This window comes from Bacteroides sp. AM10-21B, assembly GCF_003472565.1.
GTDB classification, from domain to species: Bacteria; Bacteroidota; Bacteroidia; order Bacteroidales; family Bacteroidaceae; genus Bacteroides; species Bacteroides propionicigenes.
This window is the reverse complement of the sequence record NZ_QRME01000003.1, coordinates 230686-288356: the sequence shown is the minus strand read 5'-3', so window position 1 is coordinate 288356 and position 57671 is coordinate 230686. Positions and strand designations below refer to the sequence as shown.

Genomic DNA, 57671 nt, shown 5'->3' with positions numbered 1-57671 from the left:
AAGACATGGTGACCTTTATCGTGAAAGACGCCAACGGCATTGACTTGACCGCCAATGAAGAATATAAGAAAGAAATATATTTCCAAGATGTCACTACCGATACATATCTGGAAAGAAAGACCAAGACTTTCAAAGCAGTGGTAAACGGTACCCACTCTTTCAAGGCATATTACAAAGACTGGGTTTCCGAGCCTTTGGAAATCAAGGTGCAAAACCGCAAGAATTACGAAGTGTTCTATCGTAAGATTGCAGTATTCAAGATGACCGGAACGTGGTGCGTAAACTGCCCGCGCATGACTGCCGGTCTGCACGCCGTAGAAGAAGAGATGCCGGGCCGCATGGTTCGTATGGGCTTCCATGCTTCTTCCAGCGCCGCAGCCGATCCTTTCCACCTGAATGAAACCGGCAAGATAATGTCCGCCTTCGGCGCAAGCGGTTTCCCGACCTGCATCTATGACCTTATAGATATGTCAAGCAACAGCGGAAAGACTGTTATCAAAGAACTGTTCAACGAGCATATGATGAAATATCCGGCTACCTGCGGTATTAAAATCAACTCAGCCTACAATGCCGCAACAGGAAAAATTACGGTAAACGCTTCACTGAAATCAAACAAAGGCGGCACTTACGATTTGGTATACGCTTTAGTGCAAGACGGCTTGACCGCGCAAGACGCAGCCGAAGACGTTTACGACTATACGGTAATGGGCATTTCTCCGAACTATATGAAAATGAGCGATGCAAAATTCACGGTAGCAGCCGATAAAGAACACAATGCAGCCGAATACACAATTGAGGCAAAAGGCCTTGATGCTTCCAAAGCACGTGTAGTAATTTATGCGCTGACCCGTGTAGACGGCAAAGACCGTGTGGACAATATCACCGAATGTCCCATCAACGGCAGTGTAGACTATAAGTATAACGATTAACCCGCAAGTTTATGAAGAGATTTTATTTAAACGGATTCCGCTTCTTCCTGCCCTGCCTGCTGGCGTTTTTTGCCGCCTGCTCCGGCAATGACGGTGAAATAGAAGTGGAATACCCGGACGACGGCGCAGTACGTATCAAGGCTGACAAAAAAAGTATTGTGGCTGACGGTGCGGAAACGGTGACCTTCTCCGTACACTACGGTTCAAAGGATATCAGCGAAGACCAGTCCATGAATCTGGTGGTAACGAAAGAATCGGGCGAGGAAGTAAATATGGCGCTTGGCGCACACGCATTCAGCACCACCGTAGCGGGCACCTACAAAATCAAGGCACGCTACTACTACGGCAAAGAGCTGTACAGCGATGAAGTAACGGTTACCGCTACCGCCATCAGCGGCGGCAAGGACTATTACCACAAGGTGCTTACCATGCAGTTTACATCCGTAGGTTGCACAAACTGCCCCACGCTGAGTGCCGCCCTGAAGAATATCCAGACTGAAAAGCCGGGACGCCTTGCCGTGGCATCTTTCCATATGAACTACGATATAAGCGACCCGATGGCTATTCCGGAAACCAATAAGTATAGAGTCAATGTACTGGGCAACTTCGGCGGACTTCCCCGTTGCTTCTTTAATATGCGCCCGGGAGGCGACATGATTAGCATACAGAGCCAAATCACTCAGAAGTTGGAGGAAGAACTTGCCAACTACCCTGCTACTTGCGGTGTAGCGATAGCCAGTACATACAATGCGGGCACTTCCAAAGTAAGCGTAACCGCTAAAGTAACTTCCAACACGGCAGCCAGTTACCGCTGCATCGTTTATCTGGTAGAAGACGGTATCAACTATATGCAACTCGGTGTGGACGGCGGAACTTACCAGCATAACAATGTGGTGCGTGCAGTGCTTTCCGCTTCCGGCTCGCTCTATGGCGACTTCCTGCCCGAAAAGCCTGTCAAGGCGGGTGAAGAAACAAGCATGACTTTCGACGCGACACTGAATGCTAATTGGAAAGCTGACAATATGCGCGTCATCGTATGTGCGCTGAACTCTTTGGACGGTGGCAAGAGTTATACTTGCAACAACGTGAATGAATGTAAATTGGGCGCATCAGCTGACTATCTGTATAACAAATAAACGAATTTTCTATGCTAATGAACCTTTATCAAACAGCAGCCCTGCTTGCCTTACTTGTAACGGCAGGCTGCGGGCTGAGCTCCTGCTCCGGCGCTACGGACGACTCTGAAACAGCGCTTGCCGTAGAGCTGGCTTACGACAAGGCATCCATAGATGCCGACGGAGAAAGCGCCGTAACTTTCACTGTGAAGCAGGGTGGCGTGGACATCACCGCCAAAGCAACCATCAGCTATACCTACGGCGAGGAGACAAAAGAACTGGCTCAAGCCACTTTCTCCACCAATGTAGCCGGTACATATACTTTCACGGCAACCTACGACGGACAAAGTTCCAAACCCGTTTCCATCACCGCCAATGAAATCACGGTAGTGAAATCGCAATTCGTAAGAAGAATTTGCGTCATGGAATTCACCGGAACTTGGTGCACGTTCTGTCCGAGCGGAGCGCTCCGCCTGCAAGATATGCTTGTGCGCAACTTCGACGGCATATATGACCTGATGGCTTTCCATCTTGACAAAGACCCGATGGCGATTCCGCAATCCTCCACCCTTATGAAGAAATTCAAGCAAGACGGCGCTCCCGCCTGTGCTGTGGATATGCGTGAGGGCATGGACATCAGCAGCGGGCCTGCCAAAGCCAAAAAGGCTTGTGAGAACTCACTGGAAAACTATCCCGCACACTGCGGCGTAGCCATTGCATCGGTCTATAACGAAGCGAGCAAGACAGCCGAAGTTACAGTGAAAGTAACCTCGGAAAAGACTTCCAAGTATCGCTTGGCTGTGTATGTATTGGAGGACGGAATTGTCTATCCGCAGGCCGACGGCAGCATCACACGCGACGATTATGTACACAACCATGTAGTGCGCAAGCTGATAGCCGCATCCGGCTTGGTAGAAGGTGACGACTTGGGAGAGATAGCTTCCGGCAAAGAAGCTACCAAGACTTACCAAGTAAACATCGACAAGGCATGGAACATAGAGAACCTGTCATTCTATGCATTAGCGCTCGATGCGGAAAACCGGGTGAATAACCTGTCTGTCTGTGCTGCAAAGAACGGTAAAACAGATTACGAATACAACAAAAACAATTAATCCATTAATTAATCTTTTAGGCTTATGAAAAAGTACTTTAGTTTTTTATTGCTACTGGGAATGCTGGTAGCTGTGAGTCCAATCTTCTCGGGATGCTCGGATGACAACACAGAGACTCCGCAGCCGGAACCGGAACCTACTCCCGATGTTCCTGACAACCCCACCCCTATTCAATGGGATGAAATGGAAGCCAAAGCAGGAGAACGCGGCGTAGGTATCAAAGTAACCAACCTCAGCGAAAATGACTTCTCCTTTGAACTGACACCGGGCGCCAATGTACAGTCCTACCGTATGGACGTATATCCGGTATCGCGTATGTATAACTACCTGCTGGAAGAAGGCGGTAAAGGCGCTGATGCGGACAAGATAGAAGAACTGGTTCTTGCCGCTATCTATAATTCACAGGGTGCGGGCGGTTATACTTTCAAACCGAGCGTAAAGACTTTCGACAGCTGGGCTACTTCCAAGTATGCACAATCGGAAATCGTGCCGGATGCGGAATATATAATCATCACAGTAGGATGTAACGACGACAACGGACAATCACCTGCCGATGTGCATATCTGCCACCTCACCACTCCTAAAAAAGAGATAGTAGGCGACCCGCGTATGGACATTGATGTGACACCCGGATTTACTATGGCACGCATCACCTACAAGCCGAATGCCGACTGTAAATACTTCTATCAATATTGTGTAGCCTCTAAATATATAGACACCTACATCGAAGCATACGGAGAAAAGATGTACATTGATTTCCTCCGTCACACTTCCAAGAATGCACTGGATGCGCAAACAACCGAAGAGGATTTGACCTATTATCCCAATTTCGGCGAAACGGCAGATCCCAACACCCCGATTTGCGTAACCGCCATCGCTCTGGACGAAAACAAAACGGCCGGCAAATTTATGCGTAAAGATTTCAACCTGAATGCAATTCCTGATGAAGCCAAGCAAGCAAGTTGTACAATCACAATTGGCAGAGTAGGCTCTAACACCGTAGAGCTTAAGTCTGTAATGGACAAATATTGCAGAGCGGCATTCTACCGCATATTCAGCAAATCTGATTGGGAAGACGGTAACTATGAAAATAGCGAAGAAAACACAAAGGCGCTTATCGCACAGCTGTCCGACAGCGGTTGGGGACTTAAGAACCCGAACTACTCTACTAATGAGGATGAAAGTAAAGAAGGAGAAAAAATAGACATTCCGTTCGATATCAAACCTAACACGGAATATGTGCTTGCCTATATTGCAAGCAACAGATACGGTCAAAGCTCCGGTTTGAAAACCGCTACCTTCAAAACTATAACGCAACAATATAACCCGGAAGCTGCTTTGGGAGGAGACGAAACAACAGTAGAATGTACATCAACAGACCGTACAAAGATTGCGCTGAAATACACTTTTGATCCGGATATGGCAGTCTTATTCCATCAATTTATTAACACAGTCAAGGATGACAAGGGAAATATTATATATGATTTTGACCGAATGCTGAAACTTGGCACAGACGGCAAAACTTATGAAATCAACGATGAAAAAGAAATAATAAAATTCCTTCTCGACGATAGATTGAACACGGAATGGGATAGAAGCAAAGATGGCACATACACATATACACAGACTGGTATGTCCCCCGGCACAACATATGTCTACGCTTATATGACAGTAGACTGGTACGGTAATCTGTCACAGGTTAAGTTGCTGCAAGCCACCACAGCGGCTATCCAAGGCGGTCCTAATCCGACCATGATATTAAGCGGTAAAACAGACCAGTACAACAGATTCGAAGTGGAATTCAAGATAGACAAGGATGTTGCCAAGTTCCGCTATATGATAACGAAAGATACATATTCTACAAACAGCCGATATAGCTATAAAGACTGTATGGAAGGATATAGAAGTGACGTTATGGGAGAAGCCGGTCTGGAAACAATAAACTCTACCAGCCTTAATTCTTCAGAAACCGTTGATAAAGTAGGCCGTTTCGTTGCATTATGTGTTCCTATCGGTAAAGACGAACAAGGTCAGGACAAAGTTGGAGATTTGTACACGCTATGGTATGACCAAAGCTTGGGCGGTGTTATCAGTGACCCTGCCAAGATATTCAAAGACTATGTAGCTCCTACGGCAAAATACAGCACAATTTCCGAAATGTCCAAAAGAGTACAAAAGATGGACAGAAGAACTCCCGCTTATCTGCTCACCCCGGAAACCCGGGATATGAAACGGGCCTCAACTGTAAGCAATATGGATGTGAAAACAATTGTGATAGACATGAAGCAATTGGGCACTCATCCACATGCCAAATAATACCGGTTTCTATTCATTCAAAAATCAACCAAAGACTGCTCAGGCAAAAACAATCCGGGAAACCGGATGCCTGAGCAGTTACTAAAAAAACATGAAGTTATGGAAAAGAACAGTATTTTTTCCTGCCGACGCAACGGCAGAAGCTTTCTGTATTTATTGATAGCTTGCGTCACCATGTTTGCATCATGTTACAATGATGATGATCTTAAAAACTCTATTTCCTCATTGGAAGACAGAGTTGCCAACCTCGAATCTTCACTGAAAAGCGTACAAAGTGACATTGCCACACTGAATACACTGCTGGACGGAAACAAACAGATAAAATCTGTAGTAAAGGACGAAGAAAGCGGCAATTATACCATTACTTTCTCTGATGACACCACTGTCACTATTCAAGGTATCAATGAAAGTGCGGATGTACCCAATATCACAGTTATCAAAGAAGAGAACGGCATCTATTACTGGGGAATAGAAACAAACGGTAAAGCTGAATATTTAAAAAACAGCAAGGGAGAGAAAATGCCTGTCACGGGTTCCGCCCCCTATATCCGTATCAACTCCGAAACCTACGAATGGGAAATCTCTACTGACAACGAAAACTGGACAGGTACGGGAGTCATTGCAAGTGACAAGTCCAATGCCTGCTCTTTATTCAGCAGTATAGAGGATAAAGGTGACTACGTTATCATTACACTACGCAGCGGAGTTACTTTGGAAGTCGCTAAAGTACAGGATTTGAAATGTATGATTCTTTGCGGTAAATTATATTTTGAAGCCGGCAAGACACAGTCAGTAGCATTAGAGATGAACGGTATATCCCAATACATCATCACCAAACCTGACGGTTGGAAAGTATCTATTGCAGACAATAAACTGAATATTACAGCTCCTGCCACGGACGAAGCTGCACCTACAACTAAAGCGTATATAGTAGAAGCCGAGGAAAAAGGAAAAGTCGCAATTCTTGCAGTAGCCACAAACGGAAAGAGCGTCATTTCCGAGATTCCGGTAGAAATAGGTACTGCACCTATGACAATCAGTGCTAACAATGAAAACAGAACTGTCAGCACAACTCATGCTACAGGAACCTATGGTTGTTACTTAGGAGTGATGAAGAGCAGTGAATACTCTGCCGATAATGTCGTGAAATTACTAAGCGATGAAACGGTAAAAGCCAAATATCAGAAAAGAAGCGCCTTACAAGATGAGACGTTGGAAAGATTACTCAGCATCGAAGGCAGTACGATGGAAGATGGCACAACTTATATGATTTGGGCGATGCCTGTCGGAAGTACTTCTGAAATTGTTGCGGATAATGTTATCGCAACAAGCATACAGTCGCCCGGCATAGTAGAATTGGCATCTTCGGACATCACGTTTGAGAGTGCAAACTTAACCATCACGATGAAAGGCTGCAATAAATATGTTTGCGGTGTATTGAAAAGCAGTGCTTTCAATGCTTCCCAGCTAATCGCTTCCCTGAATCAAGATGGAATAAATGACTACGTCACTAAAACATCCGATTACAATGGAGGATTGGACAAACTGGATACTTGGGCTGTGTCCAAGATTGTTGCAGGAACTAAATACACTGCATGGGCCATCCCTGTAAGTACGACTTATGAAGAAAAAAGACTGAAACAAATAGAAATTGAAATTCCGGCTATTACTTTCGATGGCACAGCAACCATTAGCATCGGAGATATTATCGCTGACTTCAGTAGCGTAAAAGCAGACATTACACCCGGAACAGATTGCTATAAGTTCTATTATAATTACTTCAGCAAAGATTTATTAGATACCAAATATACTACAGATGAAGCCATTAGAGACTATCTACTCCAAAGTGGAGCATCTTCAAAAACGGTTGCTACCTGCAGTAAAACTTACATGAATCCGGGTGATAAAGGCTCTATTTGCGCCATTGCAATTGGAAAAGACGGAAAAGCAGGTAGTTTGGTTAAAAAAGAAGCTAATGTCAAAGAAGTAGTATATAACAATATCAGTTTAAGCATAGCAACAACTGCCGCTCCCACTTCCCTGTCATACAAGATTACGGCAAGCAATGGAACTCCTACAGCATATCGTTATTTAAACTTGACGGATGATGATTTGAAAGGCTATGCATATGGCAACGATGAGAAAAAAGTGGAAAATGCTTTAGTTACAAAGAGTGGTAGAGTAACAGAAATCGCAATAGCAGATTTGAGTGAAGGTACATTGAAAATTGAGAATTTGCCGATAGAAACACAATATAACTTCTTTGTTATGGCTGTAGATGCAGAAGGCAATGTATCTAAAATGTTTAAAGCGACTAAAGAGGAATCGATAACTAAATTTCCGGATTTCTTGGGTGAAGAGGTATGTAATACCACAACCTATCCTACGGTTACCGTAACAAAATGGAGCGAGGAAGTAGTAGGTTCGGCCAGTACATATAAAAAACTTACTTATAGTGTTTCTATGCCTGATAATTGCAAAGAGTATTATGTATATTTCGATAATGCACAGATAACCGGAGTGTGGGGTGATAAAGCCAGAAAAGTACTGAAAGAACAATACAAATATACACAGGTTATTAATTCTAGAACAACCACTGTCTATAAAGATGGAAGTAAATATTTCTATATCCTGTGGATAGATAAAGATAATAATTACTATAGAGTAAAGGAAACCAAAATCGACTACCCAACCGATACAACTCCGGCTAACTTATAATTTGTATTACAACAACTTTTGAAGATTACCCGCCTCCGGCGGAAACATCGGCAGGCGGATAATCATCTTTTTTACTTACTAATATTTTAAACAACAATTTTTAATGAGAACAATTCAAAACATTTTCCTACGCACAGCATTGTGCATTATGTGTGTGTTTGCCTCAACAGCCTGTTCGGAAGACGAAGAAGGCGCAGGAGGAGGAGGCGGTCTTGATAACACCGGTATTACCGAAAGCGCCACCGAACTGGAACAAACCGTGTCTGTATACGGTGAAACCAACACACTGTCTTTTACAGCCGCTGCCGCTTGGACAGCTGCACTTGCCGAAACCGTAGACTGGGCTAAAATATCCGGAACAACAGGTAATACCGCTGCCGGAAAAGGTTCAGTCAGAGTAACTGTGGAAAAAAACACCACCGGAAAAGAACGTACCGTATCAGTCAACATCAAAGTAGAAGGCTATACCAACATCGCTACTTATAAGATTACGCAAAGTGCAACAGCAAGCGGTGCAGATGTATCTACTACAGACATGGAACTGAACGAGAAGATGCACAACTATCTGAAAGAGCATTATCTCTTTAAAGATGAATACAACACACTGACCGTAGCTACCGACAAATGTCCGTACGGTGAGTTCCTAAACCAATATCTGTCGGGTATGAAAACCAATGCAGAAGATGGCGGTATCTACCGTGAATATTCTTCTTATGCAGGCGAACGCTACATTTACTCTTATATAGAGAAAGCCGGTAGCGCCACTCGCGGTGCAAGTACACGCGCCACCACAGTAAGCGGATTGGGACTTGGAACATTCTTCTCCTCTTATATTGACAATGCTTATACTAAAATCGGTCTTGCTATCGGCTACGTGTATGAGGACTCCCCTGCCGCAAAAGCCGGCTTACGCCGCGGTGATGTTATCAGTGGTGTAAATGGAGTGACTTTGAATAAAAACAACTACAACAGTTATATGCAGGAGTTGTTCTACGCCACCGGCGGAACATATAAAATTGACTATCTCCGCCACGAACCTAATGAAGCACTAAAGAAATATGACCTGATACCGTATGAAACAGAAGTAACAGCTGCCAGCTATATCAACAGTCCGATACTGACTTCATATATAATCAGTGAAAAAGATAAACCGGAAGGTTATAAAATCGGTTATATGGTATATCAGGCATTCGACTTGAACTTCACCAAAGAACTGGAATTCACCCTTAACCAGCTGAAAGAGGCTAAAATTACAGATCTTATTCTGGATTTACGTTATAACTACGGTGGTTCGGTACCCGTAAGCTGCTACTTGTCCAGCGCCATTGCCGGAACAGCCAACAATGGTAAAGTATTCACCAGCCTCGAACGCAGCACTACCAAACAACGCGAAGATATCAAGTTCGGTACAGACTATGAACTGGGAGTAAGCCCCGTTGACTTGGGTCTGAACAGAGTAATAGTTATCATGTCGGAAGAAACAGCTTCTTCCAGCGAACTGTTGATAAGCTCTCTAAAAGGCATTGATTTCGATGTTTATACAGTAGGTAGCAAGAGCGAAGGCAAGAATGTGGGTATGGAAGTACAGACATTGACTGCCGGAGGCGGAACTTATGAGTTTGCACCCATCACGTTCCGTACGTACAATGCCAAGAACTGGTGTGACTATGCTGACGGTATGATGCCGGACGTAGTAATGAATAATCAGAATACTTCTTACAAAGACGACATCGACAACCTCTTCCCATATGCTTTCGGTGACTGGACAAATATGGACTTCAACCTCCCGTTGTGGTACTCATTCTGTAAAATCACCGGTCAAAATCCTGCACCGGAGGAACAGCTGACAGCTACAGCAATCAATCTGAAAGCTCCCGCAACAAGAGCTGCCAGCACCATAGAACGCACAGGGTATCGTCCTGACATCAACATCGTTCCATTGAAATCCGCTCCGCTGAAACGCCCGTTGGGTACTTTCGGCTCATTGATTTACAATCAGGCGGAAACTGAAAAATAATTTTCTTTTTTTTTCTCTAACACTCTGACAGGATGCTTCCCGCCAATGCTGATGAAGCATGAAACGGGGGCATCCTTTTTTATGAAACAAAAAGATATGAGAAATCTACTAATATTATGCCTTGTATGGTTTGCTGTCGGTTCTGCCCAAGCGCAAATCAAAGAACCGGTAAAGTTCAAGACCGAACTTAAATCGCTCTCCGATACAGAGGCCGAAATCGTATTTACAGGAACAATTGAGGAAGGCTGGCACGTGTACTCCACCGAATTGGGTGAAGACGGCCCCGTACCTGCCACCTTCAATCTGGATGTATGCACCCATGCGGAAACCGTGGGCAAACTGCAAGCCGTGGGCAAAGAAATAAGTACCTACGACCAGATGTTTGAAATGAAAGTACGCTATTTTGAGAAGAATGTCCGGTTTGTCCAAAAGGTGAAATTCACCGGAGGCGCTTATGAGCTGGACGGCTTTCTGGAATTTGGCGCTTGTAATGCGGAAAGTTGCCTGCCGCCCACCAAAGTACCTTTCAAGTACACAGGCAAAGTGGCAGGAGCTGCCAAAGACACAGCAAGCGAGGAAAATGCGAAAGCCGACGTACCCCTTCCCTCCTCCGCCACCGCATTGGAAAACAACCTCTGGACTCCCGTCATAGACCAGCTGCAACAGCAGGACGATACGCACGACACCACAGACAAATCATGGCTCTACATCTTTGTCACCGGATTCTTGGGAGGACTGATAGCCTTGTTCACTCCCTGCGTATGGCCCATCATCCCCATGACAGTGAGTTTCTTCCTGAAAAGGAACAAGGACAAGAAGAAAGGCATCCGTGACGCCTGGACTTACGGCGCTTCCATCGTAGTGATATATGTGGCGCTGGGATTGTTCATCACTCTGATATTCGGAGCAAGCGCCCTGAACGCCCTCTCCACGAACGCCATATTCAACATCTTGTTCTTCCTGATGCTGGTGGTGTTCGCCGCTTCTTTCTTCGGTGCATTCGAACTGACCCTGCCCTCCAAATGGAGTAATTCGGTAGACAGCAAAGCGGAATCTACCAGCGGCCTGTTAAGCATCTTCCTGATGGCTTTCACCCTGTCGCTGGTGTCTTTCTCGTGTACAGGACCTATCATCGGCTTCTTACTGGTGCAGGTCACTACTACGGGAAGCGTTGTTGCTCCCACTGTCGGTATGTTGGGGTTCGCCATAGCATTGGCGCTGCCGTTCACACTGTTTGCCCTGTTCCCGTCGTGGCTGAAATCAATGCCTAAATCGGGCGGCTGGATGAACGTAATCAAAGTGACACTCGGTTTCTTGGAACTGGCATTCGCCCTGAAATTCCTGTCGGTGGCAGACCTTGCCTACGGCTGGCGCATACTGGACCGCGAAACATTCCTTGCATTGTGGATTGTCATTTTTGCCCTGTTAGGCTTCTACCTGTTAGGCAAAATCAAGTTCCAACACGATGATGACAACGACAAAGTAGGTGTGACACGTTTCTTCCTCGCACTCATTTCGCTGGCATTCGCCGTATATATGGTTCCCGGCCTATGGGGTGCACCGCTGAAAGCTGTCAGCGCGTTTGCTCCACCGACATCCACACAAGACTTCAACCTCTACTCCAACGAAGTGCATCCCAAATTCAAGGATTATGACGCAGGTATGGCATATGCCCGCGAACATAAACTTCCGGTTTTGGTGGACTTCACCGGGTACGGTTGCGTGAACTGCCGCAAAATGGAAGCTGCCGTATGGACGGATTCCAAAGTAAAAAGCATTATCAACGATAAATATGTGCTGATTTCCCTCTATGTAGACGACAAAACCCCGCTACCCCAACCCATCAAGATTATGGAAAACGGGACGGAACGCACGCTACGCAGCGTAGGCGACAAATGGAGCTACCTGCAACGCATGAAATTCGGAGCCAATGCCCAGCCTTTCTATGTGCTGCTGGACAATGAAGGAATGCCGCTGAACAAGTCGTATGCCTACAATGAGGATATTCCGGCTTATGTGGAATTCTTGCAAAAGGGGCTGGAAAAGTATTAGAGTTGAAAGTGAAAAATAAAGAGGTGTCAAAATACACCTGATGATTTCTTTCGGGCACGGATTACACGGATTTCACAGATTTACTTTATCCTTTTTTCCGCGAAATCCGTGTAATCCGTGCCTGAAAAGAAACAAATAGAAAACGTTTTTTTGTTTGGATTCAACCCCCTCAACTTAATTTATTATGATTTGTCCGCTCGGATACCGATACTTCGTATGTTTCTTCTGCTTGATAATGCCGAGCATTAATGTTATCAGCCCCACACGACCTACAAACATCAAAAGTGCAACCAGCAATTTACTGTCGTCGCCCAACAAAGGGGTGGCATTCAAACTGGAACCTACCGTACTGATGGCGGAAACACATTCAAAAGTAATAGCCAGCAAAGACAGATTAGGCTCCAAAATACTGATAATGAATATAAATATAAACAATACTCCAAAGGACATCACCACCGTAGCATTGGAACGACGAATGGAGTCGTAGGACAGCTCCCGCCCGAAGACCTCTACCCGCTCCGTTCCGCGCAATACAGCTACAAGATTCAAGACCACAACCGCAAAAGCATTCACTTTGATACCGCCCGCAGTGGACTGTGAGCCACCGCCAATCCACATAAGTATGAGATAAACCAACAAAGTCTGTACACCCAGCCCGGCTAAATCCACACTGGAAAATCCCGCCGTACGGGGACAAGACGCATTAAAAAATGCCTGTGTCCACTTATCGGCAACCGACATACCCGCAAAAGAAGCATTCCACTCAAAAAGAGCGATACTGACCGTACCCACCACCAACAACAGAAAGGTGACAATCAGCACGATACGCGTATTCAGGTTATAAAGGTGGTAGAACCTGCGTCCCTCCCATCGCCAGGTATGCAGAAATCTCCAGAAACGGCGTACGTGATACAGAATAATATCCTTGAAATTCACCAATATCGGAAAACCGATACCGCCGAGAATTATCAATAGGGAAATATATATGTAAAACGGATTATGCCCTCCTGCCATCAACAACGGATTGCCCAAATTGCCCGGCAAAGTAGAGAAACCGGCATTACAAAATGCCGATATGGAGTGAAAAGCAGAAAAAGCCAGTTCTTCGTGTATATCCATACCCATCGTACCGTGAATGTCACTCCAAATAGCAAGCATCCCCACTCCCTCTATCGCCAACGTAAAAGCAAGGATATAGACTAATGTGGACAACAGCGAATTCAAGGAGTTGGAACTCACCATATCACGCACCACCAGCTGGTTGTACAGGGAAGTATTTCCCATGAAGAACATGGCAAAAAAGCTCGTCAGCGTCATGACTCCCAAACCGCCAATCTGAATCAGCAAGATAATGACAACAAACCCCGTCGTCGTAAAAGTGGATGCCACATCTACCGAGGTCAACCCCGTAACACACACCGCACTGGTAGAAATAAACAGAGAATCAACCCACGAGATACCCGCCACCGTAGAACGGGGAAGCATCAGCAATCCCGTTCCTATAAGTATAATAATAAGGAAGCTGACAGCCAGAATAAGCGAAGGGTTGGTACGCCGTCCCAACAGACGCACCAGGCCATAAGATAAATTCAGGAAAGACAGCACCAACAGCAACGCAAGATGATACATCTTGCTGTTCAGGATATCCCAAACAGTCTGTATAGCCCCTTCCACCTCCGGACGATGAAAAATAACCGGAATCAACGTCGAAAACAACAGAAAGGTCAATATCCACGTCAACTTGCTAAAAGTCTGCCTCGTATCTTTATATTCCAACAGGATATGCAAAAACATATCAACCAGAAAAACAATCCATACCGCATGATACAGGCGTTGCAGCTGCAGGGCTTCCACCGGAGAAATTGTAAATCCGTGTTCATATACCAAGCCGACAATCAACAGGATAGACGCCAAATAGGTCAAGGTTGTCATAACCCCCAACGCCACACGTATATAAGGATGAATCCATTTATTTTGATACAAAAGAAACTTGTGGTAAATCTTCATAAATATATAGATTAATGAGACGTGGCAAACTTAGACAAATCTACCTTCATAAACAAAAAACAATGGAAAAAAGAAATTGGTTTAAAAATAATAGCTACATTTGGACACTGAATTACTTTTAATTTATTAACCACTATGAGCAACAAGACAAAAAGATTTATTCTTCCGGAAGACGAAATTCCACGTTACTGGTATAACATACAAGCCGATATGGTGAACAAACCTATGCCGCCGCTTAACCCCGCTACCAAGCAACCGTTGAAAGCTGAAGATTTGTATCCCATTTTCGCAAAAGAACTTTGCCAGCAGGAACTCAACCAAACTGATACTTGGATTGAAATTCCCGAACAAGTACGTGAAATGTACAAATATTACCGCAGTACTCCGTTGGTACGCGCCTACGGACTGGAGAAAGCCCTCGGCACACCGGCACATATATATTTCAAAAATGAAAGTGTCAGCCCGATGGGTTCGCACAAGCTGAATTCAGCCATACCGCAGGCTTACTACTGCAAGCAGGAAGGCGTAACGAACGTCACTACCGAAACCGGAGCCGGACAATGGGGAGCCTCACTGGCTTATGCCGCCCGTCTTTTCGGACTGGAAGCCGCTGTATATCAAGTAAAAATCAGCTATGAACAAAAGCCCTACCGTCGCAGCATTATGCAGACATTCGGTGCACAGGTAACTCCTTCACCGTCTATGTCCACCCGCGCCGGAAAAGATATTCTGACCGCCCACCCCAATCATCAGGGTTCATTGGGTACGGCCATTTCCGAAGCCATCGAACTGGCACGAACCACTCCCAACTGTAAATATACGCTCGGTTCCGTATTGAGCCACGTTACTCTGCACCAAACCGTCATCGGCCTGGAAGCTGAAAAGCAAATGGAAATGGCAGGCGAATATCCTGATACCGTTATCGCCTGCTTCGGCGGCGGTTCCAACTTCGGCGGTATTGCGTTCCCATTTATGCGCCATACCATCCTCGAAGGTAAGAAAACACGCTTTGTCGCCGCAGAACCTGCTTCCTGCCCAAAACTGACACGCGGCAAATTCCAATATGACTTCGGCGATGAAGCCGGATATACCCCGCTACTGCCGATGTTCACACTGGGACATAACTTTGCCCCCGCCAATATCCATGCCGGAGGTTTGCGCTATCACGGCGCCGGTGTCATTGTGTCGCAACTGCTGAAAGACGGCTATATGGAAGCCATGGATATCAAGCAACTTGAATCTTTTGAAGCCGGTTGCCTTTTTGCACAGGTAGAAGGTATCATTCCCGCACCGGAATCCTGCCACGCCATTGCAGCTACTATCCGCGAAGCGAACAAATGCAAGGAAACAGGTGAAGAAAAAGTTATCCTGTTCAACCTTTCCGGTCACGGCCTCATCGATATGGCATCGTACGACAAATACCTTGCCGGCGATTTGCAAAATTATGAATTGACCGATAACGACATCCGGAAAAATCTGGATGAAATAGGCAACCTGGCTTAATAGATATTTGCCATACTGACGAGCGGTTCATAGAGTTTCTCTATGTCCTGCGAATCCATTTCAATCTGCACCTGGTCCCCCGGAATCAAACTTGTTTTCGCAGGGATCAGGTTTTTTCCATCCCTATGCACATTGATAATGACACAACGTTCGGGCAAGGAAAGTTCACTTACAGACTTTCCATCGAAGTAAGAGCCGGTCATAACCTCGACAGACAACGTATAGCGTTTCTCTTCCTGAAAGTCGGGAGAATTAATCATATCTTCATATAAGGTCACATTGAAAGGCTTCATCTGGAGTAGTTCCGTAAAATAGTAAGTCAAACCGCCTACCACCACCGAAGGATAGAAAACCTCAAAATGCCCGGTTATCTCCGTTATCAGGACAATAGCCGTAAGCGGAGTGCGCTCAATGGCCACCAAAAAGGCGGACATGGATATCAGCATGACATAAGTGATATTTTCGTACCCGATAATGCCATATTTCACAGCAATCAGTCCCACAAGTCTCCCCAACAGCCCGCCCGTCACCAACGTAGGAATAAAATTTCCACCCGGAAGCCCGGAAGAAACAGAACACACCGAAAAACCGAAATGCAGCAGCATAACAGCCAGTACCCACATTATTTCATTACTGCCGTTTTGCGCCTGCTCCAACAGAAATTGTTCGCCGCCACCCGTCAGGTTCACCTGCATCAATGAGATAATGTAGGCAACCAGTACCAAATAGAGCATCTTGATATATACCGGAGACTTGACCGTGGAATATACCCGCTTAAACGAAATCATAAGTACAGAGTATACTTTACCCGCAATGGAGACTATAACAGCCACTATAAGGAAATACTTCATCTGGACGAAAAAAGCCAAAGTAGGCTCCGACACTTCAATCAGATGATAAGGATTGACAGGAAAGACCAAACTGGCAATTGCCCCTGCCACTACACCTGCCAACAATGTAGTAATAGCCGTCTTGGGAGCATCGAAACGCTCGATGGATTCGATGACAATAAGTGAAGAGGCCAGCGGCGCCGCAAAAGCCGCCGCAAGCCCCGCTCCCGCCCCGGCCGCCAACAACTGCTTGCGCTCTCCTTGCAGGATGTGTGTCCACCGGGAAACAAGGCTGCCAATATAGGAACCAATCTGTACGGAAGGCCCCTCTCGCCCCAATGACAACCCGGCGGATACAGAAAGGATTCCACCCGCAAATTTAGAAACCAGTTCTATGAACGGGTGCTTGTAGGTTATCCTCCCATTGATTACCCCGCGTGTTTGCGGAATACCACCACCACTGATAAGAGGCATTTTAATGACCAGACGGGATACAATTATCAGAATTCCCCAAAACAACAGGAATAATGGAATATGCCAGTACCATGCAGGACAGGATGCAAAAAACTCACTACGGATATGCAACAGATAGTAAAGCAGATAATGATAAGGAACCGCAATAAGCCCCGTCAGCAAGCCTACAATCATACTGACAAAATAAAGCCGCGCATCTACTAACTTCAACTTCCAGATATGCCAGCCACGAACCGTTTTCCAATTCTTTATTTTCTGAAACAACCGCATGGAGTATTCTTTGTTATCTGCATTCCCCTACAACAAATTCTCCCCGGTGAAGTTCTAAGCCGGCACAGGATTATATTTATTTCACCGTACCGGATGTTTATGCTTTCCTTGCACTACAGCCTGTTTCTTTCTACGGTCAAACTCTTTTTTCAGCTTATTGGCATTGTTCTTCTCCATCTGATATATTTTCATAATCTGTTTGGGAGAAAGTATTTTCCTGAACTCATTATAATATTTTTCACGCACATCCAGTATCTTTCGGCTTTGCGCAAAACGCCCTTTTATCTGCTGCTCTACTTCGGCATCGGTCAGCAACGGTTTAGGTTCAGGCTTCATGCCCGGCACTTCGGCTCCTTGCTTTCCGAAAGAGGACTTACGGTTCATTATTCTGCATTCGCGAAGTTCTTTTAAATAGTTTTGATAAACCGGAACGAATTTGGCAGTGGCGGCATCATCCAACATCAATATTTTTACCATTTGGTTAGTCTGTCGCTCCACAAGTTGTTCCGGTGTCTGGCGTTTCTTTTTATCCCTGTTCGTCGGGGTTTGAGCAGAGATACCAAGTTGGCTGCCTACCATGAGGCACATCAAGAATACATAAATAAATTTTGCTTTCATAATTCTTTCTTTTTAAGACAATACTATTAATTTAAAAATATATCGTTTTCGGAGAAGCTGACGAGCTCTTCCAGCTCCTCGTCCGACATTTCACGAATCCATTTATCAGCCGGCGCTACCGCTGTACAGTTTTCCGTATCCAGTATTGGCAAATCCGAGATTCCCCTATCACCTTGCCAGAAATGGGACGGTATAAACAGGAAACCGACCAATACCGCAGCTATGGCAGCACTTGTAGAAAGGGTTATCCATAAGCGATGCCCTGCCGGCTTATTGCTGCAAGTACGCTCCTGCACCTTACGCTGCATCTCGTCAAAGAAACCTTCAGGTACACGATAGGGCGTCTTTTTTCCTATATCATCAAAATCAAACTCTTTTTTCATAGTCTTAATTATTTAGTATATATTCTTTTATCTTTTCTTTTGCATAATGATAATTCACTTTAAGCGTGTCAACCTTACTATCAAGAATGCGGGCTATTTCCTCATAATCAAGTTCGTCATAGTAACGAAGATTGAATATTAACCGCTGTTTTTCCGGCAATCTCAATATCGCCTCCTGAAATTTGACAGCCAATTCATTTTCATAGTCCACATAGTCCGAAGCCTTTAACTGGGCAATCAGGGTTTCCTGAACATCTTCAGTTGCAAGGGTTTCCCTCCTTTTACGGTTATTCAGCAAGCGGAGGCTTTCATTCGTCGCAATCCGATAAACCCATGTACTCAATGAACTTTCATTGCGAAACTGCTCCCAATACTTGTATATCTGGATAAAGACTTCCTGCAATACATCTTCCGCATCTTCATGCAAAACCACCAAACGCCGTATATAATAATATATCGGTTCCTGAAAATATTCCACCAACAACTTAAACCCTTGCTCACGATTGGATTTATATACTTGCAGAATTTTGTTTTCGTTAATCATCAGTTCATCCGGTTTTTACAGGTTAGAAAGGCAAAAAGCAAGAAAGTTAAACGAGGAAGGACACATTTGTTGTTTATTAACAAAAAGTTGGGGCTGCATCTTTCAAGACACAGCCCCAACTTCTCTGTTTATTAGTATACAGCGATTACCAGAACCTGTTTCGTGCAGGGTTATACTCAAAACCCACCGTTTTCAGTGTCCGGACAATTGCCTCTCTTTCTACATTCATATCCTCACAGAGTGCATCGAGTGAAGGATAAAAATCACGCAACTTCATGTTGATGAAGCTATACAGCATCATCGGATCTTCAGGTAATTTCATAGTCACAATCTTTGTTTAAATTAAAAACTAATACCGGGCGCAAAAGTACAATAAAAAATAATATGAAAGAGCATTATCCTTTGAAATCTGCAAGGCGTCTATGCAAACGATTGAAATATATTTATCAGGATAATCCTATCTTTCCTCTATCAGTTAAAATGCTGAGGATTTCTCTGACTTATAATAACATAGATAATTACCGGAGCTCCAATAATCGGTGTCACCGCGTTCAGGGGAATAATACCGGCCTCACCGGGCAGGACACATATCAAATTGCACAGCAGAGCCACCGCCCCACCGCTCAAAATAGTAACAGGCAACAAGGAATTATGATTGGCAGTCCTCAATATCATGCGAGCTATATGAGGCACAGCAAGACCGATAAATGCAACCGGTCCACAGAAAGCGGTAGTTATGGCAGTCAGCAAACCGGTAACAACCAAGAGCCAGTTGCGCACACGACCGGTATTAACTCCCAAGTTTTCGGCATAACGCTCTCCCAACAACAAGGCATTCAGAGGTTTTATCAGTAATAACGAACCGAATAATCCTGCAACGGTGACCAATGCAAAAGCAGGCATCTGCTGCAAAGAGACCCCTCCGAAATTACCCAACCCCCATATCATATAAGATTGTACCCCCTCTGCCGTAGCAAAGAAATTAAGCAAAGCAATGGCGGATGAAGCGATATAACCTATCATGATACCTGTTATCAGCAACATGATATTGCTTTTCAGCAATGTAGAGAAAAAAAGGATAAGTCCCATTATCAACATGGCTCCCACAAATGCCCCCGCCAATACGGAAAAGAAACCGGACAGACTGAAAGCGCCGGCCGATATACTCCCGCCGAACAACAGCATTACAAACGCCACTCCCAAACTGGCACCGGAGTTAATACCCAAAATAGACGGTCCTGCCAACGGATTCTTAAAAGCAGTCTGCAACATCAGCCCGCAAACTGCCAGCGCACTTCCACAGAGCAGTGCCGTCAAAGCTTGGGGCAGACGGGACTCCCACACAATAAAACTCCAGCTCGCCTTCTCGCCCTCACCTCCTATAAGTATATGGAAAACATCGGATACAGGAATCGCAACCGATCCTACCAACAGATTAGCCATAAACAGTAATGCAATTACTATCCCTAATCCGACACCATATTTCCACCCTTTACTCATTTAACTTGCAAAAATAGCGCAAACCGCCTAAATCTCCTATTTCAGGATGCAGAATTTGTATCAAGTCCGCCAATAAATAATCCGGACGGAAAGGCGTTTCTTCATAGAAAGGAACTTTCGCCGTATTGCATCCGTAAATATTCCGTGTTTTGAATGCTTTGAAACCTGTATATCCAATATAATCGGCTTCCATATCAGAGTAGGTCATGTCGCGGTCGCGGTTATACTTGATGAGCCAAACATCAGCATCACCGGCTTTATCGAAAACCGTTTCAAAAGCCAAAGGAATGGAGCCGCTATGCTTATCTTCCGCAAAAACATATCGCCCGCAGGCATCATCAAACAAACGTCCCGTTGTACTGCGTCCGCCCGGCACATACCATGCCGAACCACTTTTCAGTTCGCTGACGACAGACAGAGACACTGACGAAAGCATCGCGCGCCTTTTAAGCTGCTCATAGCTGTTATCCACTTCAGTAAAAAGGCTGTCGGCCTCCGAAGCAACTCCCCAAAGTAATCCGTAAAAGCGCATCCATTCGGCACGCCCTAAGGCGGAAGTCTCCATATAGTCCGCACATTCAATAATGGGAATATTCAGTTTCTCAATGCGCCCATAGCCACCGCTATTCTCAAAAGGAGAAAGCAAAATAGCATCAGGATGCAAGTCGATAATCTTTTCCATATCCGGATTCATACCATCGCCGCAGTCCACGATAGTTCCCCTACGGCATCCATCTTCTACTGCCGGAAGTTTGATGTACTTCAGGTCGCAAACGCCACCTATACTGCTTGCGACTCCCAATTCATCCATAAGGCTGCAATGCACCGAGGAATAAACCAACGATTTACGAAGAGGGGTACGAACAACAGTACCTTCCGGCAGGTGAGCCGGCAATGATTGGGATGACGGAACCAATATATACGTATGTAGTATTTTCAGGGTATCCCAAGGGTTGCGCAAAGTGGCAACAGTGTAGTCGGGATAGGTTATCAATGTAAGGTTGTCGGCATAGCGCAGGGGAATAGTGTCACCAGCCGCTAAAACAAAAGCAGTTTTACTTCTTCCCCCGCAAGAAGAAAGAAGTAAAACTACTAAAAACGAGACTGATAATGCAAGCCTTCTCATTGCCGCTGTTAATTAAAGAATACAGCAGAATTCGGGTTTTGCCCGCCACAATCAAATTTTTCCATATATGTACCGTCATTTTTGAAACGGTAAATATCACCGTTAACATCACTGTGTCCTGTAGTACCGATATAAATATCACCGTTACTATCGTTGACCGCTATCATGTAAACAACTGCCGTGCCAAGTTCTTCAGGAGCATTTTTCAAGAAAGATCCGGAGCTTTTGGTACCGGTCTTCACATCATAAGTGTAAAACGTATTGACTGCTGCGACTTCCGGCCAACTGCTATAATCTACTCTGGAGTCTACACAATACAATTTATCGTTTTCAGCGGCTACATGAGTGGCATATCCCAAATTGGTCACCTTATTATTGTTTTTTGAATCTATCATTTGCAATACATAGCTTTCAGCACTATAGTCCCAAGAAATAAGGAACGCTTTGTCATCATCTTCCGTTAATTTATTAGGATTTGAAGCTACCGTCAAGGTCTCTTTAAAAGAAAATGAATTCAAGTCAAAGACCAAAACTTCCGTATGATAAATATAGTTTACGCCTTCGTTCTTATAAGCATTGGCTACATAAAGCATATCATTACAGATGGCAACTCCCTCCAGATTATCACCATGTCCGGTCAATTTCTTTTCCACTTTCAATGTATTGGCATTGATTTTGGCAACCACACCACCATAGAAAGACGCATAAATATAGCCGTCATGAGCCGCAATAGAACGGACACCCGCAGATAAATCGGCATCATCAATAAAAGAAACACGAGCCTGCTCTACACATGCCGCATTCAGTTTTGCCAAATAATTAGAACCATAAACAGAAACATAGATACAATCTTCATACTCTATCATATCCTGACCCGTATCTCCCAATGAAGCCTTATTCTGCGCTTTATAAATATCACCGATAAAATCTTTGTCTTTATTCGGGGCATAAAATGCTATACCGGCATTATTCTGTCCCATAGTTCCTTCATTCAAAAAATAAGCACGGACATAAGGCAATTCAATTTTCGAACCGCTATCATCCCAACTTTGCTCATCATCACTGCAAGATGAAAATGAAACACTTAGTGCCAACATACACAACACACCCAATAATAAACTTCTTATTTTCATAACACTTTATTAATTAAATTGATTAAATTGATTTTAAAATTTAAAAGTTCCCGTCACTCTCCATGAACGTCCCGGCATAGGATAATATTTTATCACATCATACTGTTCATCGGTCAAATTGATGATTTCTGCCTGAAGCTGTAATTTGCATTTCTTAAAAGCAAACTCTTTAGAGATGCTGGCCGTATGCTCCATATAACCTGCTATCTCATTTTCAGGAATGTTTTGTGACAGGCAATAACGTTTACTTACGCCTACAATGGAGTAACCTATATTGAGCCAAGGCATTTCAAACCTCGCAGCTACATTGCCGCTATGCTTCGGAGTATAAGGCAACTGTTCCTTATAATTCTTGGCATCTGGGTCTGTAAGGTCAATCGCTTTCTGCAAAGTATATCCTCCGGATATAATCAAATCTATATTTTTAACTAACGGTGCCGACATAGCCAAAGTAGCATCTACTCCTGTGGCACGAACGGTTCCATAGTTTGCCATACGCCACGCATAAGTAGTGGGGAAAGCTACAATTTTATCAGTCACATCATTGTAATAAGCATCAAGCGTCGCAGAGATATAGTCCAAGAAAAACAAAGATGAACTGCTCCACGTAACTCCCACATTATATTCATTCGCCTTCTCCGGACGTAAACTCCGGTTGCCCAGTCTATAATAATATAAGTCGTTGAAAGTAGGTGTACGAAAAGTGCTTTTGTACATGAAACGCAGAAAAAAAGATTCTTCCGCCCAAGGCCGTATGCTTACGGAAGCTGAAGGAGCCAAACGGTGGAAATCCTCAGGAGCTTTCCCTACCTCCACTTTTTCAGTGATAAAAGTATGTACTAATGATCCGGAGGCGGTGATTCTTTCAGACTGATAACGAACGTTGAAAGCCGTCAAAGATGTGTACCGGGTAGGAAAAGGACAATCTTTCAGATTACTACGCAATGTATTTACAGCTCCATCTTGAGCCAAAGACAGGGATAGAGCTTTGAATGGACGGTATAAAGCCGTTGCGGATAAATAATATTCATCCTGTCTATGTACAGCACGATAGTATCCGTCAGCATATTCCTTGCCTTTATCTTCATATCTGTTCCAACCATGATTATACTTTGCTTGTGCCTGCAAACTCCATTTCGAAGAGAATCGTTTCTTATAACGTGCCTGCACAAAGGTATTCTCGTCCCAAAGAATTTCGTCGGATATCGGATTATAGAGAGTGACCGCTCCCGGAAGCCCGCGACGAGAGTTGAAATAATAGCCTTTCACATCCAACTCGCCACCGTCTTTAAAGGTATGGTAAAGAGTCGCCTCTCCCTGCCAGGAATAGATAGTTGAATTATTGCGTTTTTCTTCTGTCACATACTTTCCATTGACCAAAGTAAAAGGGTAATTCCCATCAGCACGCATATAATTAGCGTTCACAGCAAAGCGAGTACGGTCGCCTACCTTCTGCCACCAACGCAGAGATGGAGTAACGTATCCGAATGAACCGCCACTTACCCGTGCCTGAAAAGCCACATTACGTTCCTCATCAAAATGCGGCTTTTCCGTTTCAATACTCAATACGCCTGCCGAAGCATACAAACGTGCTGACTGCAACATATCGTCAGATTGCCCTATCGCCAGTGAAAGGGCAGAAACATTATCAAGTGAGAAACGTCCTATATCAATTTGCCCTGCTTGGGAATTACTTACGACAACACCATCATAACTGACAGCCGTATGCGCCGCTCCGATATTTCGTACGGAAACTGTTTTCAATCCGCCAATGCCTCCGTAGTCTTTTACATTAGCACCCGCAAAACGACGCACGGCATCAGCCATATTCTGTATGCCGAGACTGCTTATATCTTGCTGTGACAATGTTTGTACAGGTACAGCCGAAGTAACTTTATTAGGCATACGTCGTGCTGTAACAGTCACTTTATCAATCTGATGCACTTTTCCTGTAATCGTGTCCTTTCGCGCTACTTCTTGTGCAGAAAGAATTCCTTCCATACAAAAACAAGCGATGCAGAGTAACCGCATCTTCATTCTCCACACCATAAAAGAGTAAAGATTATCTTTAAAACATACACACTGTCCGCTTTCCTCGAACGGGCAATTTTTTGACTTCGTTTTGCAGGTCTTCTGACTTATTTCTAATGTATCGCCTTCCCATCCTCAAACCAAAGACAGTGGCACAAGAATGATACATTCATAATGAAACTTACAGCAGCGGGACTGTTCGGGAGTTTCACCCGATTCCCTTTTCATCCGTTCCCTGAATAAGGAACCGGAACAAAACGCCGACAAAGATAAGAATATAATATAAATATCAACCGACTCTTTACAACAGTTTCTGCAAAAAAACATTTATTAATCTATAAGGAGCAAAATTTAAAGCTTTCTTATAGAAAGGCAACCGATGAAAAGAGAAACAAGCGCACACACAAGAGCATAACGCTCCCATGAAAAATAAGAAACCGGTAGACATCCTGATATCTCCCATACCTACCAGAGGTGATACGATTCCGCCAAATGCAAAACCTATCGCCCCCAAAAGGGCTGAAGCCACCCCGGCATTTCTGCGTTCACAATCCATTGCTAAAGTATTGGAGGCTGTAAAAGACATTCCTACCATTGAAAGCAGGCAGAAAATCAATATCTCATACACCCAGAAACTGCAATTCAGGAAAAATGCGGCGGAGACTAATATGGAGATAAGCAGCATACCGTGATTTCCTACATATAACGCCCGTTCCATTGTGGAAAAACGAACCGACAAAACGGAAGATATAACCATAGCGACCGCATTGACCCCAAAACAAATACTGAATAACATAGGTGAAAGTCCATAATGCTGCTGCATGATGAAAGGAGCTGAAGCTATATTGGTAAACAAAACTCCCATCGTAAACCCATACTGTAAAATATAGCGTACATACTGACGGTTATGCAGAACTACGCCAAAACGACGGTACATATCCCCCCACTTGAAGTTTTGCCTTTGCCCGTTCGGCAAGGACTCTTCGAAACGTATACTTCCGATAATCAAAAGAGCGCCCAATATAAATAAGAACCAGAAGATTCCATGCCAACCGCTGAAATCGGCCAGCATCCCTCCCCCTATCGGAGCAACCACCGTAGCTATCCCATTGATGGCGCCGATAGTGGCAAGCATCCCCGCAAGTTCATGGGCAGAATACTTATCAGTAGCAATGGATCGGGATATGACCACTCCCCCTGCCCCGGCAACACCCTGCACAAAACGTAATGCTACAAACTGTGAGATATTCCGGGAGAAGATACAACCGACAGTGGAAATCAAGAATAGAGCCATAGCTACCAACAACGGAGAACGACGGCCATATTTATCGCTTAACGGACCAAAAACCAGCTGTCCTATCGCCAAGCCCACCATACTCGTAGTAAGCCCTAATTGCACCCTTGAAGATGTGGTCCGAAAGAAATCCGACATTGCCGGCAAAGTAGGCAGGTACATATCCATAACAAACGGACCAAAAGCGCTCAACATCCCCAAAAACACCAATATAAAACCTTTTGAATTTTGTCTGCCTGTCATCACTATCCTTCTTTTATAAACCGGCGGCAAAATTACCCTATATTTACAATACCGGCTATGGCTTATCTTGCACAAAACGTTTCATTTTAGGAACAATATACATTATTACCACAAAATATAAGTACATTTGCTGCGCAAAACAGAACTTTATTCATATGTACGAACCGCTATTGCCCGATACATCCTCCATCAAATATGAAGAAACGGATTTGTCATACTTAAACCAACGTCCATACCGCTTCAAATGCGGCATCTACTTGATTTGCACACAAGGCAAGAGCATCATTTCCACAGGAGTACAGCAATATACCGTTGACGAACAAACCGAACTCATATTTCTTACCGGCAGTCTTATTCAGGTAAAACAAGTCTCAACAGACTTCAGGATACGTATGCTGTTATTCCCGAAAGACGTTTTCCTGAAAGCTATATTGCCGATTGACACTCCCTACTTCAACTATGTTCACGAACATCCGCACTATCGCCATACAGCAGATGAAAGAAGTCAGAAAACATGGCGGGAAATCGTATTGTGGATGGATATGGCGCAAATGCTGTTCAGAGACAACACTCTCCAGTTCAGAAAGCAGCAGGAATTCAATTTCCTGCAAAGCATGTTAATGTGGCTATTCAACACTATCCCGGAGAAACTGGCAGCCAACAAGCAGTATAGCAGGAAACAGATGCTTTGCCATCAGTTTATGCAACTGATACGCGAGCACAGTGTATGCGAACATCAAGTTCCGTTTTACACGGAGAAACTTTGTATTACTCCCCGCTATTTATACGAAATCACCACTCAATACATGAATGGAAAAACTCCCAAGCAATTGATAGACGAACAGCTGATAGCAGAAGCCAAAGTTCTCTTAAATGAACCGCACCTTTCCGTTACTGAAATTGCAGAACAGTTGAACTTTACCGACCAGTCTTACCTGAGCCGTTTCTTTAAGAAGAATACCGGGATTTCTCCTAAAGAGTTCCGCCAACAGAAACTGCTATGATAAGTTTAGCCAAAATAAATTAAATCCGGTCGTTTTAACCGCCATTTTGCTAACTTTGTTAGCATAACCAAAATCGAGTCGCCATGAAATATAAATTATTAGTTCTTGACGTAGACGGAACACTCCTCAACGATGCAAAGGAAATCAGCAAACGCACTCTTGCATCTTTGCTCAAGGTGCAGCAAATGGGTGTGCGTATTGTATTGGCTTCCGGCAGACCTACCTATGGGCTCATGCCACTGGCCAAAACGCTTGAACTGGGTAATTATGGGGGCTTTATTGTTTCCTACAACGGTTGCCAGATAATCAATGCGCAAAATGGAGAAATCCTGTTCGAGCGCCGAATCAACCCGGAAATGCTGCCCTATCTGGAAAAGAAGGCACGCAAGAATGGTTTCGCCATATTCACTTATCATGATGACACTATCCTGACAAACAGTCCCGGCAACGAACATATCCATGCCGAAGCCAAACTGAATAATCTGAAGATTATCAAGGAAGAAGAATTCTCCACAGCAGTAGACTTCGCGCCATGTAAATGTATGTTGGTCAGTGACGACGAAGAAGCATTGACCGGACTGGAAGAACATTGGAAAAGACGTCTGGACGGTACTTTAGATGTCTTTCGTTCGGAACCCTATTTTTTGGAAGTCGTACCTTGCGGAATTGATAAAGCCAACACGTTAGGTGCTTTACTCTCACATTTGGACATTACCCGCGAGGAAGTAATTGCCATTGGAGACGGTGTATGTGATGTCAATATGCTACAGATTGCCGGTTTAGGCATAGCCATGGGCCACTCACAAGACTCTGTAAAAGTTTGCGCCGACTACGTAACGGCTTCCAATGAAGAAGACGGTGTCGCCCAAGCCGTAGAGAAAATGATTTTAGCCGAAGTTCACGCCGCAGAAATTCCACTTGACCTGTTGAATGCACGGGCACGCCATGCGCTAATGGGTAATTTGGGCATCCAATACACCTATGCCTCGGAAGACCGTATAGAAGCGACTATGCCCGTAGACCACCGTACCCGCCAGCCTTTTGGCATTCTGCATGGCGGTGCAACCCTTGCGCTTGCCGAAACCGTCGCCGGACTCGGCTCTATGATAACCTGCCAACCTGATGAGATAGTCGTAGGTATGCAAGTCAGCGGAAACCATATATCTTCCGCACACGAAGGAGATACCGTGCGAGCGGTGGCAACTATCGTGCATAAAGGACGTTCATCACACGTATGGAATGTAGATGTATTCACTTCTACCAACAAGCTGGTATCTTCTATCAGGGTGGTGAACAGCGTATTGAAAAAAAGGTAAAACAGGAAACCGACCTTCCCTATCTTAGCAAGGTACAAAAGGTAAAGTCAGCAGAAAACGGCATCCGTCTTTGTACGTCTTGTCCAACGTCAGGCTTCCGCCCAACCCGTTGGCAATGATACGGCAGAGCGGAAGCCCCAGACCCGTACCTTGTGTAAAGCTGTCTACCTTGACAAAACGCTCAAATACGACCTCTTGCTTGTCTTCGGAAATGCCAATACCGGTGTCGGTCACCGAATAGATAATATTCTTATCTTCAATCTTATAATTCAAAGTTATTTTTCCCCGCTTAGTGAATTTAGCGGCGTTATGCAGCAACTTGGTAAGCACCTGCGCCACACGTACAGAGTTGGTTTTAATTATCAACTCGGGATGCGTGGGCGTAAACTCCAGCTGCACCCCTTCCGGTACGGAATAAGCAGCTTGTTCCATGCTTTGATAACACGCATTATTAATATTCTCGGAAACATCATAGACAAGGGTATTGTTCTGATCGAGAGCCGAAATCTCCAATACGTCATCCACCAAACGCAACAAGCTGAAAGTGTTCTGCGAAATAATATTGGCAAACTCCCTCGTTTCCTCATCTGCACTGAAATGAGTGTTCAACACCTGAGAGAAGCCTACAATCGAATTGAGCGGAGTGCGTATCTCATGCGACATATTACGAATAAACTCCGTTTTCATCTTACTGGCCTGCTCGGCACTCTCTTTAGCAACCCGGAGGTCGGATTCCGATTTCTTCAATCGGCTATTCAAACGATAAATACGAAGGCATACAATCCATCCTGTCACTAAAAGCACTACCAGAAAGCCGATAATCAGATAAGTGACGTATAATTGTTTTTTCTGCACCGCCATCTGCAGGATATTTTTTTCTTTTTGCAGCAACTCTACTTCGAGAATCGTATTGAACTCACTGACCGAGTTTTGTAAAGACTTCGTATTCAACGTATCCTTACCTTCTATATATGCGCGATATTCTTGGGCGGCAAGCCGATATTCGCGATTCTCCATATAAAGGTCAGCCTTCTGCTTCTTGAGGCTGTTAGCCAAATAAGCCGTACAGTTGTAGCAGGCTTCATTTTCCAGAAAATGGAGAAGCGACATTGCCTTATCCCGCTGACCGGTAGCCTTGTAGTAAGACAGACGTGTATCATACAAATCACCCGTGAAGTTATCCAGCCTTGTATTTTCCTTAAACAGTTTTTCTATGGCGGCATATTCTTCTTCGGCTTTAGCAAAGTCTTTCCGATAGAGGCAAAGGAGCAGATTAGCTTTTTTAATGACAAAAGTCTGATAGGGGTCATTCTTCCTGATATGCTCACGGCCTTTCTCTATGGCTTCCGCAGCCTTATCGGGCAGATTGAGTTCTATGGCACATTGTGCCAACGTGGAATATTCCACAGGCAGATTGAGGTAATCAATACCCGCTTTCTCATATACGTCAATCTCTTTCTGGTAATACTCCATCGCAAGTCCGAAGGCAGACTGCGACAAGTAAATCACGGCAAAGGAACGGAAACATTCCGCTATTCCCGGTTGATAATTGTCAGCTTGTGCCTCCTGCAACATCTTCTTTATTTCATAGAGGGCAATGTTTATCTTATTCTGTTTGATGTAGAAAGTTATCAAGCGGTTTCCCCAAACAAAGTAATAATAGTAATAGTTCTGATATGCCCTGCACAGCTTTTTCACAACTTCCACCTGATTGATTATCTGCTGCTCATCATTCTTGAAGTAATAACATTCCAGCTTTATAGCCGCCGCATAGATTTCCACATCATTATTATTCGCTTTCCTTGCCATATCGGCAAGTGTGTCACACATCTGCGGAGCTTGTGGAAGGGAAATACTTTTCCGACAAAGTGCTGAATATTCTTGCAAAGCAACATCTTTATCTTTTTCAGCTAAAACATGGAGGGGAAAGCATCCAATAAAGAATGTGCACAGTATCAGAATGTATTTGTTTCCAGGCATAATATTTGTTTGCATTTGAGTTGCCTGACAAAGATACTTCTATTTTTTTGTATTTATCAAAAAAGACAAAAAAAGACGTGTAATCTTTTACACGTCTTTTTTGATTATTATTTATCGCGATTAGCAACTATCTTACTTCACTTCCTCAAAGTCAGCATCCTGTACATTATCACCATGCTTGCCATTATCCTGAGCACCACCCTGTTGTCCGGCATTCATATCAGGACCGGCCTGTGCGCCGCCTTGAGCACCGCTCTGAGCATACATTTCAGCACTTGCAGCTTGGAAAGCAGTATTCAGTTCAGCCATTGCAGAATCAACAGCAGCCAAATCCTGTGCCTTGTGGGCATCTTTCAGTTTCTGCAGAGCAGCTTCAATCGGAGCTTTCTTGTCGGCTGGCAACTTATCCCCCAGTTCCTTCAGTTGATTTTCAGTAGTGAAAATCATTGAGTCGGCTTGGTTCAGCTTGTCAACTTTCTCACGTTCTTTCTTGTCAGCTTCGGCATTTGCTTCGGCTTCTGCTTTCATCTTTTCAATTTCTTCCTTGCTCAAGCCGCTGGAAGCCTCGATACGGATGGCTTGTTCCTTACCGGTAGCCTTATCTTTGGCAGATACTTTCAAGATACCGTTGGCATCGATATCGAATGTTACCTCGATCTGAGGAATACCGCGACGTGCCGGAGCTATACCTGTCAGGTTAAACTGACCGATTGACTTGTTCTGTGCAGCCATCGGACGTTCACCCTGCAATACGTGGATAGTAACTTCCGTCTGGTTGTCGGCGGCGGTAGAGAATGTTTCGCTCTTCTTGCAAGGAATAGTCGTATTAGCGTCAATCAGCTTGGTCATTACACCACCCATAGTTTCGATACCCATAGACAGCGGAGTAACATCCAGCAATACAACACCCTTGATTTCGTCCGTCAAAACAGCACCCTGTACGGCAGCACCTACGGCTACTACCTCATCCGGATTCACGCCTTTGGAAGGAACTTTACCGAAGAAGTCCTCAACCAATTTCTGTACAGCCGGTATACGTGAAGAACCACCTACAAGGATAACTTCATCTATATCAGAGTTGCCCAGACCGGCATCGCTCATAGCCTTCTTGCAAGGTTCAAGACAAGCCTGAATCAAAGTGTGAGCCAAAGCTTCGAATTTGGCACGGGTCAAAGTCTTAACCAAGTGCTTGGGTACACCACCTACCGGCATAATGTACGGCAAGTTGATTTCCGTGCTTGTAGAAGAAGACAATTCAATCTTGGCTTTTTCGGCAGCCTCCTTCAAACGCTGCATAGCCATCGGATCCTGAGTCAGGTCGGCGCCTTCGTCGTTCTTGAACTCTTGAACCAGCCAGTCGATGATAACTTGGTCGAAGTCATCACCACCCAGGTGAGTATCACCGTTGGTTGACAATACTTCGAACACACCGCCACCGAATTCAAGGATAGAGATATCGAATGTACCGCCACCGAGGTCGAATACGGCAACCTTCATATCCTTATGTGCCTTGTCGATACCGTAAGCCAAAGCTGCGGCAGTCGGCTCGTTCACAATACGCTTTACTTCCAGACCGGCAATCTGACCGGCTTCTTTAGTGGCCTGACGCTGAGAGTCGGAGAAGTAAGCCGGAACGGTAATAACAGCTTCCGTCACTTCCTGTCCCAGATAATCCTCAGCGGTCTTTTTCATTTTCTGCAGAATCATTGCAGAGATTTCCTGCGGAGTATAGAGACGTCCGTCAATATCCACACGCGGAGTATTGTTGTCACCCTTCACTACTTTATAAGGTACGCGGGCTATTTCTTTCTGTACCTGATCCCAGTTCTCACCCATGAAACGCTTGATTGAGAACACTGTTCTCGTCGGGTTTGTGATAGCCTGGCGTTTTGCAGGGTCACCTACCTTGCGCTCGCCACCGTCAACAAATGCCACTACCGAGGGAGTGGTGCGTTTGCCTTCGCTGTTTGCAATTACTACAGGTTCGTTTCCTTCGAATACGGAAACACAAGAGTTTGTTGTTCCTAAGTCAATACCAATAATTTTTCCCATGATCGTTATTATTTTATTTGTTATTATTCTGTTTTGGTGTCCGCCTCGTTGGCAGGCGCCAATAAAAAGACAAACGCCGTGCCAAATTGTTCAAGGAGGAGGCAGATTTATGAATGTGACAGTTTGTCTGTCAGTTTGGCAGAGTGAAATATATTTTTTCTGTCGGAAATTACCATTTGTTAATTCCTATCCCGCTCAAAAGTCCTACTTTTGCCCCCCGAAAAAGAAAAGACAAGAAATTGTTTGGGACATTTAGGAGGGCGCATCGCTAACATTCTTTCGTTCCACCTTGGTGGAACGAAAAGTACCCCATGGTGGAACAAAAGGTTCTCCACGGTGGAACGAAAAGTTCTCCATGATGGAACGAATAAGCATTTGCCATCAAACTTCTTAAAGAAAGAGACAGGCAACAATAAAACATACATAGAAGACTGAAGATTATGGAAAAGATGAGAGACAGCATTGACTTTAAGAACATGGACATTGCGGCATTGTTCCGCAAATTATTGCTTCCTACCGTACTGGGAATGATATTTTCCGCATTATTCGTCATTACCGACGGTATCTTTGTGGGAAAAGGTATAGGCAGCGACGCCCTTGCTGCCGTCAATATCGTGGCGCCGTTATGGCTGTTTTCCACCGGCATCGGCCTGATGTTCGGTGTAGGGGCATCTGTGGTGGCTTCCATCCACTTGTCACACAATAAACCCAAAGTGGCACGTATCAACATTACACAGTCTGTGGTGGTATCTTCCTTATTGCTGGCATGTACCTCTACCCTGTTCTGCTTGTTTGCGCCCCAAATAGTGCATTTGTTAGGCGGTTCGGAACGTCTCGAACCTCTGGCAGTGGAGTACATGCTCTGGTTTGTACCTTTCTCCGCTTTTACAGCTTTGCTGAATTCGGGAATGTTTTTCTTGCGGCTGGACGGTTCGCCCAACTTTGCCATGCTATGCAACATAGTTGCCGCCGTTCTGAATATCATACTCGATTACCTGTTTATCTTCCCTTTCGGATGGGGTATGTTCGGCGCGGCTTTTGCAAGCGCCATAGGGACAACGGTAGGAGCGTTGATGATTATCGTCTACCTTTCACGGCGCAACTGTGCGCTGCGTTTCTATCCGGTGAAGCTCAGCCGCAACAGTATGAAGCTGATGAAACGCAACATCGGCTATATGTGCCGGTTAGGATCGTCTGCTTTTCTGTGTGAAGCGGCGATTGCCTGCATGATGTTTGTAGGCAACCTTGTGTTCATTCATTATCTGAAAGAAGACGGTGTGGCGGCATTCAGTATTGCCTGTTATTTCTTCCCGATTATATTTATGGTATACAATGCCATTGCACAGTCGGCACAGCCCATTATCAGTTTCAACTACGGGCTCAACGAGACACTCCGCGTACGCCGTGCCTACCTCCTTGCCTTAAAAACAGCCATCGGTTGCGGCATATGCTTCGCCCTGGTTACGATATTCTGCAGCAAAGACATCGTAGCCATGTTCATCGACCGGAGTTATCCTGCCTATGACATAGCGGTGGAAGGCTTGCCACTATACGCATGCGGTTTCGTATTTTTCGCTATCAACATCGTCTCCATCGGCTATTTCCAAAGTGTGGAGCGTGCCAAATATGCCACCTTCATCACCTTGTTGCGCGGTTTTATTCTGCTGGCCCTTTGCTTCTACGGGCTTCCCTTACTATTGGGCAAGCCGGGAATATGGCTCGCTACGCCACTGGCAGAGCTATTAACCACTCTTTTCATACTCATTATTTATATAAACAGGAAAAGGAAGGAGAAAGAAAAAAACATATCTTTGCAGCATGGAAATCATGGTGAAGAAATTCTGCAAAAAGTATAAACTGCCTGAGAAAAGTTTATTTGATATACTGTCCCACATGGAAGAAGTTTCTTTTTCCAAAGGAGAGCTCATAATCAAGAAAGGAGAACGGAATTCTAATTTCTACCTTATAAGGAAAGGCATATGGCGGGCATATTATCTGGCAGACGGCACGGAAAATTCCTTGTGGTTTGTCGGCCCTGGCGAGGTTGCATTTTCTTCATGGGGCTATGTGGACGGAGAACCGTCACAAATCAACATTGAGTCCGTAAACGGCAGTACGGCTTATTGTATAAGCAAAGCCGAATTGGAAAACCTGTTTTCGCACTCTATTGAAATGGCAAACTTCGGCAGAAAGATTTTTGAGCGTGAAATACTGTCGGTGGATTCCTCGACATTAGCTTATGGAGCGCCGCCCACCGCTAAGGAGCGTTACCTTACATTGATGGAAGAAGATCCGGAGCTATTACAGGATGTACCGCTGAAATATCTGGCTTCATACCTGTATATCACTCCGCAATCATTAAGCCGGATACGCGCCGGGCTGAGAAAGAAGGAATAAAGAAGGCGGTAAACGCCCGTTATTTCTTTACCAGCACCATTACCAAGTTGTTGTCCGTATCATAGAAGCCCATACCGCCGCCTGCCAGCTTACCGAAAGACTGAACAGCGTTCAACGCCTTCAATACCCGGCCTTCCACTTCCATATCCGGGCACGCCATCATGGTGCTGATAACCCTTGGAAACGAGATAGCAGTAGGATTGGCATCATCCACATCAAAAGAACCGTTGATGATGTTGCATCCCGCATTGCCATGCAGGCGTTTCCCGGCAATGTCAAACTCAATGGCTGGCTGTTTTTCCATTCCCGACGGAATAGCTTGTCCGTCAGCCTCGCTAATTATCCATTTGCCGTTCAAATCAGACAACTTGGAAGCGGCTTCCTTCTTCTGCAATACGATAAGAGGACGGTTGGAAGAACCGCACAAAGCCATATTCTCCTTGCCCAGTTGCTTATACTTCTTTACTTGTCCCAAAGCAGCCAGAACATTTTTCTCGACTGTCATGTCAGGACACATCATGCGGGTACTTCCCAGCGCGCCAAGGTCTATCTGTCCGGGCTTGGCATTCACGTCAAAAGAGCCCATCAGACGGTTGCAACCGCTATTTCCATATACTTTTCCGGTCTTTGTGTCAAAACCGATAAACGGGAATTCCTGATTCGGAGCAGGTACAACCGCACTGCCGTTTATTTCAATAATATTCCACTCGCCACTCAAAGAAGAGAGAGTCGCGGCATTTTTAGTCGAAGCGCACGATGACAGCCCCATCAGAGTAGCCGCCATACAAAGGGAAACAAATACTTTCTTCATTGCTATTTTTTTGTTTAAGTTAATTTTTACGGAACAAAGATATGTAAAATAACCCAAAAGCAAACCCTTTGTTTAGAAATAGCAATATTTTCCCCAAAGTATTTAGCAGGATTTTAATGTTTATCTGAGAATTAAGCCTTATATTTGCTCTTCGAAAAAATGATAATCATATTTAAAACTTTTGCAAGTAGAAGAAATGGGTAAAGTTCTTATTATCGGTGCAGGCGGTGTAGGTACCGTTGTTGCGCACAAAGTGGCTCAAAATCCGGATGTGTTCACAGAAATCATGATTGCCAGCCGCACCAAATCCAAATGTGACGCCGTTGTGAAAGCAATCGGTAACCCTAACATCAAAACCGCCCAGGTAGATGCAGACAGCGTGGACGAGCTGGTGGCGCTCTTCAATAGTTTCAAACCTGAAATCGTCATAAATGTGGCTCTCCCTTATCAGGACCTCACCATCATGGAAGCCTGCCTGAAAAGCGGAGTGAATTATCTGGATACCGCCAATTACGAGCCGAAAGATGTCGCTCACTTTGAATACAGCTGGCAATGGGCATACAAAAAACGTTTTGAAGATGCCGGACTGACTGCCATCCTCGGTTGCGGTTTCGACCCGGGTGTAAGCGGCATATATACCGCCTACGCAGCCAAGCATCATTTTGATGAGATTCAATACTTGGATATAGTGGACTGCAATGCGGGAAATCATCATAAAGCATTTGCAACCAACTTCAATCCGGAAATCAATATTCGTGAAATCACCCAAAACGGACGTTATTACGAAAACGGCAAGTGGGTAACCACCCAACCGCTGGAAATCCATAAAGATCTCACCTATCCGAACATCGGTCCGCGTGACTCTTACCTTCTTTATCACGAAGAATTGGAGTCTTTGGTAAAGAACTTCCCCACCATCAAGCGCGCACGTTTCTGGATGACATTCGGACAAGAATACCTGACTCACCTGCGTGTTATCCAAAATATCGGTATGGCACGCATTGACGAAGTGGAATACAACGGCATGAAAATCGTTCCGCTGCAATTCCTGAAAGCCGTACTCCCCAACCCGCAGGATTTGGGCGAGAACTACGAAGGCGAAACCTCTATCGGTTGCCGCATCCGCGGTTTGAAGGACGGCAAGGAACACACCTATTATATATACAACAATTGCAGCCACCAGGAAGCTTACAAGGAAACAGGCATGCAGGGCGTGAGCTACACAACCGGCGTTCCCGCCATGATTGGCGCCATGATGTTCCTTAAAGGCCTGTGGAAGAAACCGGGTGTGTGGAACGTAGAAGAGTTCAATCCGGATCCGTTCATGGAACAGCTTAACAAGCAAGGATTGCCTTGGCATGAGGTTATCGGCGGAGACTTGGAACTTTAGTTTAATGAGGAATTAAGAATGAAGAATGAAGAATTTAGTTGCACAATATACGCCGTATGGTAATTCTTCATTCTTAATTCTTCATTCTTAATTCCTCATTCTTAATTTTTAATTTATATGAACGTAGGAGATAAAGCGCCCGAAGTACTGGGTATCAATGAAAAGGGCGAAGAAATTCGCCTGAGCGATTATAAAGGGAAAAAGGTAGTACTTTACTTTTATCCCAAAGACTCCACCTCAGGTTGTACGGCGCAAGCCTGTAATCTGCGCGACAACTATGCCGACTTGCGCAAAGCCGGCTATGAAGTCATCGGAGTCAGCGTAGACAACGAGAAGTCTCACCAAAAATTCATCGAAAAGAACAATTTGCCTTTCACCCTGATTGCAGACACAGACAAGAAACTGGTGGAGCAATTCGGCGTATGGGGCGAAAAGAGTATGTACGGACGTAAATATATGGGCACTTTCCGCACCACCTTTATCATTAATGAAGAAGGGGTGATTGAGCGCATCATCACACCTAAGGAGGTAAAGACTAAAGACCACGCCGCACAAATCCTGTAACAGTGATTGATTATCAATCACCGGGTATCAATCATTCATCATGCAAATCGGTCGTTAAAGAAGTTGAGGACTGATTTGCATTAACCACTAAAATAATGGCAAAGAAAGACGAACTAAATTTTGAAAACGGAAATAATATGGCAGCAAGCGAAAAATTAAAGGCACTACAGGCTGCCATGGACAAGATAGAAAAAAGTTTCGGCAAGGGTTCCATCATGAAGATGGGCGACGAAAGCGTCGAACAAGTAGAAGTAATCCCTACCGGTTCTATCGGACTGAACGTAGCATTAGGCGTAGGCGGTTATCCCCGCGGCCGTATCATTGAAATCTACGGTCCGGAATCTTCCGGTAAAACCACACTGGCAATCCACGCCATCGCCGAAGCGCAAAAGGCAGGCGGCATCGCAGCATTCATCGATGCAGAGCACGCTTTCGACCGCTTCTACGCGGCCAAACTCGGTGTAGATGTAGACAACCTCCTGATTTCGCAACCGGACAACGGTGAGCAGGCATTGGAAATTGCAGAACAGCTGATTCGTTCTTCTGCCATCGACATCATCGTAGTGGACTCCGTAGCTGCTTTGACGCCGAAAGCTGAAATCGAAGGCGATATGGGCGACAACAAGGTAGGCTTGCAGGCACGTCTCATGTCGCAAGCCCTGCGCAAGCTGACATCTGCCGTAAGCAAGACCCGTACAACTTGCATCTTCATCAACCAGCTCCGCGAAAAAATCGGTGTAATGTTCGGCAATCCCGAAACAACCACCGGCGGTAACGCATTGAAGTTCTATGCTTCCGTACGTCTCGACATCCGTGGAGGCCAAGCTATCAAAAACGGAGAAGAAGTCATCGGCAAACAGACCAAAGTGAAAGTTGTAAAGAACAAGGTAGCTCCTCCTTTCCGCCGTGCCGAATTCGATATCATGTTCGGTGAAGGCATCTCACGTGCGGGAGAAATCATAGATTTGGGTGCAGAACTGGGTATCGTTAAGAAAAGCGGCTCTTGGTTCAGCTATAACGACACCAAAATCGCACAAGGACGTGACGCTGCCAAACAAGTTATCTTGGACAATCCGGAACTGGCAGAAGAACTGGAAGGACTTATCTTTGCCGAACTGAGAAAAGACAAGTAAAATAAAACGACAAGATGATAGGATGATAAAGTGATAGAATATTATCACTTTATCATCCTATCATCTTTTTATTACCTTTATACAGAGGTTGACCGAATGAGAACTAAAATTTCTTTTCGGACAACCTCTTCTTTTCTGTACAAAATCATTTTTGTACGAAAATGTACTCCGTCTGTACTATTATAGAAGAAGCATTTTACATATATTCATAACTTTGCCCCGAAGAAATTAAAAACAGCTAAGATAATCTTACTTTTGATAATATGAAAAGAATCCATTTCGTGAGCCTTAGAAGAGCAAGTTCTCTTTTACTCTTTTTGCTGCTTTCGCTGACTACGCTGCAAGCACAAATCAAAATTACAGGTACGGTTACCGACGAAACCAAAGAAACGGTTATCGGAGCCAACGTTACTGTAAAAGGAACAACGATCGGTACTATTACAGATGTAAACGGTAAGTATTCAATCGAAGTTCCCGACCAAAAATCCATTCTTGTATTCTCTTTCATCGGATATACCACCCGTGAAATTCCGGTAGGAAAGAATAAGGTGATTGACGTCATAATGAAAGAAGACGGCGTAATGCTGAACGAAGTTGTAGCCGTGGGGTATGCCACCGTAAAGAAAGGCGACCTGACAGGTTCGGTCAGCAAGGTGGATATGGACGACCTTACCAAAGCCCCTGTCAATTCGTTCGACCAAGCGCTGGGCGGACGCGTGGCGGGTGTACAAGTAGTGAGCGGTTCGGGACAGCCCGGTTCGGAAGCCAACATCGTTATCCGCGGCAGTAACACCATTTCAAACAATGCCGACGGTGCACCACTCTACGTCATTGATGGTTTTGCCACCGATGATCCCAACGCCGCAGCCTACAATCCTAATGACATCGAATCCATCGACGTGCTGAAAGATGCTTCCGCCACCGCCATTTACGGTGCCCGCGGAGCCAACGGTGTCATCATCATTACCACCAAACGCGGTAAGGAAAGCGCTCCTCGCGTCACGTACGACGGCTACGTCAGTATGCAGATGCGCCCGCAGTACCTCGACATTATGGACGGCAGCCAGTTCGTGGCACTGCAACAGGACATACTCTCGGCTTCGGATATGGAAAAAACTTACTTCGGATATAGCGAGAACCTGGGACGCAACCGTACGTTGGAGGACTACAAAACACTGCCCTACTACAACTGGCAGAAGGAAGTGTTCCGTGTAGCCCCCATGACAAGCCACCACGTATCTTTGTCCGGTGGCAGCAAGAACACACGTTACAGTTCCAGCATATCCTACTACAACCAACAGGGTGTCATCATCAACTCTTCCTACGAGAGCCTGAAAGCCCGTCTGACGTTAGACCAGAATATCACCAAAAGCTTGAAATTCGGTGCTACAATGAACTTCGCCAACAACGTTTCCGTAGGTTCGGCACCCTCACAGAGCGGCGGCGGAACAGCACAATACTTCCTGTATCAGGTACTTGCCTACCGCCCTATCGGATATAGCGAAACGGACGACCTCATGAACAGTGACACTGTGAACGATGACGGTACATATCCCTATAACCCGCTAAAGACCATCGAAAATCAGGTAGACCGCACCAAGAGCCGTCAGCTCAACCTGAACACCTACCTGAACTGGGAAATCATCAAAAACCTGACATTCAGAGCGACCTTTTCATATAGCTGGCGTACAGACAAACGCCAACAATTCAACAACTCCGATACATACCTTGGCGACCCCCAATATTCCGCCAACGGTGTGAACGGGCAATTCTCCGTCAAGGAGTGGGACAGCTGGTCTAACGAGTACACGCTGACCTATAAGAAACGTATGGGCAAACACAACCTCACCGGAATGGTGGGTGCGTCACTTTCCAGCCAAAGCATCAGCGTACTGGGTGCGCAAGCCGTGCAAGTGCCTTGGGAAGAAAACGGTTTCTGGGGCATCCAGAGCGGTACTCCCCGTACCATTACCACCACTTGCGTGGAGAACAGGCTGATGTCCTACTTTGCGCGTGCCAACTACGACTGGCAGTCACGCTATCTGCTCACCGCCACTATCCGTGCCGACGGTTCATCACGCTTCCCCTACAACAAATGGGGATACTTCCCGTCAGCATCTTTCGCATGGCGTCTGTCCGACGAACCGTTCATGCACTTGGAGAACACGCCGATTTCCAACCTGAAACTGCGTGTGGGCTGGGGTGCAACCGGTAACAACAACACCAACAGCAACTATCCGTCGTCACGCCTGTACGCCACCAGCGACAAGTACGCCTTCAACAACGCACTGAACCCCGCCCTGTACATCACGCAAATAGCCAATAAGGACTTGAAGTGGGAAACGACTTACCAGACCAACATTGGTCTTGACTTCGGACTCTTCAAGAACCGTATCAACGGTGAAATCGATGTCTACAACAAAGAGACAAAAGACTTGCTGCTCTATGCCGAAGTGCCCGCCTCACTGGGTTTCTCCTCCGTACAGCAGAACATCGGCAGCGTACGCAACCGCGGTCTTGAAATCTCCATCAATACCGTAAACTTCCCCGGCGGACGCGGCAAGTTCAAGTGGACCACCAACTTCAACATCGCATTCAACAAGAATGAGATTACCGCCCTTTCCGACGGGCAGGAAAGCCGTTTGGTAGGTTTCAGCAGTCCCAACGTGACTAATGCCTATATTTGTAAAGTGGGACATCCGCTTTCCGAAATGTACGGCTACGTTTACGACGGCGTGTACCAGTACGAAGACTTCAACGAAATCTCCCCCAACGTATTCGTACTGAAAGACAACGTCCCTAACAATACACAAAAACGTTCCACCATACAGCCGGGAGACGTCAAGCTGAAAGACATCAACGGCGACGGCCAAGTGACCAGCGAAGACCAGACCATCATCGGTCACGGCCTGCCCATCCACACCGGCGGTTTCACCAACAACTTCGAATGGAAGAACTTCGACTTGAGCGTATTCTTCCAGTGGTCTTACGGCAACGACGTTATCAACTACAACCGTGTGAAGCTGGAATCTCTGCGCGGCAAGCACATCAACCAGCTGGCTTCGGCAGCCAACCACTGGACACCCCGCACGGACAACGGAGACGGTACGTACACAGACGGTAACTATACCAACTACCTCTGCGCACCCAACCGCAGCCTTACCAACATCAACACCAGCCGCGAAGTGGAAGACGCTTCTTTCCTGCGACTGAAAACCGTACAGCTGGGTTACAACTTTCCCGCCAAACTCTTGAAGAAAGCACGCCTCAGCTCGCTACGCCTCTACGTAACCGGACAGAATCTCTGGACTTGGACCGGATATACCGGATACGACCCCGAAGTCTCCACCCGCAACTCTGCCATGACGCGCGGATTCGACTACTCGTCTTATCCCAAGACCATGTCTTTCACTTTCGGCGTAAAACTGGGATTATAATCATTGACTATTGAACTTTAAAGATACAGTAATATGAAAAAACTGATATACATACTCCTGCTCGCGGTAAGTTTCACTTCTTGCAACTTCCTCGACACCACGATATACAACAATCCGGAAGGAGACCAAGTAATAGACGATGAAAACGGCTGCATGGCAGGACTGACAGGTATCTACGACATACTGGGCAACAGCGCCCTTTACGGACAAAACCTCTGGGCTGACCTTGATGCAGGTACTGACATCATGTACTACAACCGCGACTACGGCAAAGATTACCTCTACGTATGTATGTACAATTACAACAATACCGAAGAACGCCTCAACGAAACATGGAAGGCCCTTTATACCGGTATCGACCGTGCCAACGACTTCCTCGCACAACTGGCAAACCTCACCGACAGCCAATGCGGCGGAGCCGCCAAGAAAGCCATGTACGAAGCCGAAGCACGTGCACTGCGCGCACTTCTCTACATGAATCTTGTGGCATACTGGGGCGAAGTACCCTTGCGCACCACTCCTACCAAAGACCTCACCACCCAACTGCTGAAGAAGTCGCCGCAAGCGGACATCTACGCACAAATATTTGAAGACCTCCAATACGGTGCGGGTATAGTAGACGAAAACGGTAAAGTCATTGAAGAAGGCCACTGCCTGCCCGCCAATGAACTGAACGCTCCGGGACGTATCTCACGCACCACCGCCCAAGGCTTGCTGGCACGCGCCTACCTGTGGTATTCCGGTTACCCCGTAGAGGGTAACACGTGGAAAGAAGCCCGCGGCTATGCCAAAGCGGTCATGAACAGCGGACTTCACGATCTCAACAGAACAAGTTCCGACTCCAAGTATGCCAACGGTTACCCAGGACTCTTTATCAAGATGTGCTCCAACCAGTACGACCTCACCGCACGCGAAAGTATGTTTGAAGTGGAGTTCTACGGCAATGGTCTGGACGCTTCCAACGAAGCCGGAAAAGTAGGCCTGTACAACGGCGTAACGCAAAGCGCCACTTACGACCCCGACGTACCTTTCGCTTACGGCTGGTACAATGCCACCCATATCCTGCTCCGCCTCTACGACAAGAAGTACGGCGTTGTAAGCAAGAAAGATAAGGAAACAGGCGACCAGCGCAAATGGTGGAACCTTGCCGACTTCACTTGGAAGAAAGATGAGGCTAACAAGAAAGTCTACAAAGAAATGCTGACCGAAGCCCAAATGAATACCGACAACCGCAAAGCCTGTCCCGGCAAGTGGCGTGCCGAATACGACCCCATACGTCCGTGGGCACGCAACAACTCATCTATCAACTTCCCCATTCTGCGTTACAGTGACATCCTGCTGATGTTTGCCGAAGCGGACAATGAAATAAACGGCCCTACCCCGGATGCCATCACCGCTATCAACGAAGTGCGTACACGTGCCGGAGCAAGCGCCATTGCATCGGGTGAAGTTCCGCCGAAGAACAGCGAAGAAACAGTAGACATCAATACACCGGAAGGTATGCGCCAATTCATCTTTGAAGAACGCACCCGCGAACTCTGTTTCGAGACACCGCGCCACATGGAGTTGCGCCGTATGGGTAAGGATTTCTTCTACAACCGCATCAAGCTGCTGGTCAGTACGGACGTCTACGCCAATGGCGACAAGCACATCATCGGCTATCCTTTGGACGATGTGGCTTCCGTACCCGCCCGCAACATTGATACAAGCAAGCATATCTACCTGCCCATTCCGCAATGCGAGCTGAACACCAACACCATCTGCGGACAAAACGAAGGCTGGTAAGTGCCGAGAAACCAAGAAATATGAACAGTAAGAATACCATAAGACTTAAAGAATATGAAAATAAATAACCTTATACTGAAATATGTCTGGATGCCCCTGATAGCAGGTACGTTTGCATCTTGCCAGACTGACAACGTAGATGACATTGAGTTTGGTGTAAGCGCTGACAAAACCACTGTTACCGTCGGTGAAGCTGTACGTTTCCGGTTCGACGGCAATCCGGACTACATCTCATTCTACCCCGGAACCAAGACCTGCAACTACGCCAACCGCGAACGTACCCGCATTGAGGGAGTGGACAGCGTAGGCATGTCCTGCAAGATAGAGCAGGTATATACCGAACTCAAAGCCTATAAAGACCAGCAGTTGCTCACTGCTTGTGTCTCTACGGACTTCACAGGAGTATATACTCCGGAAAACATAGCGGCAGCTACATGGAAAGCGGTAGAGGGGCTGAAGATGCCCGTTTCTGCCACCGCCAATGTAACCATAGAGTATACCGAGGCCGACCTCAGAGAGTATCTGGATAAAGATTTCTACGTAGCGTTCCAATATAAGGCAGGTCCCAACACCATCAAGGAGAGTAACTACGGCAAACCCCGTATCCAAATCAAGCTTCTGACATTGGCTAAGCGCGACCCGGACAAATACGTCTACAAAAACGAGGATGTAGCCTACGGTTGGGGATTCCAAACCGTACTTGTACAGACCCAGCCTAAAGGTGAGAAGTACGACATCACAGAGAGTATGCTCTCCTTCTTCCCCGACAAGGACACGGAGAAGGACAAAGATGTAGAGGTTTGGATGATAAGCAAGAAGCTCAATGCCGCAACTATCGAACCGGACCGCGGCACACCCATCAAGAGCACTAATGCCCGCCTGCCCTACTACGAGTTCAGGTACGACCGTCCCGGCACTTACAAAGCCACATTCATTGCCACCAACGCCAATATGTGGAACTCAAAGCAAGCTGTGCGCGAAGTGACTATCACCGTGAACGAGACAACCGCTGAATAATAAAGATATAAAATTAAAACCTTAAGTTTATGGCTAATAATAAATTTATCCATCTACTCCTTGCCTGCGCCCTGTTTGCTGCGTGCGACGACAACGACACTCCCGTTGACGAAAGCAAATCCTACCCTGCCGTTATCATGGCAGAAGCATTCGACTACGGCAGCGAAACCGGGACTACTTGGTTTAAAGGAGAAACCATTGGCGTATATATGCTGAAAGGCGGTACGGACGACATTGTTGCTCCTTACAGCAACCTGCGCTACTATGCCAACAGCTTCGACAATCAGGACTACTTCCTGCCGGGCAACAACGACTCTATCCCCTACTTCCCCGCTACGGGCGATAAAATGGACATTGCCGCCTACTACCCGCAAACCACCGTACTGGCAGACAGTCTCGTTGCCATCCACTTGATTAATAACTACGAGTACGCGTCGCAACTGCTCTTTGCCCGTGTAGCGGATTTAAACAAGGACAGCCGCAAGGCGGAACTCCCGCTAACTCCTGTGCTGACAAAGCTGACTTTCCAGTTCAAAGTGGGCTATGGCATGACGGAAGCCGATTTGAAAGGCCTTTTAGTCACCCTGCAAGGACTGCCCGTTTCCGGCAACTTCAATGCCACCACCGGCAAAATAAACTTCCGTGATGTGACAATCGGCGAGGACATCAAGCTGACCACCACAGAGCCCAAGAAAGAGAAAGCCTCCACCCGTGCCGAAGATGACAAAGAAGATAATGAAATCCTCATTACCGCACAAGGTATGGTGTTGCCTGCCAGCACCACAGAAGGCTATAAAGTAATAATAGAACTCCCCGCTGCCAACGAAGGAACCGGAAAAACATACGAATATGAAATTCCGAAAGCTACAGACCAGTTCGAAGGCTCACAAGAGTACACGTTCGATACCACCATCAATAATGAGAACCTGATTATTGTTGTTGATAAATCACCCATCATCAACTGGGGACAAGGTGGAATCATCAATGGCGACGGAGAAGAAATAAAATAATATAAACCTCAAATTATAAGAATTATGAAAAAGAACATTAAGTATTTCATGATGGCTGCCGTAGCGTTATTGTCTATGAGCGCATGTAACAATGAGATGGACGAACAAGACCCTGCAAACAATGGGAAATTACAGCCTGTACAGTTCCAAACATCTATAGCCGGAACCCGTACGAGTACTACTCCAGACCATGTAACGACTTTTGCCAATGGCGATGAAATTGGTCTGTTTGTCTATGCAGAAAATGGTGTAATAGGAACTGATACTCCTATATATTCTAACGTAAAACTTACATATTCAGATGGCACATGGACTTCTGAAACTCCCATCTATCCGGAAGTTGCATACGACTATTATGCTTATTACCCATATCAAGCTAATACACAGGAAGGAATTAATCCTACAAAAATCGCCATTAACGTAAACCCCAATCAGAATGTTGTGAACAACTATAATGTCAGTGATGTATTAGCAACCGATAAGATTGCAGCAACAATCAATGCAACAACTGTAAATTTAAGTTTCAAGCATGCATATGCCATGATAGAAGCAAAAATTTCCGGAAGTTTGGTTAGCGCAGCTCCAACAAGTGTGGTCTTGAATAATGTTAAGACAGAAGCATCCCTCACACTTGGAAGTCCTTCCGCTGGCGTTGCTGAAGGAGCAGTAGCCGATGTAACAATGGGGTCTATCAACGAAGACGCAACAAGCAATATTTATACTTATCGTGCAGTAGTTCCTGCACAAGAGATTGCAGGTGGAGAAACTTTGATTACTGTTACTTTAGCCGATGGAAAGAAATATCAAATGAAAGCCGCTGCAAGTGGAGCCAAATACGTAGCCGCTAAATATACCCTTTTGGATGTAAATATCGGTACAGCTAAACCTTCTGTGAATGTAACGACTAATGACCAAAGTATCTCTGCATGGGAAGGGAATGGAAGTATCGCTGAGAACACTACGGAAGTAGTAACACCTGTTACTTCATTTACATTACCATTATTAACAACAGATATATCTGCAACATATACATATAAAGGATGGAGTGCAGCTACCACAACAAAAGCTTCAGGTGAAGAAGATTTTTGGTTTAGAAGAGAGAATGGGAAAGCACCTCTTGCCACAATAAGTTACACAAATGATGCGATTACACTTCAACATACAACTAAAGGTTCATGGAATAACTCAAATATAAGTTTCCACTGTGCTAAGCCATTCGAACAAACTATTTATCAAATATCAATAACAGGTTCATCTAATATAGCCGATGGTAGCATGGGGATCGCCATTTCTAACTATACAGATAATAAACTTTTTCAATTAGCTGCTAATTCTGAAATGACAGGAAAGCTCATGACTGTACGATCCTTTAAAATAAACAAAGACGGTACAGCCGACAATACCCATACAGTCAGTACATTTATCAATATGGCAAAATGTTCCACTACTGGTTCCAGTGATTTTTCATCTTTAAATCCCCCCATTACCACTTTTGACACAGCGACAAAGGATGATACTAGAAATATAAATATATACTTATATAACTATACCGACAATAGCACTTTATCTATTAAGGAAATTAAGATAGAAAAATTCGTTGCTTCTGTACAATAATTAAAAATCCAAATAAGATATAAATACATTATAATCAAATAACTATACAAAAAAAAACGCAGTAACAATAACCTAACCTAAATCTATCTCTAAAAAACGTGAATTAATGGGTTTGAATCCCCCGTCTCCTTCTTTGGAGCGGGGGATTTTTGATATACTTCCTATTCTGTTCTGATGTACATCAAACAGAATTATCGCCATAGTCAAAAAGTTCTTTTACGCTACTAAGAAAGAGACATTATCTGTTTTCACTCATACCCCTTCCACCCTCCACACCCGCCTATTCATGCAGGATAGCGGGTGGAAGGGACACTGTATCCGAAACCACGCACGTTTGCTCCCCAAATGCCACAGCTTAGCTCTATAAAGCCCTGAGGTTTGGGGAGCAAACGTGCGTGGTTTCGGACGCTAAGATGCGTCAGTTTGGAAAGTATAGTGCAAAAAAGAACCCCTTCCGCATCCCGTTCCTCGTGAGCGAAGAAACAAGAACCGCGAAAGGGGCAAGGAATACCTAAAGAAAACCAGTTATTTCTTCAACCGGAACTCTACCGGCTGTCCGTGTTGGCAGGTGACGGTAACTTCCGTAACATCTCCTGTAGAGCGGACTTTTACTTTTTCGTTGGGCGCTGCCAAACTCCAATTGCCTTTCAAGTGCAAAGTCTTGAGAGACGGGGCGCTGGGTTCGGGCGTAGTATAGGTCTTTTCCTTGATATGCAGGTCGGGGTCGCAGACGCTGACTATCAGCATTCCGTCCTCTGCCATACGGCGCATCACCATCGTTTCGGGAGCGATATCCGCCACCACTTCATCCTCCGGCAAGCTGACCGCCTCGAAAGCCGCATAGCCCGTCACACCCGAAGCGCGGTCGAAAACAATGTGTGCCTGCCGGTCGCGGCGAAGAATGGAATAACCCGGATCTTTCTGCGCTGCGGCAAGTTCTTCGGCAGTGGGCCGGATAAGAACGCTGTAAGCATAAGTAGCGTCTTTGGGAGCCAGACCATGCACAATGTACGCACTGGCAAATGTACCCTTCGTAGGAGATTTATCCGTATCTTTGGCACTCTGCTGCTCGGCTATCTGCACACGTACAAGACCTTCCAAAACCAGATAATGATTGCCGTATCCGTCGCGCAACCAGCAGTTGGGATTACCCGCCAGCTTTGCGCCGAATGCAGGTTTGTCTATCTCCTTGCCCATCATGGAGATGGCAGCCTTGCCCGGACGATACTCGCTTTGGAAAATAGTAGTCTCCGTGGGGTACTGCGCATTGCTGTTGCTGATACCCGTTCCCAGACAGACTATACGGTTGTCGAAACAGAAAGCAGACTTGCGCGCTACAAAGTCGGGAGTGAAATTCTTGTAATCGGCCTCTTTCAGCTTCATGGCAAGCATACCGTTGCGGCCTTCCAGTGAGGAAGTTCCGGCAAAATTCTCGGTGGAACGCGCCATTAAAGTACCGGCACGCGGGTTGTCCAGCAGTTCCAAAGGCAAATGGATGGTGGTCGTGCCCGGCAGGCGATTCCAGTCCCAGCCCTCTTCCACATATCCGCTCGCCTTGCGTGAGGGATAGCCCATTATCTGGACAGAGCCGTAACTTTGGTAACGTCCGTAGCGGTTGTCCTTTGCATAAATCTCCGAACCCCATACATTGGTGTTGAATGTTTTGAGCGTCACCATCCAGTTGTCACGGCGGTGAATGCCGGCAGCGCCATAATTGTAGACGAAGAAACCTTGCGGAGCCTCGGCAGGCTGAACACCTTTCTCCTTAAAGAGACGGGCTTCGGGACTGTTCTTGCCGTTCATCAGGCGAAGATAGTCGGCAGCCAGCAAGCGGTCGAAGTCACCGCCCTGTCCGGACAAGTCTCCGGAGAGCGCCAGTTGTGCGAATGCTTTAATGTCCGCCCCACCCATTTTACCACCAAAGGGATGACGTCCGCCAAGTCCGGTGCTCCACTCTATGAGGTTGGAGTAATTGCGCATGGCAGTGAATGCACTTGCCAAAAGGCGGCGGGCTTCGAGCGAAGGAACAAATCCCGTTCCGCTGGTCATAGCCACATAATCGCCCACCGTAGCGAGTGCGCCGGTGGTATAGGCGGGGTAGAAACCGCCATGATGGAAGGTTGTGCCGTCTACTTTGATACCGCCAATCGTACCCGGCGTACAGTTGACCGAACCGGATACCCAACGGGATAAGCCTTGCAATGCCTGCACACGCTCACATTCGTCGGGAATCATCATGGCAGCTATCAGCTTGGGTTGCAACAGGGTATTCCAAGAGTCGAGCATCTCATCGCGTATCTCTGCGCAAGGGCGTCTCGTTTCCTGCAAGGCAGACCAGAAGAGCAGTGTCTTGAGAATGTCATCTCGACGTGAAGATTTCAGAATGGCTTTACGCATCAGCCAAGCCGTGGTATATATCTTACGTATCTGGTAGCCGTAGTGGTGGTTAGTACCCATGCCGCTGCCATAGGCAAAGCCTTGATCTATGGCATAGTCCCATACGGCGAAGTAGTTGCCCTCGGCTTCATAGGATTTGTTGCAATAGGCGTCGTAGGCAAATCCGGTAAGCATGGCTTCGAGGTCGTTCCATGATAGCTCGCCTTTATCACGATGCAACTCGTCCGGAGCAAGCAGGGGCGCACCGGTAAAGCCCGAACCCGACGGATAGATGTCGGCTTTAGTGTAGGTTGCCGTAGCTTTCTTCACTGCGGCTGCCACGGTTGAAGCGGCAGGCGGTGTCAGGGCATCGCTCAAACGGTCTTCTATCATCTTGAGTTCCTGACGCTGTTTCTCCGTGAGTTTGGCAGGACGGGGAATGTCGTATTCATACTGTTCCCATTCCCACACACGGCACCAGTGCCAAAGGTCGCGCCCCACGGCAAGGCTGTTGTAGTCTATCTGCATATCGGGGGTGGTACGCAGGTTCATCGCCTTTTCGGGGAACTTCCAACGGTCAAAGAATACACGGCCTTTACGGTCGGGAGCCACTACCCGGTAAGAGGCTATCGTCTTGTCTGCCTTATCACCGCGCATACTCTTGAAGCCAATCCAGCAGGCACGCCACCCGGGCGATTGCAACCGGTAGGTGAACCAATAGGACACCTTACCCTCTGCATTGAGAAACTCAAAACGCAACGAATCGGGCTGTGACTTTTCATTATATATCCACAGCGTGATGCCATGCGTGTTCTCTGTCTTGTTGTTCAACGCCAACGGGGCGTCTAACGCAACATTCATTACTGAACCGGGACGGAAATCCCATTCAAGACTCTTCTTGCCTTCTTTATAGTAACGGTTTGACAAGGACAGGGATTTCTTGTCGGGAGAAGTGAAGCCCGCCGGAACCTGCTCCTCAAAGCCGATAACCTGCTGCGCACTCAAAGGGAGCGCGCAGAGGAAGGCGAGGGATAGTAGGAGATGTTTCATATGATAAATGGTTAAAATTAGTTTGTACCATTGATTATCTGTCATTCAGAGCGCAGCGAAGAATCTATTCTCTTTTATATGCACATAGGGAAGAGATTCTTCGCTGCGCTCTGAATGACAGGTTGTATAAGATATCAAGCGTATATGTTTATACTAAATGGTTGTAAACAAAGATACTAAAATCCACGAGATTATTGTGCAACAGGAACGTATTCTTCAAATTTAATATCCGTAACATAAAAGGTAGTATTTGCTGCCTGAGGATAAAGCCGGATATCAATAGTCGCAGCATCTTCTACAGTAGAAGATGTCAAAGGATTATCGACTTTAATACTCGCTACTTTAGAAGCTTTCTTACTAAAATCAAATACAGCCGTTGCCGGTTCCCATTCATTATCCTTAGTAGTTGCAGAAGTTTTTACTGTAGTAGTAGGATCTCCTTTCTCATTATACACACCAAAAGCATAAGTATTATCTGCATTTCGTACTGTTGTCAGTAGCTTAGCGCCTAATGTCCCTTTCATTTTGAAAGACAATTTGTATTTCTTCGTTATATCACAATTGGCTTCTTTTTTAAAATAGCCTAAAGCTATTTTAAAAAAGCTATTAGCTATCTTACATTCTATTTTGACAGCTTTCACAGACTTACCTTCTACCATTTCGTCAACCAATGCTAAACTTCCATTATTGGAAACTTCTGCTTCTGATGACTTATCACTTCTATGAAACCAAAAATCTCCTGTTTGCGATATCTCTTTATACGGGTCTGTATTCAATAATGTTATTATATTCATTTCTGCTGAAATAGGAATAGTTATTAAGTTTACAATCGGAGCGGGTGTCGGTTCATCCCCTCCCCCGGTTTCTACCTCAATCGGGTTCACCTGAATCTTAGTAAGCGTAGCCAACCCTCCTTTCATCGCAAGGATAGAAATATCCCTTGTATTATCAGCTATTGCACGAGTAGCCGGCTTACCTTTCGGAGCAATCACCGTCAATACAGCTACATGAGTGATTGCATCTGCCTCTGCCAACGTTGCTTTCCATCCCATAGGAGCAGTAATAACCGTACTTTCAGCTCCATTAATATGCACATTAAATGTTTTAGTTCCACCCGGATTTATATTTTGTTCACCCGTAATGGCTCTATCAAAATAGCAGAAGAAACCAGGGACGATAGGAACCTTCACCGTATTGTCACTACTAAGCGTTATTTCCAAACAATCGGTCTTCTGAACAACCCCTGTAAACTGCTGGTTCGGATTGGTTGCAGGGTCATACACAGCTTTCACCGGGTTGCCGTTTTCATCTAAAACCCGTACATAGTTATTGCCACCATCCAGTGAAATTTCCCAAAAATCCTCTGTACCTACACGGAATTCAGGAGTAATGCCATCTTTACCGATAGCATAAACCGGAGCATCTCCTTTCTTAATCTCCACAAAACTGGCTCCATCGTCATAACTTACCGCCCAATTCCCGTTTTCATTGATAGTAACCAACGGAATAGAAGCGAAACCATCCACTCTCTCCGCCAACTTCAATGTAGTGCCGTCGCTCAAAGACAGTGTGTAAACTCCATTTTCAGCATCATGCTCCACTTTGGATATAATCATACCGTCTTGGCACAAGATATTCAAAGCCTTAATATTTCCATTCAGCATTTCCACTTTATTTTCCAATGCCTCTACGCGATCATTCAAAGAGTTGATGTCCGCCTCCAGTTTATCCGTATCTTCGCAAGCTATGAAGCACAAAGCAAACAACATCAATGTATAATACCACATCTTCTTCATAATTGTATTGAGTTTTAAAGTTATTATTTCAGTGAATTCAACCAAGCCGGCACGTAACCTAAACGCTCACGCAACTGCGCCTCGTAAAGTGAATAAGGTGTAACAGCCGAGCCGTTGCTTTCAATATATTTTATCTGTTCTTTTGATTCGTCAAACGTAATTGAGTTTCCATGGAAACCGACAATGACGGGTGGCAAATTCTTCCACCAAGTATTGTTGTTATCCCACCAGATAAACTTATTGCCCCAATTTCCGTCGTATGCCACTACAGTAGCTTCCATATTCCAAATAATGAGGTCATCCAAGTGGTTGGGCAACTGATTACTGTCTCCACCTTCGCGCCATGGCATAAAACCACCTGTGCATTGGTCTATCAAAGTAGCACGAGGCTGGGTAGCGTGCGACTCAAAACATCCGTCCTTACCCCAGTGCACATTCCAAATAACAGCGCCGATACTTTGCTTGGACACACCACAAGCATGATACTGTCCCGCACCGGCTATGAATTGATTTCTATCAATACTTCCGCTGCTATTAGTTGCCTTATAACCGTCACTTTCATCCACAACCTTACCGATAAACACACGGGATGAAGCTTGCGAACGGATAGCCGAGTGTCCGCGGTTGCCACCGATATGCACATCATAAACAGAGACATTCGCACTATTGACTATGGAAGAAGCTTCACTGACGCTAATGAAATTCACTCTGCGCATCCAAGAGTTGGTAAGGCGAATAAAGTCTATAATCTTATATGCTCCATCATCTGCAGCACTGGCATGATGGGCAAAATCATCTTTAGCCTTACCCTCAAAAGTCAAGTCTTCCACACCGATATTCTCATAATGAGGATAATTCTGTATTTTCCAACCCCACTTCTTTTCTACTGCGTGCATCAAAGGCTCTACAAAAGTTACTTTATTACCACTGACAGACTTTACCTGATGGTAATCATAGATTTGTACACCCTTTTCGGTAAGATTAGTCATGTCTGCCGTAACAGAGTGAGGAGCAAGTTCCTCTGCAATCAAATCCTTATTATTATTCTCCAACGACAAACAAACCCAGGCACCTTTCTCGATACCTGTTGTAGACGCCACTTCAACCGTAAAAGAACCTTTTTCCGCATCACCGGTGACATCTGTCAAAACCGATAATCCACTATTGTGTTTCAACTCCAGCATCACGGGAGCACTCCACATCTCATTGGGTCGGACAGGTTTATTCTCCGCATCCATTTTAATAGTAGTCTTGTCACGACCTGCACCTTTTATGACAAGGTTGTTCATCGTCAAACGGAACGGCATATTGTTTTCACCTTCGCCCTGAAGGATAAACTCACCCTCGGGAAAATAAATAATAGCGTTAGCTTTGTTCATCTGATAACGGATAGCATCTGCATCCTTTCCACGTGTAGCTCCCATAGCTTCCAGCAACTTGATGAAAGCAGCACGGTCGGACTTACCGTCATTGGGAACAGCCCCATAAGACATTATATTATAGACCTTATATCCTAATGTATATACATCAGGAGGAGCAACCTCTCCATGCTTATATCCGGCAAAAGAAAAATCAAGCAAAACATTGTCGGCAGTCTTACCGATATAGTTTTCCCACGCCAAACTTGTACCCGCAGTGTATTTTGTAGTCAAAAGCTTTGTTTGAACAGTGACTACACGAATATAATTTTTAGGAGAAGTTATAATAATGTTTATCTTATCCTGCTTCTCTACATCCGTCACGTCAGGAGAAACGATAGAAAGTTCCGTCTCACTCAAAGCTACCTTCCAACCTTCGGGAGCCTGTATGGCAACTTCTTGCACTTCGCTCTGCTCTACCATATACTTACGTGTTTCAGACAAGAAAAACACTTGTTCACTCTCTGCACCAATCACTTTCAAGAAAAAGTTGTCAATAACAGAAAATGTATATTGCTGTCCGTCCGCTTTCATCGTAAGTATAATTTCCGATTTATCCTTATTATATACGATATTGCTAAAAATGGAACTTTCACCCAATTTAATATCAGCAAAAGCAGACACTTTATTACCTCCATTTATCAAAAATTCATAGTTCACTCCACCGTCATAACTCACCTGCCAGTACCCGTCGGACGAAACCCGCATCTGAGGCGATACGATACGACCGCCATCCTCATTGACAGGATAAACGCTCAACGGCTTGCCACTTCCGTCAGTCATAGGGGTATAGTTGGTTCCGTCCACACTATACATCCAGTAACCTTCATCACTGATTTTAATTAATGGAAGTAATCCGTCCACATTCTCACCGGTTACAATATTAAACGACTGCCCGTCGGCAAGTTCCAGTTTATATCCTTTATCAATAGCCGTAACTCCCACTACCGATGTACCCGACAATAAATACTGTAAACCGTTTACGGATTCATTTATGTGCTCAACCGCCTTTTCAAGTGTGGCGACACGTTCTTTCAGAAGATTTGCCTGAGCCTGCAAATCATCTACATCATTACAAGAATGTAACGGAAATAACAAACAGCAAATACACCACAGAAACAGGTGTCTAATGTTCTTGTTCCTCATAAGATTATTATTTCAGGTTATTCATATTTTAATATGACAAAAGTAACCGAAATAGAAAAAAGGGGTTGGAAAGAATAGTTCATGAATAGGCAAAAATCATACATTTACATAAATCTGCAGCACGTTTGTCTAAATTATTTATGAGATTTTTGTTTTATCAAGTATTTTATAATATTTTTGCTACACATTCAAACAAATCATTATATCACAATAGTATGACATTGATTGTTTACATTCTTATCGCAATCCCGGTATGCCTGTTGGCTATCGCTTTATGGACTTATTTGGATTTTAGGAAATACAAGAAAAAGAATTCCTGTATTCTTCTGCTATTTCTTTTCTATCCGTTTCTGTCGTATGCGCAGTACACGGACAACGAGCACTGCAACATCTCATTTACTTCATACGAAAATCAGCCGGGAAAATTGGAACACACCAAAGACAATATGATTTTTCAATTCGTTCCGGCCGATGATGCGTGGCAAATAATCATCAAGAACAACGCAGATGAAGATATACGGGTAAATTGGGAAAAAGCCAGTTTCATCATCAACGGGAGAGCATCCGGCGTCAGTTTCCATCCTTTCACAACCGATGAGACTCCTACAGACATTATTAAAAATAATTCTGAAATAGCCCGAACCGTTACCGCATCCAATCTGATTGTAGAGAAGAAAGTCAATAAAATATATAATAAGCTGAATTTAAGAAAAGGCGGAAGGACCTCTGTCAATATCATTCTTCCGGTAGGCATAGGTAATAAGCCCCAATTCTTTCATATATTCAACTTTATAGTAACACACGTTGACTAACTATGACTTCACAATATATCATCGACCACTTGGATAAACCACATACCTGGTATGTCGTACTAACCGGACCGCATGGCGAACTGACTATCAAACAGAAGTTGGAACAACAAGGTCTTATCACCTACGTTCCATTGAATTCAGTGCGGCGGCATTGGGCCGGACGTATAAAAGAAATACACATCCCGGCAGTAGCGAGATGTGTATTTGTATATGCAACCAATAATGATATTCAAAAAGTACAAAGGGAATATACCGTCCTGCCGTTTCAAACCATCAAAGCTCTGTATCAGAAACAATAGCTACCGGATTGGAAAGCTATGGATTATTTCAGCACATCGGTAATTCTTTTTTTCAGATTCAGCCTTGCCAAATCTTCCGGCTTTAATTCCAACTCCACCAATATCTTAGCTGTAGCCACATTATATGCGGCTTCTTTCATATCACAATTTGTCTGCCCTTCACGTAAAGAGTATAGCATGGCAAAATCATAATTCAGTGCTCGCGAAACATTATACAAAGTATCAGTATCAATACTTTTCCGTGTCAACATATAATCGACACTTTGAGGCCTAACACCCAGTCTCCTTGCGAGTTCAGCCTTAGTAACCTGATTATCAGCCATGACATTCCTGATAATCTCGCCAATATATATATTACTCTTTTCCATTTCTATGAAGGTACGAATTAATTAGCCATACTAAAACTACTTGAATAATAATTTATCTGATTATTTGTTTGATTTAATTCATAATTTATTTGTTTTATCAATTAATTTATGATATTTTTGCCACGTATTCATATTAATAAAAAGATAATACATATAATGTTATGACATTAACAGGTTATATTCTCATTGCAATTCCTATCTGTATACTGACTATCCTTATATGGACTTACTTTGACTATAAAAAATATAAACGGGAACACCATCTCATCATTATATTTTCACTTTTGTTTCCTACCTTATCTCATGCACAATATATTGACAATGAAAACTGCCGCATTACATTCAGATCGCATGAAAATCATCAAGGAAAATTAGAACATATCAAAAATAATGTGCTTTACCGTTTTATACCGAGCAGTAGTGCATGGAAACTTGTAGTCAGGAACAATAGCAATGAAGTAGTACAGTTGAACTGGGAAAAAGCCAACTTCATTATCAATGGAAGAGCATCAAGCGTCAGCCTCTCCCCCTTTACAACCGATAAAGTTCCGATGGAAATCATTAAAGACAATCATGAAATAAACCGGACCATTACTGCATCCAATTTGATTACAGAAAAAGGCATCAATAAAATATACAATAAAAGAAATATTAGAAAAGGAGAAAAAACTTCCGTCAGCA

The 57671-nt window shown here is 45.1% G+C and carries 42 protein-coding genes and 1 riboswitch (2 of these 43 only partly in view); of the genes, 23 read left to right on the top strand and 19 right to left on the bottom strand.

Annotation, left to right across the window (positions count from 1 at the left end):
• The 7 genes from DW121_RS05370 to DW121_RS05340 form a co-directional block, all read left to right on the top strand.
• Positions 1-929 carry the 3' portion of an Omp28-related outer membrane protein gene (locus DW121_RS05370; protein WP_118323204.1) on the top strand. It extends 154 nt beyond the left edge of the window, so the window shows 929 of its 1083 coding nt (coding positions 155-1083); the start codon falls outside the window, past its left edge; it ends in the stop codon at positions 927-929.
• A gap of 11 nt (positions 930-940) precedes the next feature.
• The gene (locus DW121_RS05365) at positions 941-2065 is read left to right on the top strand and encodes an Omp28-related outer membrane protein (protein ID WP_118323203.1); all 1125 of its coding nucleotides are present in this window, start codon (positions 941-943) and stop codon (positions 2063-2065) included.
• A gap of 11 nt (positions 2066-2076) precedes the next feature.
• Positions 2077-3156, top strand: a complete 1080-nt coding sequence (locus tag DW121_RS05360) for an Omp28-related outer membrane protein (RefSeq protein WP_233555772.1) — start codon at positions 2077-2079, stop codon at positions 3154-3156.
• Positions 3157-3180: 24 nt separating this feature from the next.
• Positions 3181-5472, top strand: coding sequence for a hypothetical protein (locus DW121_RS05355; RefSeq protein WP_147399661.1), 2292 nt, complete (start codon positions 3181-3183; stop codon positions 5470-5472).
• Positions 5473-5571: 99 nt separating this feature from the next.
• Positions 5572-8190, top strand: a complete 2619-nt coding sequence (locus DW121_RS05350) for a PL29 family lyase N-terminal domain-containing protein (protein ID WP_158573916.1) — start codon at positions 5572-5574, stop codon at positions 8188-8190.
• Between the two features lie 103 nt (positions 8191-8293).
• Positions 8294-10207, top strand: a complete 1914-nt coding sequence (locus DW121_RS05345) for a S41 family peptidase (RefSeq protein ID WP_118323199.1) — start codon at positions 8294-8296, stop codon at positions 10205-10207.
• 96 nt (positions 10208-10303) lie between these two features.
• Positions 10304-12259: a protein-disulfide reductase DsbD family protein gene (locus tag DW121_RS05340; protein WP_118323286.1), complete on the top strand. Its 1956-nt coding sequence runs from the start codon at positions 10304-10306 to the stop codon at positions 12257-12259.
• A 174-nt stretch (positions 12260-12433) separates the two neighbouring features.
• Here DW121_RS05340 and DW121_RS05335 read toward each other — a convergent pair whose 3' ends face one another.
• Positions 12434-14266, bottom strand: a complete 1833-nt coding sequence (locus tag DW121_RS05335; RefSeq protein WP_118323198.1) for a TrkH family potassium uptake protein — start codon at positions 14264-14266, stop codon at positions 12434-12436.
• A 135-nt stretch (positions 14267-14401) separates the two neighbouring features.
• On the opposite strand from DW121_RS05335, the gene DW121_RS05330 reads away from it, so the two are divergent.
• Positions 14402-15769 (top strand): TrpB-like pyridoxal phosphate-dependent enzyme, encoded by a 1368-nt coding sequence (locus tag DW121_RS05330; RefSeq protein WP_117713307.1) that lies wholly within the window; start codon positions 14402-14404, stop codon positions 15767-15769.
• Here the strand turns inward: DW121_RS05330 and DW121_RS05325 are convergent.
• The 10 genes from DW121_RS05325 to DW121_RS05280 all read right to left on the bottom strand — a co-directional run bounded on the left by DW121_RS05325 (position 15766) and on the right by DW121_RS05280 (position 26215).
• On the bottom strand, positions 15766-17343 hold the full coding sequence (locus tag DW121_RS05325) for a chloride channel protein (protein ID WP_118323197.1): 1578 nt from the start codon (positions 17341-17343) through the stop codon (positions 15766-15768). The two genes, DW121_RS05330 and DW121_RS05325, sit on opposite strands and share 4 nt — an antisense overlap.
• Before the next feature lie 81 nt (positions 17344-17424).
• Positions 17425-17961, bottom strand: coding sequence for a hypothetical protein (locus tag DW121_RS05320; RefSeq protein WP_117713309.1), 537 nt, complete (start codon positions 17959-17961; stop codon positions 17425-17427).
• A gap of 26 nt (positions 17962-17987) precedes the next feature.
• Positions 17988-18344 (bottom strand): hypothetical protein, encoded by a 357-nt coding sequence (locus tag DW121_RS05315; RefSeq protein ID WP_117713310.1) that lies wholly within the window; start codon positions 18342-18344, stop codon positions 17988-17990.
• 4 nt (positions 18345-18348) lie between these two features.
• Positions 18349-18888, bottom strand: a complete 540-nt coding sequence (locus tag DW121_RS05310) for an RNA polymerase sigma factor (protein ID WP_117713311.1) — start codon at positions 18886-18888, stop codon at positions 18349-18351.
• Positions 18889-19033: 145 nt separating this feature from the next.
• Positions 19034-19210, bottom strand: coding sequence for a DUF4250 domain-containing protein (locus DW121_RS05305; RefSeq protein ID WP_117713322.1), 177 nt, complete (start codon positions 19208-19210; stop codon positions 19034-19036).
• Positions 19211-19359: 149 nt separating this feature from the next.
• Entirely contained in the window at positions 19360-20388 is a 1029-nt protein-coding gene (locus DW121_RS05300; protein WP_117713312.1) for an iron ABC transporter permease, read from the bottom strand.
• Positions 20381-21514, bottom strand: coding sequence for an ABC transporter substrate-binding protein (locus tag DW121_RS05295; RefSeq protein WP_117713313.1), 1134 nt, complete (start codon positions 21512-21514; stop codon positions 20381-20383). Before DW121_RS05295 ends, DW121_RS05300 begins: the two co-directional genes overlap by 8 nt.
• A gap of 8 nt (positions 21515-21522) precedes the next feature.
• Positions 21523-22647 (bottom strand): YncE family protein, encoded by a 1125-nt coding sequence (locus DW121_RS05290; protein WP_118323196.1) that lies wholly within the window; start codon positions 22645-22647, stop codon positions 21523-21525.
• A 33-nt stretch (positions 22648-22680) separates the two neighbouring features.
• Positions 22681-24696: a TonB-dependent receptor plug domain-containing protein gene (locus DW121_RS05285; protein ID WP_118323195.1), complete on the bottom strand. Its 2016-nt coding sequence runs from the start codon at positions 24694-24696 to the stop codon at positions 22681-22683.
• Positions 24697-24752: 56 nt separating this feature from the next.
• A riboswitch (cobalamin riboswitch) is annotated at positions 24753-24951 on the bottom strand.
• A 28-nt stretch (positions 24952-24979) separates the two neighbouring features.
• The gene (locus DW121_RS05280) at positions 24980-26215 is read right to left on the bottom strand and encodes a multidrug effflux MFS transporter (RefSeq protein ID WP_118323194.1); all 1236 of its coding nucleotides are present in this window, start codon (positions 26213-26215) and stop codon (positions 24980-24982) included.
• A 155-nt stretch (positions 26216-26370) separates the two neighbouring features.
• Here DW121_RS05280 and DW121_RS05275 point away from each other — a divergent pair, with 155 nt between their 5' ends.
• Together DW121_RS05275 and DW121_RS05270 are read left to right on the top strand one after the other, a co-directional pair.
• On the top strand, positions 26371-27219 hold the full coding sequence (locus DW121_RS05275) for a helix-turn-helix domain-containing protein (RefSeq protein WP_117713316.1): 849 nt from the start codon (positions 26371-26373) through the stop codon (positions 27217-27219).
• Positions 27220-27302: 83 nt separating this feature from the next.
• A complete protein-coding gene (locus DW121_RS05270; RefSeq protein ID WP_117713317.1) occupies positions 27303-28535 on the top strand; it encodes a Cof-type HAD-IIB family hydrolase in 1233 nt (410 codons plus the stop codon).
• 24 nt (positions 28536-28559) lie between these two features.
• Here DW121_RS05270 and DW121_RS05265 read toward each other — a convergent pair whose 3' ends face one another.
• The 3 genes from DW121_RS05265 to DW121_RS15905 form a co-directional block, all read right to left on the bottom strand.
• Positions 28560-30515 (bottom strand): sensor histidine kinase, encoded by a 1956-nt coding sequence (locus tag DW121_RS05265; protein WP_158573915.1) that lies wholly within the window; start codon positions 30513-30515, stop codon positions 28560-28562.
• 132 nt (positions 30516-30647) lie between these two features.
• Positions 30648-32567 (bottom strand): molecular chaperone DnaK, encoded by a 1920-nt coding sequence (gene dnaK, locus DW121_RS05260; protein WP_117710611.1) that lies wholly within the window; start codon positions 32565-32567, stop codon positions 30648-30650.
• Between the two features lie 252 nt (positions 32568-32819).
• Positions 32820-32942: a hypothetical protein gene (locus DW121_RS15905; RefSeq protein ID WP_255420022.1), complete on the bottom strand. Its 123-nt coding sequence runs from the start codon at positions 32940-32942 to the stop codon at positions 32820-32822.
• 65 nt (positions 32943-33007) lie between these two features.
• On the opposite strand from DW121_RS15905, the gene DW121_RS05255 reads away from it, so the two are divergent.
• A complete protein-coding gene (locus tag DW121_RS05255) occupies positions 33008-34423 on the top strand; it encodes an MATE family efflux transporter (RefSeq protein ID WP_118323192.1) in 1416 nt (471 codons plus the stop codon).
• The gene (locus DW121_RS05250; RefSeq protein WP_117710945.1) at positions 34386-34964 is read left to right on the top strand and encodes a Crp/Fnr family transcriptional regulator; all 579 of its coding nucleotides are present in this window, start codon (positions 34386-34388) and stop codon (positions 34962-34964) included. The genes DW121_RS05255 and DW121_RS05250 overlap by 38 nt, the downstream gene beginning before the upstream one ends.
• A 19-nt stretch (positions 34965-34983) precedes the next feature.
• On the opposite strand, the gene DW121_RS05245 is transcribed toward DW121_RS05250, so the two are convergent.
• Positions 34984-35775 carry an META domain-containing protein gene (locus tag DW121_RS05245; protein ID WP_117710613.1) on the bottom strand — a complete coding sequence of 264 codons (792 nt, stop codon included), beginning with the start codon at positions 35773-35775 and terminating at the stop codon, positions 34984-34986.
• A gap of 196 nt (positions 35776-35971) precedes the next feature.
• Between DW121_RS05245 and DW121_RS05240 the strand changes: the two genes are divergently transcribed.
• The 8 genes from DW121_RS05240 to DW121_RS05205 all read left to right on the top strand — a co-directional run bounded on the left by DW121_RS05240 (position 35972) and on the right by DW121_RS05205 (position 47725).
• Complete coding sequence (locus DW121_RS05240) at positions 35972-37165, top strand: saccharopine dehydrogenase family protein (RefSeq protein ID WP_117710946.1); 1194 nt, start codon at positions 35972-35974, stop codon at positions 37163-37165.
• Between the two features lie 117 nt (positions 37166-37282).
• Positions 37283-37729, top strand: coding sequence for a thioredoxin-dependent thiol peroxidase (gene bcp / locus DW121_RS05235; RefSeq protein WP_117710614.1), 447 nt, complete (start codon positions 37283-37285; stop codon positions 37727-37729).
• A 95-nt stretch (positions 37730-37824) separates the two neighbouring features.
• Positions 37825-38862, top strand: a complete 1038-nt coding sequence (gene recA, locus DW121_RS05230) for a recombinase RecA (protein WP_004290460.1) — start codon at positions 37825-37827, stop codon at positions 38860-38862.
• Positions 38863-39125: 263 nt separating this feature from the next.
• On the top strand, positions 39126-42299 hold the full coding sequence (locus tag DW121_RS05225) for a SusC/RagA family TonB-linked outer membrane protein (protein WP_117710615.1): 3174 nt from the start codon (positions 39126-39128) through the stop codon (positions 42297-42299).
• A gap of 33 nt (positions 42300-42332) precedes the next feature.
• The gene (locus DW121_RS05220) at positions 42333-44084 is read left to right on the top strand and encodes a RagB/SusD family nutrient uptake outer membrane protein (protein WP_118323191.1); all 1752 of its coding nucleotides are present in this window, start codon (positions 42333-42335) and stop codon (positions 44082-44084) included.
• 54 nt (positions 44085-44138) lie between these two features.
• Entirely contained in the window at positions 44139-45101 is a 963-nt protein-coding gene (locus DW121_RS05215; RefSeq protein ID WP_118323190.1) for a DUF5017 domain-containing protein, read from the top strand.
• Between the two features lie 29 nt (positions 45102-45130).
• Complete coding sequence (locus DW121_RS05210) at positions 45131-46111, top strand: fimbrillin family protein (RefSeq protein ID WP_117710618.1); 981 nt, start codon at positions 45131-45133, stop codon at positions 46109-46111.
• 24 nt (positions 46112-46135) lie between these two features.
• On the top strand, positions 46136-47725 hold the full coding sequence (locus DW121_RS05205) for a fimbrillin family protein (protein WP_118323189.1): 1590 nt from the start codon (positions 46136-46138) through the stop codon (positions 47723-47725).
• Positions 47726-48250: 525 nt separating this feature from the next.
• Here DW121_RS05205 and DW121_RS05200 read toward each other — a convergent pair.
• From DW121_RS05200 to DW121_RS05190, 3 genes are all read right to left on the bottom strand, one after another.
• Positions 48251-51151: a chondroitinase family polysaccharide lyase gene (locus tag DW121_RS05200; RefSeq protein ID WP_118323188.1), complete on the bottom strand. Its 2901-nt coding sequence runs from the start codon at positions 51149-51151 to the stop codon at positions 48251-48253.
• Positions 51152-51342: 191 nt separating this feature from the next.
• The gene (locus DW121_RS05195) at positions 51343-52947 is read right to left on the bottom strand and encodes a PL29 family lyase N-terminal domain-containing protein (protein ID WP_147399660.1); all 1605 of its coding nucleotides are present in this window, start codon (positions 52945-52947) and stop codon (positions 51343-51345) included.
• Between the two features lie 23 nt (positions 52948-52970).
• The gene (locus tag DW121_RS05190; protein ID WP_118323186.1) at positions 52971-55511 is read right to left on the bottom strand and encodes a DUF4955 domain-containing protein; all 2541 of its coding nucleotides are present in this window, start codon (positions 55509-55511) and stop codon (positions 52971-52973) included.
• A gap of 215 nt (positions 55512-55726) precedes the next feature.
• On the opposite strand from DW121_RS05190, the gene DW121_RS05185 reads away from it, so the two are divergent.
• Together DW121_RS05185 and DW121_RS05180 are read left to right on the top strand one after the other, a co-directional pair.
• Positions 55727-56323 carry a hypothetical protein gene (locus DW121_RS05185; protein ID WP_117710623.1) on the top strand — a complete coding sequence of 199 codons (597 nt, stop codon included), beginning with the start codon at positions 55727-55729 and terminating at the stop codon, positions 56321-56323.
• 2 nt (positions 56324-56325) lie between these two features.
• Complete coding sequence (locus tag DW121_RS05180) at positions 56326-56622, top strand: UpxY family transcription antiterminator (protein ID WP_118323185.1); 297 nt, start codon at positions 56326-56328, stop codon at positions 56620-56622.
• Between the two features lie 23 nt (positions 56623-56645).
• Here the strand turns inward: DW121_RS05180 and DW121_RS05175 are convergent, their stop codons facing one another.
• The gene (locus DW121_RS05175; RefSeq protein WP_117710625.1) at positions 56646-56990 is read right to left on the bottom strand and encodes a helix-turn-helix domain-containing protein; all 345 of its coding nucleotides are present in this window, start codon (positions 56988-56990) and stop codon (positions 56646-56648) included.
• A gap of 161 nt (positions 56991-57151) precedes the next feature.
• On the opposite strand from DW121_RS05175, the gene DW121_RS05170 reads away from it, so the two are divergent.
• Positions 57152-57671, top strand: partial view of a hypothetical protein gene (locus tag DW121_RS05170; RefSeq protein WP_118323184.1) — the 5' portion only. Its footprint extends 77 nt past the window's final position; the window shows 520 of its 597 coding nt (coding positions 1-520); its start codon is at positions 57152-57154; its stop codon lies off the right edge, out of view.

Coding starts and splice junctions, on each gene's coding strand:
- DW121_RS05365 (WP_118323203.1), top strand. CDS start 941: ATGAAGAGATTTTATTTAAACGGATTCCGCTTCTTCCTGCCCTGCCTG.
- DW121_RS05360 (WP_233555772.1), top strand. CDS start 2,077: ATGCTAATGAACCTTTATCAAACAGCAGCCCTGCTTGCCTTACTTGTA.
- DW121_RS05355 (WP_147399661.1), top strand. CDS start 3,181: ATGAAAAAGTACTTTAGTTTTTTATTGCTACTGGGAATGCTGGTAGCT.
- DW121_RS05350 (WP_158573916.1), top strand. CDS start 5,572: ATGGAAAAGAACAGTATTTTTTCCTGCCGACGCAACGGCAGAAGCTTT.
- DW121_RS05345 (WP_118323199.1), top strand. CDS start 8,294: ATGAGAACAATTCAAAACATTTTCCTACGCACAGCATTGTGCATTATG.
- DW121_RS05340 (WP_118323286.1), top strand. CDS start 10,304: ATGAGAAATCTACTAATATTATGCCTTGTATGGTTTGCTGTCGGTTCT.
- DW121_RS05335 (WP_118323198.1), bottom strand. CDS start 14,266: ATGAAGATTTACCACAAGTTTCTTTTGTATCAAAATAAATGGATTCAT.
- DW121_RS05330 (WP_117713307.1), top strand. CDS start 14,402: ATGAGCAACAAGACAAAAAGATTTATTCTTCCGGAAGACGAAATTCCA.
- DW121_RS05325 (WP_118323197.1), bottom strand. CDS start 17,343: ATGCGGTTGTTTCAGAAAATAAAGAATTGGAAAACGGTTCGTGGCTGG.
- DW121_RS05320 (WP_117713309.1), bottom strand. CDS start 17,961: ATGAAAGCAAAATTTATTTATGTATTCTTGATGTGCCTCATGGTAGGC.
- DW121_RS05315 (WP_117713310.1), bottom strand. CDS start 18,344: ATGAAAAAAGAGTTTGATTTTGATGATATAGGAAAAAAGACGCCCTAT.
- DW121_RS05310 (WP_117713311.1), bottom strand. CDS start 18,888: ATGATTAACGAAAACAAAATTCTGCAAGTATATAAATCCAATCGTGAG.
- DW121_RS05305 (WP_117713322.1), bottom strand. CDS start 19,210: ATGAAATTACCTGAAGATCCGATGATGCTGTATAGCTTCATCAACATG.
- DW121_RS05300 (WP_117713312.1), bottom strand. CDS start 20,388: ATGAGTAAAGGGTGGAAATATGGTGTCGGATTAGGGATAGTAATTGCA.
- DW121_RS05295 (WP_117713313.1), bottom strand. CDS start 21,514: ATGAGAAGGCTTGCATTATCAGTCTCGTTTTTAGTAGTTTTACTTCTT.
- DW121_RS05290 (WP_118323196.1), bottom strand. CDS start 22,647: ATGAAAATAAGAAGTTTATTATTGGGTGTGTTGTGTATGTTGGCACTA.
- DW121_RS05285 (WP_118323195.1), bottom strand. CDS start 24,696: ATGGTGTGGAGAATGAAGATGCGGTTACTCTGCATCGCTTGTTTTTGT.
- DW121_RS05280 (WP_118323194.1), bottom strand. CDS start 26,215: ATGACAGGCAGACAAAATTCAAAAGGTTTTATATTGGTGTTTTTGGGG.
- DW121_RS05275 (WP_117713316.1), top strand. CDS start 26,371: ATGTACGAACCGCTATTGCCCGATACATCCTCCATCAAATATGAAGAA.
- DW121_RS05270 (WP_117713317.1), top strand. CDS start 27,303: ATGAAATATAAATTATTAGTTCTTGACGTAGACGGAACACTCCTCAAC.
- DW121_RS05265 (WP_158573915.1), bottom strand. CDS start 30,515: ATGCCTGGAAACAAATACATTCTGATACTGTGCACATTCTTTATTGGA.
- dnaK (WP_117710611.1), bottom strand. CDS start 32,567: ATGGGAAAAATTATTGGTATTGACTTAGGAACAACAAACTCTTGTGTT.
- DW121_RS15905 (WP_255420022.1), bottom strand. CDS start 32,942: ATGCTTATTCGTTCCATCATGGAGAACTTTTCGTTCCACCGTGGAGAA.
- DW121_RS05255 (WP_118323192.1), top strand. CDS start 33,008: ATGGAAAAGATGAGAGACAGCATTGACTTTAAGAACATGGACATTGCG.
- DW121_RS05250 (WP_117710945.1), top strand. CDS start 34,386: ATGGAAATCATGGTGAAGAAATTCTGCAAAAAGTATAAACTGCCTGAG.
- DW121_RS05245 (WP_117710613.1), bottom strand. CDS start 35,775: ATGAAGAAAGTATTTGTTTCCCTTTGTATGGCGGCTACTCTGATGGGG.
- DW121_RS05240 (WP_117710946.1), top strand. CDS start 35,972: ATGGGTAAAGTTCTTATTATCGGTGCAGGCGGTGTAGGTACCGTTGTT.
- bcp (WP_117710614.1), top strand. CDS start 37,283: ATGAACGTAGGAGATAAAGCGCCCGAAGTACTGGGTATCAATGAAAAG.
- recA (WP_004290460.1), top strand. CDS start 37,825: ATGGCAAAGAAAGACGAACTAAATTTTGAAAACGGAAATAATATGGCA.
- DW121_RS05225 (WP_117710615.1), top strand. CDS start 39,126: ATGAAAAGAATCCATTTCGTGAGCCTTAGAAGAGCAAGTTCTCTTTTA.
- DW121_RS05220 (WP_118323191.1), top strand. CDS start 42,333: ATGAAAAAACTGATATACATACTCCTGCTCGCGGTAAGTTTCACTTCT.
- DW121_RS05215 (WP_118323190.1), top strand. CDS start 44,139: ATGAAAATAAATAACCTTATACTGAAATATGTCTGGATGCCCCTGATA.
- DW121_RS05210 (WP_117710618.1), top strand. CDS start 45,131: ATGGCTAATAATAAATTTATCCATCTACTCCTTGCCTGCGCCCTGTTT.
- DW121_RS05205 (WP_118323189.1), top strand. CDS start 46,136: ATGAAAAAGAACATTAAGTATTTCATGATGGCTGCCGTAGCGTTATTG.
- DW121_RS05200 (WP_118323188.1), bottom strand. CDS start 51,151: ATGAAACATCTCCTACTATCCCTCGCCTTCCTCTGCGCGCTCCCTTTG.
- DW121_RS05195 (WP_147399660.1), bottom strand. CDS start 52,947: ATGAAGAAGATGTGGTATTATACATTGATGTTGTTTGCTTTGTGCTTC.
- DW121_RS05190 (WP_118323186.1), bottom strand. CDS start 55,511: ATGAGGAACAAGAACATTAGACACCTGTTTCTGTGGTGTATTTGCTGT.
- DW121_RS05185 (WP_117710623.1), top strand. CDS start 55,727: ATGACATTGATTGTTTACATTCTTATCGCAATCCCGGTATGCCTGTTG.
- DW121_RS05180 (WP_118323185.1), top strand. CDS start 56,326: ATGACTTCACAATATATCATCGACCACTTGGATAAACCACATACCTGG.
- DW121_RS05175 (WP_117710625.1), bottom strand. CDS start 56,990: ATGGAAAAGAGTAATATATATATTGGCGAGATTATCAGGAATGTCATG.